Source organism: Vibrio tetraodonis, from assembly GCF_003350295.1.
Classification (GTDB): Bacteria; Pseudomonadota; Gammaproteobacteria; order Enterobacterales; family Vibrionaceae; genus Vibrio; species Vibrio tetraodonis.
This window is the reverse complement of sequence record NZ_QLYY01000012.1, coordinates 115343-173013: the sequence shown is the minus strand read 5'-3', so window position 1 is coordinate 173013 and position 57671 is coordinate 115343. Positions and strand designations below refer to the sequence as shown.

49 protein-coding genes and 1 pseudogene (1 of these 50 cut by a window edge) are annotated in these 57671 nt (G+C 40.7%); 27 read left to right on the top strand and 23 right to left on the bottom strand.

Translation table 11 applies throughout. The features are described from left to right. The first annotated feature begins 19 nt into the window (after window positions 1-19). Window positions 20-1060 (top strand): COX15/CtaA family protein, encoded by a 1041-nt coding sequence (locus tag DPF90_RS09760; RefSeq protein ID WP_114786149.1) that lies wholly within the window; start codon window positions 20-22, stop codon window positions 1058-1060. Continuing rightward, window positions 1057-1953, top strand: coding sequence for a heme o synthase (cyoE, locus tag DPF90_RS09755; protein WP_114786148.1), 897 nt, complete (start codon window positions 1057-1059; stop codon window positions 1951-1953). The genes DPF90_RS09760 and cyoE overlap by 4 nt, the downstream gene beginning before the upstream one ends. 19 nt (window positions 1954-1972) lie before the next feature. Here the strand turns inward: cyoE and DPF90_RS09750 are convergent, their stop codons facing one another. The 4 genes and pseudogenes from DPF90_RS09750 to DPF90_RS09735 form a co-directional block, all read right to left on the bottom strand. Then, on the bottom strand, window positions 1973-2884 hold the full coding sequence (locus DPF90_RS09750; RefSeq protein WP_420855742.1) for an amino acid ABC transporter permease: 912 nt from the start codon (window positions 2882-2884) through the stop codon (window positions 1973-1975). A 74-nt stretch (window positions 2885-2958) separates the two neighbouring features. Further along, window positions 2959-3693: pseudogene (locus DPF90_RS09745) on the bottom strand (transporter substrate-binding domain-containing protein); the annotation flags it as partial. 95 nt (window positions 3694-3788) lie between these two features. Next, window positions 3789-4589: an amino acid ABC transporter permease gene (locus tag DPF90_RS09740; protein WP_114786145.1), complete on the bottom strand. Its 801-nt coding sequence runs from the start codon at window positions 4587-4589 to the stop codon at window positions 3789-3791. Then, entirely contained in the window at window positions 4586-5305 is a 720-nt protein-coding gene (locus tag DPF90_RS09735; protein WP_114786144.1) for an amino acid ABC transporter ATP-binding protein, read from the bottom strand. Before DPF90_RS09735 ends, DPF90_RS09740 begins: the two co-directional genes overlap by 4 nt. A 307-nt stretch (window positions 5306-5612) precedes the next feature. On the opposite strand from DPF90_RS09735, the gene aroG reads away from it, so the two are divergent. The 4 genes from aroG to DPF90_RS09715 all read left to right on the top strand — a co-directional run bounded on the left by aroG (window position 5613) and on the right by DPF90_RS09715 (window position 10653). Next, window positions 5613-6665, top strand: a complete 1053-nt coding sequence (aroG, locus tag DPF90_RS09730) for a 3-deoxy-7-phosphoheptulonate synthase AroG (RefSeq protein WP_114786143.1) — start codon at window positions 5613-5615, stop codon at window positions 6663-6665. Window positions 6666-7041: 376 nt separating this feature from the next. Further along, window positions 7042-7950 (top strand): hypothetical protein, encoded by a 909-nt coding sequence (locus DPF90_RS09725; protein WP_162814012.1) that lies wholly within the window; start codon window positions 7042-7044, stop codon window positions 7948-7950. Between the two features lie 885 nt (window positions 7951-8835). Further along, window positions 8836-9861: a porin gene (locus tag DPF90_RS09720; RefSeq protein ID WP_114786141.1), complete on the top strand. Its 1026-nt coding sequence runs from the start codon at window positions 8836-8838 to the stop codon at window positions 9859-9861. Between the two features lie 177 nt (window positions 9862-10038). Then, window positions 10039-10653, top strand: coding sequence for a fumarylacetoacetate hydrolase family protein (locus tag DPF90_RS09715; RefSeq protein ID WP_114786140.1), 615 nt, complete (start codon window positions 10039-10041; stop codon window positions 10651-10653). Window positions 10654-10719: 66 nt separating this feature from the next. Here the strand turns inward: DPF90_RS09715 and DPF90_RS09710 are convergent, their stop codons facing one another. After that, window positions 10720-11811, bottom strand: coding sequence for a mechanosensitive ion channel family protein (locus DPF90_RS09710; protein WP_114786139.1), 1092 nt, complete (start codon window positions 11809-11811; stop codon window positions 10720-10722). Window positions 11812-11983: 172 nt separating this feature from the next. Continuing rightward, a complete protein-coding gene (locus DPF90_RS09705) occupies window positions 11984-12472 on the bottom strand; it encodes a DUF2850 domain-containing protein (protein ID WP_420855740.1) in 489 nt (162 codons plus the stop codon). A gap of 342 nt (window positions 12473-12814) precedes the next feature. Here DPF90_RS09705 and DPF90_RS09700 point away from each other — a divergent pair, with 342 nt between their 5' ends. Beyond that, on the top strand, window positions 12815-13102 hold the full coding sequence (locus DPF90_RS09700) for a hypothetical protein (protein ID WP_114786138.1): 288 nt from the start codon (window positions 12815-12817) through the stop codon (window positions 13100-13102). Here the strand turns inward: DPF90_RS09700 and DPF90_RS09695 are convergent. Together DPF90_RS09695 and DPF90_RS09690 are read right to left on the bottom strand one after the other, a co-directional pair. After that, window positions 13089-14261: a GGDEF domain-containing protein gene (locus DPF90_RS09695; RefSeq protein WP_114786137.1), complete on the bottom strand. Its 1173-nt coding sequence runs from the start codon at window positions 14259-14261 to the stop codon at window positions 13089-13091. The genes DPF90_RS09700 and DPF90_RS09695 overlap by 14 nt on opposite strands. Before the next feature lie 311 nt (window positions 14262-14572). After that, a complete protein-coding gene (locus DPF90_RS09690; protein ID WP_114786136.1) occupies window positions 14573-15460 on the bottom strand; it encodes a LysR substrate-binding domain-containing protein in 888 nt (295 codons plus the stop codon). 91 nt (window positions 15461-15551) lie between these two features. Between DPF90_RS09690 and DPF90_RS09685 the strand changes: the two genes are divergently transcribed. From DPF90_RS09685 to DPF90_RS09675, 3 genes are all read left to right on the top strand, one after another. Then, window positions 15552-16466 carry a DMT family transporter gene (locus DPF90_RS09685; RefSeq protein ID WP_114786135.1) on the top strand — a complete coding sequence of 305 codons (915 nt, stop codon included), beginning with the start codon at window positions 15552-15554 and terminating at the stop codon, window positions 16464-16466. Window positions 16467-16773: 307 nt separating this feature from the next. Then, window positions 16774-18132 carry a diguanylate cyclase gene (locus DPF90_RS09680; RefSeq protein WP_114786134.1) on the top strand — a complete coding sequence of 453 codons (1359 nt, stop codon included), beginning with the start codon at window positions 16774-16776 and terminating at the stop codon, window positions 18130-18132. Window positions 18133-18211: 79 nt separating this feature from the next. Then, window positions 18212-18646 (top strand): Mpo1 family 2-hydroxy fatty acid dioxygenase, encoded by a 435-nt coding sequence (locus DPF90_RS09675; protein ID WP_114786133.1) that lies wholly within the window; start codon window positions 18212-18214, stop codon window positions 18644-18646. Between the two features lie 343 nt (window positions 18647-18989). On the opposite strand, the gene DPF90_RS09670 is transcribed toward DPF90_RS09675, so the two are convergent. Further along, on the bottom strand, window positions 18990-20501 hold the full coding sequence (locus DPF90_RS09670) for a DUF3612 domain-containing protein (RefSeq protein WP_114786132.1): 1512 nt from the start codon (window positions 20499-20501) through the stop codon (window positions 18990-18992). A 160-nt stretch (window positions 20502-20661) separates the two neighbouring features. Between DPF90_RS09670 and DPF90_RS09665 the strand changes: the two genes are divergently transcribed. Further along, window positions 20662-21237 (top strand): aldolase/citrate lyase/malate synthase family protein, encoded by a 576-nt coding sequence (locus tag DPF90_RS09665; protein ID WP_114786131.1) that lies wholly within the window; start codon window positions 20662-20664, stop codon window positions 21235-21237. Between the two features lie 392 nt (window positions 21238-21629). After that, entirely contained in the window at window positions 21630-23453 is a 1824-nt protein-coding gene (locus DPF90_RS09660) for a M4 family metallopeptidase (RefSeq protein ID WP_114786130.1), read from the top strand. Between the two features lie 45 nt (window positions 23454-23498). On the opposite strand, the gene DPF90_RS09655 is transcribed toward DPF90_RS09660, so the two are convergent. The 3 genes from DPF90_RS09655 to DPF90_RS09645 form a co-directional block, all read right to left on the bottom strand. Continuing rightward, a complete protein-coding gene (locus tag DPF90_RS09655; protein ID WP_114786129.1) occupies window positions 23499-23750 on the bottom strand; it encodes a DUF2999 family protein in 252 nt (83 codons plus the stop codon). 160 nt (window positions 23751-23910) lie between these two features. After that, window positions 23911-25221 (bottom strand): methyl-accepting chemotaxis protein, encoded by a 1311-nt coding sequence (locus DPF90_RS20650; RefSeq protein WP_114786128.1) that lies wholly within the window; start codon window positions 25219-25221, stop codon window positions 23911-23913. A gap of 84 nt (window positions 25222-25305) precedes the next feature. Then, window positions 25306-26736 carry an aminotransferase-like domain-containing protein gene (locus DPF90_RS09645; RefSeq protein ID WP_114786127.1) on the bottom strand — a complete coding sequence of 477 codons (1431 nt, stop codon included), beginning with the start codon at window positions 26734-26736 and terminating at the stop codon, window positions 25306-25308. Between the two features lie 100 nt (window positions 26737-26836). Between DPF90_RS09645 and DPF90_RS09640 the strand changes: the two genes are divergently transcribed. Next, window positions 26837-27718, top strand: coding sequence for a DMT family transporter (locus DPF90_RS09640; protein ID WP_114786126.1), 882 nt, complete (start codon window positions 26837-26839; stop codon window positions 27716-27718). Window positions 27719-27913: 195 nt separating this feature from the next. Further along, entirely contained in the window at window positions 27914-28630 is a 717-nt protein-coding gene (locus DPF90_RS09635; protein WP_114786125.1) for a substrate-binding periplasmic protein, read from the top strand. A 36-nt stretch (window positions 28631-28666) separates the two neighbouring features. On the opposite strand, the gene DPF90_RS09630 is transcribed toward DPF90_RS09635, so the two are convergent. Then, the gene (locus DPF90_RS09630; protein ID WP_114786124.1) at window positions 28667-29215 is read right to left on the bottom strand and encodes an MSHA operon transcriptional regulator; all 549 of its coding nucleotides are present in this window, start codon (window positions 29213-29215) and stop codon (window positions 28667-28669) included. A 283-nt stretch (window positions 29216-29498) separates the two neighbouring features. After that, window positions 29499-29957 carry an RDD family protein gene (locus tag DPF90_RS09625; RefSeq protein WP_114786123.1) on the bottom strand — a complete coding sequence of 153 codons (459 nt, stop codon included), beginning with the start codon at window positions 29955-29957 and terminating at the stop codon, window positions 29499-29501. A 453-nt stretch (window positions 29958-30410) separates the two neighbouring features. Here DPF90_RS09625 and DPF90_RS09620 point away from each other — a divergent pair, with 453 nt between their 5' ends. After that, a complete protein-coding gene (locus DPF90_RS09620) occupies window positions 30411-31961 on the top strand; it encodes a DUF3369 domain-containing protein (RefSeq protein ID WP_114786122.1) in 1551 nt (516 codons plus the stop codon). A gap of 15 nt (window positions 31962-31976) precedes the next feature. On the opposite strand, the gene DPF90_RS09615 is transcribed toward DPF90_RS09620, so the two are convergent. After that, window positions 31977-33911 carry a sensor histidine kinase gene (locus DPF90_RS09615; protein WP_114786121.1) on the bottom strand — a complete coding sequence of 645 codons (1935 nt, stop codon included), beginning with the start codon at window positions 33909-33911 and terminating at the stop codon, window positions 31977-31979. Window positions 33912-34038: 127 nt separating this feature from the next. Here DPF90_RS09615 and DPF90_RS09610 point away from each other — a divergent pair, with 127 nt between their 5' ends. The 3 genes from DPF90_RS09610 (at window position 34039) to DPF90_RS09600 (ending at window position 37460) form a co-directional block, all read left to right on the top strand. Then, window positions 34039-35007, top strand: a complete 969-nt coding sequence (locus DPF90_RS09610; RefSeq protein WP_114786120.1) for an ABC transporter substrate-binding protein — start codon at window positions 34039-34041, stop codon at window positions 35005-35007. A gap of 515 nt (window positions 35008-35522) precedes the next feature. Next, entirely contained in the window at window positions 35523-36698 is a 1176-nt protein-coding gene (locus DPF90_RS09605; RefSeq protein ID WP_114786119.1) for a hypothetical protein, read from the top strand. 492 nt (window positions 36699-37190) lie between these two features. Beyond that, on the top strand, window positions 37191-37460 hold the full coding sequence (locus tag DPF90_RS09600) for a hypothetical protein (RefSeq protein ID WP_240314493.1): 270 nt from the start codon (window positions 37191-37193) through the stop codon (window positions 37458-37460). A 99-nt stretch (window positions 37461-37559) separates the two neighbouring features. Here DPF90_RS09600 and DPF90_RS20255 read toward each other — a convergent pair whose 3' ends face one another. The 3 genes from DPF90_RS20255 to DPF90_RS09590 form a co-directional block, all read right to left on the bottom strand. Then, complete coding sequence (locus DPF90_RS20255; protein ID WP_162814011.1) at window positions 37560-37715, bottom strand: hypothetical protein; 156 nt, start codon at window positions 37713-37715, stop codon at window positions 37560-37562. Continuing rightward, window positions 37708-39411, bottom strand: coding sequence for a hypothetical protein (locus DPF90_RS09595; RefSeq protein ID WP_114786118.1), 1704 nt, complete (start codon window positions 39409-39411; stop codon window positions 37708-37710). Before DPF90_RS09595 ends, DPF90_RS20255 begins: the two co-directional genes overlap by 8 nt. A 337-nt stretch (window positions 39412-39748) precedes the next feature. Further along, complete coding sequence (locus DPF90_RS09590) at window positions 39749-41323, bottom strand: hypothetical protein (RefSeq protein ID WP_114786117.1); 1575 nt, start codon at window positions 41321-41323, stop codon at window positions 39749-39751. A 132-nt stretch (window positions 41324-41455) separates the two neighbouring features. Between DPF90_RS09590 and DPF90_RS09585 the strand changes: the two genes are divergently transcribed. The 4 genes from DPF90_RS09585 to DPF90_RS09570 all read left to right on the top strand — a co-directional run bounded on the left by DPF90_RS09585 (window position 41456) and on the right by DPF90_RS09570 (window position 45687). Then, complete coding sequence (locus DPF90_RS09585; RefSeq protein ID WP_240314492.1) at window positions 41456-41884, top strand: hypothetical protein; 429 nt, start codon at window positions 41456-41458, stop codon at window positions 41882-41884. Between the two features lie 211 nt (window positions 41885-42095). Further along, window positions 42096-43223, top strand: a complete 1128-nt coding sequence (locus DPF90_RS09580) for a hypothetical protein (protein ID WP_114786116.1) — start codon at window positions 42096-42098, stop codon at window positions 43221-43223. After that, the gene (locus tag DPF90_RS09575) at window positions 43220-43672 is read left to right on the top strand and encodes a three component ABC system middle component (protein ID WP_114786115.1); all 453 of its coding nucleotides are present in this window, start codon (window positions 43220-43222) and stop codon (window positions 43670-43672) included. Before DPF90_RS09580 ends, DPF90_RS09575 begins: the two co-directional genes overlap by 4 nt. After that, on the top strand, window positions 43669-45687 hold the full coding sequence (locus DPF90_RS09570; RefSeq protein ID WP_114786114.1) for a DUF3732 domain-containing protein: 2019 nt from the start codon (window positions 43669-43671) through the stop codon (window positions 45685-45687). The genes DPF90_RS09575 and DPF90_RS09570 overlap by 4 nt, the downstream gene beginning before the upstream one ends. 163 nt (window positions 45688-45850) lie before the next feature. Here the strand turns inward: DPF90_RS09570 and gcvP are convergent, their stop codons facing one another. From gcvP to DPF90_RS09555, 3 genes are all read right to left on the bottom strand, one after another. Then, on the bottom strand, window positions 45851-48715 hold the full coding sequence (gene gcvP / locus DPF90_RS09565) for an aminomethyl-transferring glycine dehydrogenase (protein WP_114786113.1): 2865 nt from the start codon (window positions 48713-48715) through the stop codon (window positions 45851-45853). A gap of 119 nt (window positions 48716-48834) precedes the next feature. Further along, the gene (gene gcvH, locus DPF90_RS09560) at window positions 48835-49215 is read right to left on the bottom strand and encodes a glycine cleavage system protein GcvH (protein ID WP_114786112.1); all 381 of its coding nucleotides are present in this window, start codon (window positions 49213-49215) and stop codon (window positions 48835-48837) included. A 37-nt stretch (window positions 49216-49252) separates the two neighbouring features. After that, window positions 49253-50548: a serine hydroxymethyltransferase gene (locus DPF90_RS09555; RefSeq protein ID WP_114786111.1), complete on the bottom strand. Its 1296-nt coding sequence runs from the start codon at window positions 50546-50548 to the stop codon at window positions 49253-49255. A 378-nt stretch (window positions 50549-50926) separates the two neighbouring features. Between DPF90_RS09555 and DPF90_RS09550 the strand changes: the two genes are divergently transcribed. The 4 genes from DPF90_RS09550 to DPF90_RS09535 all read left to right on the top strand — a co-directional run bounded on the left by DPF90_RS09550 (window position 50927) and on the right by DPF90_RS09535 (window position 54966). Then, entirely contained in the window at window positions 50927-51547 is a 621-nt protein-coding gene (locus DPF90_RS09550) for a helix-turn-helix domain-containing protein (protein ID WP_114786110.1), read from the top strand. A 247-nt stretch (window positions 51548-51794) separates the two neighbouring features. Beyond that, a complete protein-coding gene (gene gcvT, locus DPF90_RS09545; protein WP_114786109.1) occupies window positions 51795-52913 on the top strand; it encodes a glycine cleavage system aminomethyltransferase GcvT in 1119 nt (372 codons plus the stop codon). Between the two features lie 176 nt (window positions 52914-53089). Continuing rightward, a complete protein-coding gene (locus tag DPF90_RS09540; protein ID WP_114786108.1) occupies window positions 53090-54088 on the top strand; it encodes a S1 family peptidase in 999 nt (332 codons plus the stop codon). A gap of 209 nt (window positions 54089-54297) precedes the next feature. Further along, entirely contained in the window at window positions 54298-54966 is a 669-nt protein-coding gene (locus DPF90_RS09535) for a LuxR C-terminal-related transcriptional regulator (RefSeq protein ID WP_114786107.1), read from the top strand. 282 nt (window positions 54967-55248) lie between these two features. On the opposite strand, the gene nadE is transcribed toward DPF90_RS09535, so the two are convergent. After that, a complete protein-coding gene (nadE, locus tag DPF90_RS09530; RefSeq protein ID WP_114786106.1) occupies window positions 55249-56076 on the bottom strand; it encodes an ammonia-dependent NAD(+) synthetase in 828 nt (275 codons plus the stop codon). A gap of 107 nt (window positions 56077-56183) precedes the next feature. Here nadE and DPF90_RS09525 point away from each other — a divergent pair, with 107 nt between their 5' ends. After that, a complete protein-coding gene (locus DPF90_RS09525; protein ID WP_114786105.1) occupies window positions 56184-56696 on the top strand; it encodes a nicotinate-nicotinamide nucleotide adenylyltransferase in 513 nt (170 codons plus the stop codon). Window positions 56697-56729: 33 nt separating this feature from the next. On the opposite strand, the gene DPF90_RS09520 is transcribed toward DPF90_RS09525, so the two are convergent. Then, window positions 56730-57671, bottom strand: partial view of a putative bifunctional diguanylate cyclase/phosphodiesterase gene (locus DPF90_RS09520; RefSeq protein WP_114786104.1) — the 3' portion only. 909 nt of this gene lie beyond the right edge of the window; the window shows 942 of its 1851 coding nt (coding positions 910-1851); the start codon falls outside the window, past its right edge — the gene reads right to left on this strand; the stop codon is at window positions 56730-56732.

The window sequence follows — 57671 nt, the reverse complement described above, 5'->3', positions numbered from 1 at the left end:
TCATGGAAGGAGTTTGGTTATGGGATTGACCAATTTAGTTCGTGTCACCTTAGTCATGACGTTTATTGTTATTTTATTGGGAGCTTATACTCGATTGGCGGATGCAGGGCTTGGGTGCCCAGATTGGCCTGGGTGCTATGGCCATTTGACAGTACCTGATGAACAACATGAAATTGCACTAGCTAAGTCTCTCTATCCTGATTTAACTATTGAAGCTAACAAAGCTTGGCTTGAGATGATCCATCGATATTTTGCTGGAACTTTAGGTTTGCTGATTTTTGCTATTTCTGCAAAAGCTTTTAAGCATGATGACGTATCGAACGTATTGCCTATTATCCTATCTATTGTTGTAATTTTTCAGGCTTTGCTGGGTATGTGGACAGTTACGATGAAATTGATGCCGATTGTCGTTATGGGGCACCTTCTTGGCGGATTTACGCTATTTTGTTTACTTTCACTTCTATATTGGCAGTTGTCGGATAAAGTTAGTCCGAAAAAAGAAATGTTACCGCCTTATCTTAAGGGTATTAAGTGGCTTGCTTCAATAACATTATGCTTGGCCATTATTCAGATTGCGCTTGGTGGATGGACGTCTTCTAACTATGCGGCTTTGATGTGCAAAGATTTACCAATTTGTGAGGGTAACTGGCAAGAGTATCTTGATTTCGATGGTGCATTTACTCTTATTCAGCCAGAACAGCCAAGCTATGAATTTGGTACGCTTGATTATGGTGCTCGCATGACGATCCATGTCACGCATAGATTTGGAGCTATGCTGCTCACCCTTGTGTCTTTATGTTTGATTGTCTCTTTATTACTGACAAAAATTTCCAGTTTAAAATGGACGGCTTTGAGATTGTGTTGCTTATTGGCGTTTCAGATAGGACTTGGCATCACCAATGTTGTGTATAGCCTTCCTATGGTTATTGCAGTTGCGCATAATTTAGTTGCGGCCTTATTACTTGTCTCTATTTTACACGCCAATGTTCAGCTATGGCGCAAAGAAGTAGTTGATGATCTGACGATTTCCAACCTTATCGGCAAGGAGAGAGAGCTATGAATAACACTATCAGCCGCTTATCTGGACAACAACGCTCTTTATGGCAAGTTTATTTGACCTTGACCAAACCTAAAGTGGTTGCGTTAATGCTACTGACTGCCTTAGTGGGTATGTGCTTAGCGGTTCCCGGCGCATTGCCTATACAGGAAGCAATATTGGGCATGATTGGGATTGCTTTCATGGCGGGTTCAGCTGCAGCCTTTAATCATTTAATTGATAGACGAATTGACGCCGTAATGGCAAGAACATATAAACGCCCACTGCCCTCAGGAGAGCTTGATACGCTCAATGTGCTCTTATTTTCCAGTGGTTTGGGTTTGACTGGTTTTTTGATTTTATATGTGGGTGTGAACTCTTTAACTGCATGGCTGACTTTTGCAAGCTTGCTTGGGTATGCGGCGATTTATACCATGTACTTAAAACGAGAAACGCCACAAAATATTGTAATAGCAGGTATGGCAGGTGCTATGCCACCTTTGCTTGGATGGACATCAGTGACAGGTGAAATGCATGCTAATGCATGGCTGCTTGTCATGATTATTTTTATTTGGACACCACCTCATTTTTGGGCATTGGCAATCCATCGTAAAGAAGATTATGCCAAAGCTGAGATCCCTATGTTGCCTGTTACTCATGGGGAAGAATATACAAAAACCTCGATTTTACTGTATACGATCTTGCTGTTTGTTGTCTGTTTGTTACCCGTGTTAGTTGGTATGGCTGGCGTGTTTTATCTAGTGAGCGCAACTATTCTGTCTGTTTTATTTCTGTATCATGCGTGGAAGCTAAAATTTGAACCATCCAAGAATCAGGCAATCACTACGTTTAAGTTTTCAATATGGCATCTGATGCTGTTATTCTCAGCGTTACTGGTTGATCATTATTTTGTATGAGCTTAGCTGTTTAAAATTCTTAGTGATATTTTTGGAAGTTTAAACTCTTCTTTTCTAGTTTTTTAAATAAAGCGGAAAGTGTTGTGCAAAATATCAAGTACACAGCACCAACGATAAGCCATATTTCAAAGATTAGGCCAGATGAGTTTGCTACTTCGGTGCCGACAAACGTCATTTCTTGAATAGAAATAAGAGACACAATAGACGTATCTTTTACCAAAGATATGGCTTGACCAGCTAATGCAGGCGTAATGGTTATGAATACTTGTGGTGCGATAACAAAGCGATATTTGGCCCACATTGACAGTCCGAGAGCATCTGCCGCCTCCCATTGGCCTCTTGGTATGTTTGCCAGACCTGAACGAACGATTTCAGCAATATAAGCCGAGGATAAAATACTGATACACAGAACACCCGAAAGTAAGTTTTCCCATAGAGGCTTGGGTCCAAACAACCAAATTTGCCAAATTTGAGTCGTTTCAGCACCATCTCGCAATACACTGTCTAGGCCTAATCCAGGGATGAGCTGATTAGAGATAAAAAAGTAAAATATAAATACGAAGACAAGCGGTGGGATATTGCGGATAAGCAATATGTACATATTGGCTACAGAGCGCAGTAAATAAATAGAGGAATGTCGTGATAAGCCAACCAGAACACCGACGGGGAGTGCTAAAAACATCCCCCATAGACTTAACCTCAATGTCGCGATTACACCCTGAAAGAAATAGGGAATGCTGCCGTCAGCACGTGGAGTAAAAATGAGTATCACTGCTTCCTTCCAGCGCCAAATATACTCAATGCCAACCTCAGATCTGTGATATAACCAAATTCCAGCGATGACAACGGCAAACAATATCGCTAAGTCTAGCCTATTCAATTTTAGGCTGTGCTTCTTTTCAGGCTCTTGTGGGCTTAAGGTTTTGGCTATATTCACATCATTGTCTCATTTTAACTACTATCTGCTAAGGTTTTGGGATAAATCGATAGGCGTCAATTGTTTATTCATTTTTGCCAATCTAATGTAGAAAACCAGTACTCGTAGCGCTGTTCTAGCCATCCATCTTCAATTCGATCATTGATCCAATGATCAAAGAAAGCTTGCTTGTCCGTTTCGCCCAAACGAACCGCAAAAGCTTCATTGCCTTTTGATAGACGTTCGTTGAAGGGGATGAACAAGGTATTGGCATGTTTTACGGCTTCATGTTCGGGTTTGGGGCTAGAGGCAATGACCGCATGTGCGTTTCCATTTAGAACTTCCTGAAAGGCTTGAGCTTCGTCATCAAACTGAAGAATTTTTGCTTTCGGGAAAGCTTCACGGGCGACTTGAACGGTAAATGCCCCTCGTCGTGCCGCAATTTTTATACGTCTTGAGTTAAAGTCACTGATTTTCGAGAAGCCTTCAGCTAGTTGTTTGTTGGCAGCAACTTGAACACCAGAATGTGAATATGGTTGGGTAAAAAGCACACTTTTAGAACGCTCATCCGTTATGCTCATTCCGCCAATAATGACATCAAATTTCTTAGCCAAAAGAGCTGGAATAATGCCATCCCAAGCGGTAGGAACAAACTTAATTTTCCAACCTGAGTCTGCTGCTAAACGTTTCGCCACATCAATTTCAAATCCGATTAGTTCTCCCTGTTTGTCACGCATTGCCCAAGGAACAAATGTGGACATACCGACACGTAAAGTACCTCTTTGATTGATTTCATCTAAGTTTGGGGTGTTACTAGCTTGAGCATACATTGGAGTCACTATAGAAATTATTGTTATAAATGATGCCCAGATTTTATGAACTGAGAGCTTTTGATATATAAATATGTTCATTTTTTATCCTACTTTGATGCGCACCAGCTAGTTCCCAGTTTGTATTCTAACCAGACTGAAAGACCAGAGAGCGATAGAGTGAGTGCTAAATATATTGCTGCAACAGTGAACCATATTTCAAATGGCATAGCCGTTTCTGACACTATGTTGCGCCCTTCTGTCGTCAAATCAAAAATAGCCATGACGCTGACAATAGAAGAGTTTTTAACCAAAGACACAACTTCATTGGTTAAAGGCGGTAACGTACGTTTTAACAACTGCGGGAATATGATTTTGTAGTAGGTCACACATGGATCAAGGGCAAGGGAAGAGGCTGCCTCAAACTGACCTCGCGGTATACCATTCAAACCGCCTCTAAGGATCTCAGCCGTGTATGCACCTTGAAAAAGAGACAGAGCAAGAATAGCGCTCGTTATTCTATCAATGCCTAGAATAGGACCAAAGATAAAATATAGCAGGTAGATTTGCACTAAGAGTGGGGTGTTACGAATCACTTCTATGTAAAGTGTTGCCAATAGTCGCCCGATGATAGAGTCGGAAAGTTTGAGTAGAGCAGTGGCAACACCTATCAACAAGGTAAATATCAAGCTGAGAAATGAAATTTTTATGGTGACCATCAAACCTTCAATCAATTCGGCAGGCCACCACTGCCCCTGTTCATAAAAAGCAATAAAATCGGGTACTCTTTTCCACTGCCATTGGTAGTCCATCGCTTTTGCGCCAGAGTCAAGAACCCACCCTAAAATGATGACTAAGACAAGGTTCTGCACTACCGCAGAAGCAATAGGCTTAAACATTTTTAAAATCATTGGTGACTCATGAACTGATCTAAAAAGTGTTGAGCTCTTGGATGTTGCGGTTGATTGAAAAACTGCTCTGGTGGTGCAACTTCAATTATTTTTCCTTGCTCCATAAATACCACTTTGTCTGCTATTTTTTGCGCAAAATTTACGTCGTGGGTGATGCATATCATGGTCATGCCCGATTTGGCGATATCTGTAATGATATTCAAGACGTCATGTTTTGTCTGCGGGTCTAGCGCTGAGGTTGGTTCATCAAACAGTAGCACCTCGGGTTGCATACAAAGCGATCGAGCAATAGCCACACGTTGTTTTTGGCCACTTGATAGTTGAACTGGAAATTGATCAGCCTGATCGGCCATACCAACTTGGTTGAGAAAGTGCATGGCATTTTTGAGTGCCTCTCGCCTTGAAAGATTCAATGTTCGGGTTGGTGCGAGTATCAGGTTGTCAAGAATACTAAGGTGCGGAAATAGATGAAAATGCTGGAAAACCATATCAACTTTATCGGACGGCATAGTTGAAATTGGCTGCCCTAAGACTTTAATTACGCCTTTCGAAATACTTTCTAGTCCGTTGACAGCTCTTATTAGCGTTGATTTTCCAGACCCTGAAGGGCCGCAGATCACTAGTTTCTCACCTTTCTTTACTGACAATTGAATGTCTGTGAGGGCTTTTAACTCTCCATATTGCTTATTAACATCTATCAATTCGACGGCATTCATGCAAAAACCAAGTGCGCATATTATTGTATTTTTACCATACATAGATCATAACGATATTGCATCTAACTTTGAACAAAGTGAGTGATAAAAGCTTGTGTTGACTCATAATTTTTATGATGTAATCTTGAGTTTACGCATGGTGTACAAATCAAAGATAGAAACTATATTGCATTTTATTTGAAAAAATGATTGCAAGGTTCGTTTTTGATAGATAAGTTACACCCTAGCCCAAGACGATATTTGAGTATTTAAGTGTGCCATGTATGAAGTGCACTACTCACGCTAAGAAAAATAGGAAGACGTAGCAATGTTCCAGACCGATGATGTACGAATTAGTAAAGTTAAAGAGTTATTACCACCAGTAGCGGTATTGGAAAAGTTTCCTGCTACTGAGACAGCGTCTTCTACAACCTTTCAATCTCGTCAAGATATCTCAAAAATTCTTCGTGGTGAAGATGATAGATTACTTGTGATTGTCGGCCCATGCTCGATCCATGATCCACAAGCGGCAATCGAATACGGAAAGCGATTGAAAGTTTTGCGAGACGAGTTGGGTGATAGACTCGAAGTTGTGATGCGAGTGTATTTTGAAAAGCCGCGTACAACGGTAGGTTGGAAGGGTCTTATTAATGACCCTTACATGAATGACACGTTTAAAATCAATGATGGTTTGCGCATTGGTCGTAAGCTTTTGCTTGATTTGACGGATCTTGGCCTACCAACCGCAAGTGAATTTCTTGATATGATAACGCCTCAATATGTGGCTGATCTTATCAGCTGGGGTGCGATTGGTGCGCGCACAACCGAATCTCAGGTCCACCGTGAATTGGCATCGGGTCTTTCTTGCCCAGTCGGATTTAAGAATGGAACCGATGGTAATATTAAAATTGCTTCAGACGCGATTCGAAGTGCGAGTGCGTCACACCACTTCTTATCAGTGACTAAGTATGGCCATTCTGCCATTGTAGAAACGGCAGGTAACTCGGATTGCCATATTATTCTGCGTGGCGGTAAAGAGCCTAACTATAGTGCAGCGCATGTGAGTGAGATTAAATCTCAGCTAGAAGCTTCGGGCTTGCCGCAAAAAGTGATGATTGACTTTAGCCATGCCAACAGCTCTAAACAATATCAGCGCCAGATGGTAGTTGCAGAGGATGTTGCTGGTCAAATCGCTTCTGGAGAAGATGCTGTCTTTGGTGTGATGATTGAGTCACACTTGGTTGAAGGCCGTCAAGACTTGGTTGATGGTAAGGCTGAAACTTACGGACGATCAATTACCGATGCGTGCATTGGCTGGCAAGATACCGAAAAAGTTCTTCGTCAACTAGCCGATGCAGTAGAAGCGCGTCGTCAACGATAAGCTCATATAATACAAAGAAACAGATAAAGGCAGAGTGATCTGCCTTTTTATTAACAATAATTTTCTCTTTATAACTCAAAATGAAGTCATTTTTGGTTGACTTCAACTTTGTCTACTTATTGATTTATTTATATCGTCAAAAAATAAAGTAAGACTTCTCTTTAAAATTATCCCCTTATTTATATGAGCTTGGTTGCATTTGCGTTCTATAATACTAACTCATCTTGTTTGACTCGTTATCTATCTCTTCTTAAGCTTACGATATGTTAGCTTTAGTTCTTTTTCGTATGTGCAACATTACAGTTTAGAATGTATTGACATCGTATGAATGTAAGATTTTATGATATTTGTTTTTATTCAAAAGGATGTAACCATTATGCTTACCAAGATAAGGAATGAAGATGACTTTTTAGTTAATGTAGAAATTCTAGAGGCAATTGCAGCGTGTGAAAGTGCCATGTCGACGAGTTACTTCATGTCTAGAAAGAGAACCACCTTAAAAAAAGACAACTTCAAACACCTTCATTCTTTGGTTAAAGAGAGGCTCTTTCACCCTCCGGAATTGTTCCTTTCTGAGCTTATTAATATAGTGAAGACTCAGCGAGGTATATATAAGTCAGAAACTAAAAGTGGAAAAGCCTTGTTACTTTATATTCAAAATAGTAGTGAGCTAAAACAACACTTTCAATCAGAGTTAAATGTAAATGGGCCTATCTACTACAGGCATTTAGACATGTATTTTAATAAAAATAAAATTGAGTACCATTCAAATTTTAATAGTATTAAAAATACTAAACATAATTATAAAGCTTATTTTGATATAAGAAATGTAGAAGGGCTATTCGAGTTTTGGTATGAGTCTGCTCTCACAGTAAACAAACAATGGTCTAGGAGTGAACCTGTTCCTCACAATAGTAACTTTGGTTGGGGACAAGACCTTTATCTAAACCAAGTTTGGGATGCGCGATACCTGTTTAAAGAAGAGTTTGAAGGTATTAAAGATGCTCAAGTACAAGGCTATTTTCATGATCTCAGATCCATTGTATGGTCCTCCTCGTCTAGGTTGTCACACATGGCGGTTGCTTTAATGTTTAGAGTAATAAGTTATTTAGATGAAGCTAATAGGGATCAGTACATGTACATTTATAATGATCTTAAATCTCTTGCCTCTGATATCAGGTCACAGCCTGCCATGAAAAAATATATTGTTGATAGAGCAACGCAGTCAAACTTGATAAAGTCGTCTGAAGCGGACAATCTTTTTATCAAGAACTCTAGTATTTGATCGTGTAAGATACAGTAGGGACTGCCCATAATCATAGAAGGAATATGATGTTTTTCTTTTTAAGCGAATGGCATGTAAAACATAATCTGGTTCTTCTCCGAGCTGGTTAACCATAATTAAAGATTAAAATCTTGTTAACTATTTGCAATATGCAGTGCTAGAAACATTGCCTGCGACATCGATGTACTTAACAATCATCTTTATAAATCGCGACATAACACTCTTTACATTAATTAAGCATCAGGCTTTCAATAATTTGGATCGGAACTTAACAGTAACAAAGTCTTTAGCTTTGGGTTCAGTCTTGCAATAAACATAAACAGTCGATTTAGGCTGAGTTATGACGACAAACATCCGTCTCTTTAGTACATCGAAAATTTTCGATGACATTTTTTACAAGCCAAATCGATTTTACCAACATACATTCCAACACTTCACAGTTTTTGTTCTCCATGATGTTCTTACTATGGACCATATGAAAATGTCATTTTTTTAACTATTGAAACAATAAATACTGCACCTTTTTAAGCTGTTATTTTGACTAATGATATTTAAATTAGAAGGGACTTGAAGCGGCATGATTACCTATATTGATAGAGATATTTTCTACTTTCTTTAAAAAGTTCCAATCTAATTTCCAAAAATGTGAACTTGGTCTTGTTTTATGTCATAAGTGTCAATAATGAGAAAAACCCTTAGCATTCAATTGGTTAAAATTTAATCATATTTCTGTTAGTTCAGTAATTGCTAATTTAGCCCTTAAATATGAAACAAGGCGCACTTCACTTTTGATTTTTTCGTACTACTTTATAAATGTTCATGAAAAAGCTTGGTTTTCTGAGTCTTATGTGAACAAAGGTTATAACCCTATATGGACGTTAAATTATGAAAATTAAATTATTAGCCGCTTTGGTTGCGGCAACAGCATGTGGTTCAAACGCTTTTGCAGCAGAAGTTTATAACAGTGAAGGCACAACTCTTTCTATTGGCGGTTATGTCGATGTGGGGGTTGGTGAGTATGATAAAAGTAAAGATGTAAGTCAAACTAGAAAACAAAGTCAAGATGTGGACGTCAACGCAGTCTCTCCTCGTATAAACATTGCTGGAAGCCAGGATGTTGGCAACGGTGTTATTGTTGATATGAAAGGAGAGTGGGCATTGAAATATCTAGATGGTGGTGATACTTCCTTTACCACTCGTTTAGGCTATATTGGTGTTACCCATGAAGAAATGGGCCGCATGGTAGTGGGTACTCAGTGGTCACCTTACTATGATGTTGGTAGTGTAGCAGACTATCCCATTGCTTTTGCAAACGATTTTTTGTACGAAAACCAGAATATTATGGGTGGCGCACGTGCTGAGAGAATGGTGAGTTATAGAAACTCCTACGCTTTCTCTGATGACGGTATGGTCAACCTCGGCCTTGGTTGGCAGGGTGATGAAAGTGAAGAAGGTGCTGATTCCAGAGTGCAGGCTGCGTTAAGCCTGAAGATGATGGGTTTTGGTTTGGGCTATGCGTATTCAGGTGGTGAATATGAAGTAAGTAGTGTCAAACAAGATGCGATATCACATATTTTTTCACTTCATTACGGTTCTTACGGCTCGGGTCTATTTGTAGCGGGTGTTTACGCTATGAATGAGTATTTCTTTGATGATCTGGAGGAAAGTGTCCAGCTTGAAGGTTTGCTTGCTTACGGTATGGATAATGGCCTAAATGTCAGTGTTAACTACGAAGCTGTTGATGATGATAAGAATAACAAGACACAATTTAGTACGTCTGCGATTCAGTTAGAATATACAGTAACACCAAATCTTATTACTTTTGCTGGTTATGAGATAGATCTAGGTGATGATGACGCTACTACTGAAGATGACGACAAGTGGTTAATCGGTGCTCGTTACTTCCTGTAATTCAATAATCCAACTGCCTTAACACGCATTTGTGTCAACGCCTATTCAACTTTGAATAGGCGTTTTTGTATTGACCGATAAACTTTGTGCATTATCTCAATCTTTATGATGCTGTGTATCGACGACTTACAGATTTCTATTACCATCTAGCTGAGTGAATGATAACAGGGAGCGCACATGAACTCGGTTAAACTTGGCAGTAACCCAATTCAGCCTACCAAGATTTTATGTATTGGTCGAAACTATCACGACCATATTAAAGAGCTAAATAACCCAGTCCCTGACGAAATGGTAGTGTTTAATAAACCACCTTCATCGATAGGTTCCCAGTTATGTTCTTATCATGGAGAAACGGTCCATTATGAGGGTGAGATTTGTTTTTTGGTTAAGGATGGGCAGTATTGCGCGGTAGGGTTTGGTCTGGATTTAACCAAACGTGAATTGCAGTCAAAGCTTAAAAGTAAGGGGCTACCTTGGGAGCGTGCGAAGGCGTTTGATGGATCGGCAGTGTTTAGTCGTTTTCTTCCAATTGAAGGCGTTGACATTGAGTCTTTGCAAATTGAGTTATTTATTAACTGTGTGCGAGTACAAAAAGGTTTGGTTGCGGACATGATTTATTCGCCACAATCGATATTGGAAGAGCTGCGGACTTATACAAAATTAGAGGATGGCGACATCATCATGACCGGGACCCCACAAGGCGTTGGTGAAGTGCATCAAGGCGATGCATTTTTGGGAAGGATAAGCTGTCAAAATAACATTTTATTGGAAGTCGAATGGGTTGCACAATAAAGCACTATAATCTCGGTAACCAATTGCCCTACAAGTGCTTTTTATTTGATTGCAGGGCATAAAACATTATATAAGCTCTTGACTACTTTCGTTGGTCACAGAATTTTCCAGTTTGAGTGTTTGAGTTGGGAAGGCAATATCGGCGTCATGTTGATGAATGATGTGCATGATTTGCAGCAGGACATCTTCTTTCACTTGGTGGTAGCGCACCCAATTCACCGTTTTGGTAAAGGTGTATACAAGCATTTGGAGTGATGATGGGCCAAAGGCATTAAAATTCACAATCAATGTTTGTTTGGTATCGATATCTGGATGATTTTGGAGCATAGACTTGATATCGTTAACGATACCCTCTACTTTGTGGCCATCACTATAGCGTACCCCGATGGTTTCTTTAATCCTTCGGTTAAGCATTCTCGAAGGGTTTTCTACCACGATATTGCTGAAAACAGAGTTCGGAATATACAGAGGTCGTTTTTCGAATGTTCGAATAATCGTCATTCGCCAACCGATACGCTCAACTGTACCTTCTATTTGGCGATCGGGAGAGCGAACCCAATCACCCACTTTAAACGGACGATCAAAGTAAATCATCATACCGCCAAAGAAATTCGAGAGTAAGTCTTTTGCGGCAAGACCGACAATCAAACCACCCACACCACCAAAGGTTAACAAACCAGATAGGCTAAGCCCAAAAGCTTGCATTATGGTGAGTGCACCTATAATGACGAAGAAAAGTCGTGAGACTTTAGCGATCGCATGAACTGTGGTTTCATCATGCGTTTTTTTCTGAAGAACAAAGCTCTCGACATTATTAATAAAGCGTATTGTTATCCATGCCAGTATAGCGATAACAATTGGCAGTTTTAACGTACTGAGCCAACCAAGCTTGATGCCAAAGTGCTCTTGAATAAAAAAGTCGAGTGACACTGTTGCTGGCCAACACCATATGAGTGCACTAATGGGTGTTTTTAGCGCATTTAATGTCAAGTCATCCCAATCAAAGTTGGTTTTTTTTGATAGGTATTCTAGTCGATTGTATATAATTCTCCATGCTATCCAAGCAAGGAAGCTTGCTAGGGTAATAAACAAAAAGTTAGTGTTCCAACTTTGCAAAAATGTAATCATGGATTGTGTTAGAGGAGATGAAGGCTCCATAAGCTATTGGTTCTCATAGTTACAAACTCACACATTAGTATAAAGATATGTTGTCCATCAAACTAGTTATGTTCTACGCAAAACCCTTTATAAATGTACAATAACGAAGAAAGCTTACGTTTAGTGAGAGACAGCAATACTGTATGTTGGTAAGGAGTAAGAAAATATACGATTACTTTTTACTATTGAAGTGTTCAGACAAGGCGGCGCGACGTCTTTTGGCGGCCCCCCCACCACTTTTCACTGTGTCTTCATAGCCAGATTTTATAAAGCGTTGAGTCGGACTGCTTGGAGTTATACGCTTAAGCTGTGGTGATTTCGGCGTTCCTGCGACCTGATAAACAGTCTGACCACTTCCCGTTGTCACCGTAATTAGTGTCCCATCATAACCAAAGTCTGTAGTGATAAGCCTTTCGTTACGAAAGACACCACGTTCACTGAATGTCAGTATCTCAGTGTCATACTCTGGGGTACCAATTTCAATCCATCTTCCATAGACGTGTTTAGGGTGAATATAGTCTTTGTAGCTAAAGTATAAGATAGCAGAAAAGGCAACACCGAGAGCGATAAGTAAGGTTATCCCAGAAAACTTGAGAAAAGCGTTTTTTGTCAAATTGGAGTCATCTGATTCCGACTCTTTGCTTTTCTTATTTAATGCCACATTAAACTGCTCTTTTTTGATGGTATCAAATGATAAGTATACCTTTAAACCAGAATCATTAGTGAAAAATTTATTTTAGCAACATCGGTGTATCTAGATAGAAAGAGTGCTCTCGCTTAAAATATAACGATTTTCACACAATTACACCCTGGTGAACGTCTCAGAATACAAGCCGAAAAAGATTAATATTTCTCCCCAAATTACCACTAAAGCTGTAATACCACATATCTTGCTGTTGCTATCAAAAGTACAAGATGGTCAGTGAAGTAAATGTCAGCTTTTACAATTGATATAAATATCTACTACAATTAAGGGGCGAAGTTGTATTTGGGGAGGTGATATATGTCTGTTGTACCAAAGCACAAAGACCCGCACGCTCGTTATGATCCCAATCAGGAATTGACTACGGATCAATTGCATCGATTTGGCAAGGTTGCTAATGAAGCGCAAAAAAGACGAGAGTTAAGAGCACAAAGAGGGACGTTGGCGTCAGCTGCTCGTACTGTCAAAGATAAAGCGATGAAGCCGGTGGTCGAGCCCAAAAAAGATAAACGGAATTCAGTTAGGTATGCCGCTTGGATGCTGGTGGCTATGTCTGTGAGTTTATGGTTAATGTTTATGAGTCGTTAGGTCTTGCTGTCTTCAGAGGTGTCACCTTACCCAACCCAAGTTCTTCTTCACTATTTAGAGAATCACATTGATGTGGATTGTAGAAACTGTATTGGTTCTTACCACTGTGTTTAGCTGAATACATAGCTTTATCTGCACAACGTGTCAGCTCTAACATTGAATCTGCATCGTCAGGAAACAAAGCCACACCAGCGCTTACAGTGAGTTTATTAATCCTTTCCGTACTTTGATAGCTATCTTCAAACAGATGGCATATACGTTCCAAAATTCGGTTAAGGTCCTCAACGCTGTTTACACCATAAAGAAGGAGCACAAACTCATCACCGGCAAATCGAGCGATGGAGTAATCATTTCTTTGAGTTTTTCTGTCCTTGGTGCGGATATTGTTTTTTAAACGATTTGCAAAGTGCTGGAGAACACGATCGCCTATTTCATGACCATAGGTATCATTGATCATTTTGAAGTTGTCTATGTCTAAAAAGACCATTGCGGTTAAAGTATCATTATCTCTTACTTGCTCAAGTTTGCCCAATGCCCAGCTCTCAAAGCTCCATCGATTGGCTAGCCCTGTGAGTTGATCACGGTAAGCGAGATCTTCAATGCCTTCTTTGTAAAGGGACTGTATATAGCTCGTCACTTTTGCATAGAAATAAGCAGAGGTATTACACACAACACCAAGCGCCAGTAAGCTAATCAAGAACCGATCGATTGCAAACTGGCCGGATACCACGACCAAATCGGTAAACACACAGACCACAAATATCAACAGGTAGGACGATACACTGATGATCAGGCCTGTCTTAAATTCGCACGCTAATATGACAGCAGCCAAGATCGGGAAAAGCCAGAGTAATCTGTCGGCGATGTGTTCGCCGTAAAAAAGGAGCATTGCGGCTTGAAAAAGCAAGACACCGGACAATACGATGTCTGAAACGTTAACTGAGGGGTTTAACCTCTGGTACAAAAGGTTACCAGCTAAAATTACGACGCAAAGACCATTAGTGATGCCGAATAAATAACTTTGGTTTGAAAGATGTAGGAGCCCGTAATAGGCCATGATTGTTAAAGCTATCACAGAGCACAGGAATACGATTTTACATTTTCTCGCAGAGCGCATATCTGCCATTTCTTCGAGATGTTGTCCTACAAAGTTTGTCATATGGTCCTTGCCTACGCAATTTACAATCCGGCTATTTAAGTCTAGAAGAAAAAATTCAGTTTGGAGCAAGGTTTGAGAAATAAATTAATAGTTTTCAATGTGGTATATTAATAATATTGCATATAATGGGGTGTTTATTTGACTATAATACAAGCCGAAAGTATAGCTAAGACTATGTATTTTCATGTAAAGAGCTAAGCATTCACTTTAATTCATGATGTACTATTTTTCGTATGTATTGCTAGAGTGACATCCAAGTGTGTTTTGATATAATCAAACGTTCTACAAAACTTAACATTGATAGTTTGAATTCATTGACTGAATTCCTGGCGTAGCCAGTTACGTAGCAAAAGAACGTTCTCATTCTTAAGTTTTTCTGGTGGGCATGTGAAGTAGAAATCCTGATTTGGGTTATGAATGGGCGATCCCACTTCAACTAGGGAACCTTGACTCACTTCGTCTCGGATAAAATGCCGATGTGATACAAAGATGCCGAGTTTACGGATAGTGGCTTGAACCGCCTGAATTGAAGCGCTGAACTTAAGGTTTTGTGTGTAGGCGGGCTCTGGGAGTTGGTGACTCTTGCACCATATTTTCCAGTCATCTTTTCGTCTATCATTGGTAACTATGATTGCTGGATACTGCTTTAGGATATATTCTGGCGTAGTATGAATATCAATTAGTTCGGGGCTGGCTGTCAGAACGAGCTCATCTGTCGCTAACAACTCACAATAATAATCAGACCAATCATGGGTATTGCCATGGATAATAGCCACATCTATTCCTTCGGATTCCATTTTGAAGTGTCCTGTGAGATTTGAAATTCGAATATCAATGTTTGGGGCAAATTGGTTAAATCGGTCAACATGAGGTATCCACCAATGCATGACCAGAGAATTGACCATGTTGAGGGTTATTCGTTGACTGTGTTGTTGTTCAATAAGTTTTTCAGTTGCCGATACTATTTGTTCCAGTGCAGGTGCGACTTGCTTGTAATAGTGCCGTCCAGTTGAATTTAGTGAAACACTCCTTCCCTGACGGATAAACAGTTTCTGCCCGAGTTGTGATTCAAGATTTTTTATTGATTGACTGATCGCTGAATGACTAACGCTAAGGAGTTGGGCTGCATCAGTCATGCTACCAGTTTCTGCCACTGCAACAAAAGCATACACTGACTTTAACGGTATAGGTCTTTTCATATGTAAGTTTCTCTTACTAATACTGTAAATATAACTCGCTTTTTATCTGACTTACAAGGGCATAAACTTGGGCCATGATAGAGGAGGATTTATGGTAAATCGCTGGTATCCCATATTATTTATGATGGCGTCTACGTTCAGTTTGTCGTTAACAGGACTGGTTTCCAAGTTTTTAACCGATCACTTTGAGGTGAGCTTGTTAAGCTTCCTGCGATTTATTGTCCCAGCAATGATGCTGGTTCTTGTGTTCGTTGGGCGAGAAATTAGGTGGCCCAGCCCTAATGAGCAATTATCTCTTTGGATAAGGGCTTTGTGTTTGGGTTTAAGTCAAGTGTGTTTTATATTTTCACTTCAACACTTAACCTTGATGGAAAGCGTTGTACTTTTCGCTACAGGGCCTTTGTTTATCCCAGTATTAGAAAATCTTATATTTTCAACCCCAATTAAAGTCGTAAATACAATAGGTCTAGTGGTGACATTTGTTGGGGTAACCATGCTATCGAGCGACGAAAGCCAGATCAGTATAAGGCTTGAGCTGATTGTTGGTTTGTGTGCAGGGCTATTTAATGCAGGGTCTCAATTAAGTTTGTATAAGATCAGTCAAAGCCGTTTAAATGCGTTTGAGATAAACTTTTGGAGTTTTCTTTATGCAGCGGTTGTGGTTGTCCCTATACTCACGTTCAGTTTTATCGATAACCGCACTATGTATCAGTCCCTAGACGATGGACCATGGCTTGTTGTTATTGCGCTTAGTTTATTAGGTTTGATGGTCATTAATACGAAAGTGTTTCGTTCGAAGGCATACCAGCTTGCCAGCTCTGGTTCAGAGTTAGCACCAGTCATTTATACCAATTTGGTCTTTACTGCGGTCTGGCAGTGTGTGTTTTTTCAAAAGACATATAATCTTTTTCAATTGTATGGTCTTATATTAATCATGTTGACCAATGTAGTTTGCGCTGCTTGCTCCTACCTAGGTGACAAAAATCATTCTTGCCACAAAAGCTAGCCTGATACGAATTTAGAGCTTATCTCTAGCTTCAACCCTTATTTTGAAGCCTTTACGCGTCTTATGATAGGCCTAAACATTGGGATGACGCTATTAGATCGTGGGGGGTAGGCATATAAGTATAAATAATATTTCTGTCATTATTAATGGAAACTTACTCAAGTTCATATAGGTTTTAAGTAGGGGCATAGATATTGAACTCTATTGTCGTACATAGAAATCAAGGAAAAATAGAGTGACGTGATAATTTGAGAGGATGTACAGTTTTCCAGTGCTGGGTCTCGCGCTGGTTTGATGTGAGGGGCGAATGAGAGAACGCTTGGGCAGTCGATGGGCGGCTATACTAGTGGCACTACTTCTATGTGTAATTGGAGTAGGACTGGTAGAGATTATCGATCGTAGCCAGAAGACCTTTATGCATAACAGCATGTTGGTTCGAGCGAAAGAAGAACTATCTATTATCCGTTCAGAGTTAGAAATCGCTATTTTTAACGACATTTTTGTTGCAAACGGTTTGTCGGCTCTGATTGCGGCTAATCCAAACTTTGAGTTTTCAGGATGGGGCTTATTTGCATCCAGCGTGATGCGTAAAGCACATCATGTTGAACTCATTACATTAGCGCCAGATGACGTAGTCAAGTATGTCTATCCATACGAAGGTAATGAAGCCTTGCTTGCTCTTGATTATCGAACTCTCCCTGAACAATGGAGGACGGTTAACAAGGCGAGAGACATTCATGAAATATTAATTGCAGGCCCGCTCAATTCGATCCAAGGTGGGCGGGTGCTGATTGCTCAAGTCCCGATTTTTTCAGACCCTATATACCATCGCGATTATTGGGGAGTATGTAGTTTAGTCATTTCTCTCGAGTCACTGTTTGAAGATGTAGGGGTAAAGTCTTACACCGAGAAGTATTATCTTGCGATGCGAGGTGTTGATAGCTCGGGAGAAGAAGGCGATATCTTTTATGGTACGCAGAGTACCTTTGATCGCGCTTTCGCTGTGGAGTCGGTCAAGTTTCCATATGGGACTTGGACTATCGCGGCCGCAACAAAAAGTGATTTGCTTGAATACAGTAATTGGTATCGAATTCATGCAGTGAGACTCCTTGGCTACCCGCTTATTGTTTTACTCCTTTTGGCCTATGGCACAATCTACTACCTTTACCATGCCGCGAATAAACGAGCTCTACATGACTCATTGACCTCTCTGCCTAATCGTCGCTACTTCATGTACACCTTAGATCGGCACTTTGCCCTTGTAGCGGGTTCTGGAAAAAGAGAGTCTTTTGCTATTCTCAACGTTGATTTAGATAAATTTAAGTGGATCAATGATACGTTCGGTCATGCTGCTGGGGATAAGGTGCTTGTCGAGGTAGCGAGAAGGATAAAGAGTGCACTGAGGTCGTCGGATCTTGTCGCACGGGTTGGAGGTGATGAGTTCCTAATACTTTTAACTCGAATTAAACGAAAAGAAGATGTTGAAATTATTAACAACGAGTTACAAAAATCCATTTGCGATAAGCCAGTCATTTATGAAAAAAATGACATCAGCGTTTATGTTAGTGTTGGTCTAGCAATCTATGACGAGCGGTATAAAGAAGTAGATGAGATGCTCAAAGCCGCTGATGACAGTATGTATGATGAAAAGCGGCGGGAAGATTAAATTGAGTGTATTTGACTATCCCTGAAAGCTAGTTAGTGAATATGATCAAGGCACAGGGAACAAGATTTAGCGGGGGAGAATGCAAGAATTAACACAATGGCTAAGTGAATATGGGGAAAATCATCGACACCCAATAAATCAGAAGATTAATAAAGTGGCGGTACCTGGCACTTTCTTGTCTTTAGTAGGCTTAATATGGAGCATACCATCATTGTCGCTTTTGGGCCTTACACTAAACTGGGTATGGGTAGCCGCAATACCTCTAGCTATTTTTTACTTCAAGCTTTCCCTTAGTGTTTCTTTGATGATGTTAGGCTTTTTCTTAGCTTGTGTATCGCTCGTCTGGTCTCTCGACATCCTTGAATTACCAGTACTTCTTGTATCCATCCTTGTATTGACTCTATTCGGAATTATACAGTTCGTTGGTTATGAGATTGAAGGTAAACGGCCTTCGTTCAGAGAATACATTGGGTTTATTTTAATTGGCCCAATATGGGTATTTCGTCACAAATAACTCACCTTGAATCATTGTGGTCGCTGCATTTGATAGTAGACAAGTGAATCTCAGTACCAATTGCAAATTAAAATCTCTCATTTTGCATTTTGCAATCAGTATTCATAATGCAAGGTCTATTATGCGTATTGTTGGTATACAATTGGCCATAATGCATACAAAAATAGGCTTTAAATTAATTTTCAATGTTGGCACGCCTTGTGCATATATGTAAGTGACCCTTATTAAGCCGAGGGTCACCTAGCCAACTGACGTTGTTAGTGAATACACATTGTTCACACTTTATATAGCCAATCACAATTATTGTGGTTGGCTTTTTTTATGTATGCTTTATAAGCATGAGCTAACTATCCAAGTCATAACAACTAGGCTTTCTAGGACAAACAGCACCACGAGAGCAAATGACTCTCGCGTCTGCCTGTATTCCACGTTCAACCCAGTTGATATTTAAGATCTTTGCTACCGTTGTGAACTCCTTGCGAATGTTATTTGGGATGGATGAGGTGCCACCACCATCGACACATAATGATTTCAGAGATTCTGCGATTGCTCGAGAGTCTCCTCCTTGGGCATCGATTGCTGGATTCAGATCGATACCAGCGCAGAGCACTCTGTTGTTTCCCGCCGGATCCGCTATGTTAACTGATTCACAGCAATAAATTCTGGGTTCTCCATTGACATCCAATATAGATATCTGAGCAGAACTCGAATGCTGGGGTTGCGATAATCGACGAAAGACAGCCCAATGTTGACAGGGGTCGTTGACCTGACGCATATTTCCCCATGGTAGTGGAATTCCGTTTCCCCGATACACGGCTTTGAGTTTGTGTTGGCCGTATGCATCAAAATAGTGCCAGTGAGGATATGGAGAAACCACCGTCATGCGCCTCATAGCCACTGAAGGTGATACTCCGGCCTTAATATGAGTATTTATTTCATAACCATTACGATCGAGCAATTGACGAAAAGGTACTTTTGGGCAAAGTAGGGCGCCTGCGAAGAAGCTTGATTCAAAATCGCGCCACGCTTGTAAAATGTCTTTTGATTTGAGGTATGAGGACGAATTTGACTGGTCATTTTCTTCCCAGCTAGTTGATTGACCAACAGACAGTACACTTTTTAGACTGGATTTATTATGTAAAACACTATGACCAATATAAACAGCTAAGTCATACTTTAGGCGAGTTGGGTACTGCTTTAAAATATCATTTAAGTAGATAGTGCTGGGAGGCTCGAAGAAAGACGTTACAATTTGGGTTGTACTTACCCCTAACTCATCAATGATGTTCTTTGGTGGACGAGATACCCATTGTACGCTGAGGCCCATTCGACGAGCAATATCCATCAAATCCTGCTTTGATAAGTTTAGTCGCTTTAAGCCTACTTCTTCAGCTGCTCGTTCAAGATCTGGAAAATGATTTTGGTTACTTTCTTGGTGCGCTCGGATGAGAAGGTGTGCAAATTGTCGTCCTGAGATCCCTGTTTGAGATAACATTTCTGGAATTGCAATCTGTAATATTTCGTTAGAAAAAAGAAAACTAGGCTCTAGCGCCATACCATGAATACCACCTCTATTCCCTTTCTCTGGTGTGATATCAACTTTTTCTGGCTCGTCGTCTAAAAACCATGAAAGCTCTTTTTGAAATACATCAGCAATCACTCCTAACATGTCGCTACTTGGTACTCGTTTGCCTCGTTCAATCATTGACAGGTAAGAGACAGATGGAGCAGATTCTGGGTTGATTCTAATACAGCGAGCAGAGAGATCCTCCATTGTTAAGTGGTTTCTTTTTCTGAGATTTCTTATTTTAGTACCCAAAAAATGAGATTGACGAATTAGGCTTTTTGGCAACATTTTGTAAAATTCACACTGTAAAATTTTTGTTGTGAAATTGTAGTAAAAAACAAACTAGTATACCAAGTAAGCAAAGTCACAAATCGACATGTTGCGATGTACAAGTCCTAAATACTTGTTCTAGCGACGTAAATAGGAAAAATTTTTGAGGGAAAACAATATGAACATGCTTACATTCGACAAAATGAAAAATCACACAAAGCATGAAAACTTCATAGCGGAAGCGGTTTTTGAAGTGGAAAGTGCGAATACAGACAAGGGAGTAGAAAAGCAAGTCAAAGCCAAGCAGTTGCTTGATCGTCTTTTCCCTCTAGAGCATGGTTCTCATAACAATGTGACTGCTTATCTAATCGATTACCGTCATGTGATGGCTTATTTCAGGGACGGAAGCCACAGCGGTCTAAAATACCCCAAACACTTCGTTGCTTACTGTGGTCATAAAGAAAACCCAGAATCGATTCTCTTTCGAGATGGTAAAGGTAGCCATGTCGAGCTAACACTGGGAACTCAAAAAGGAACAGGCTGTGTTGAACTGGTAACTATTGATGATATCCAGCTAGAAACATGTACTTTGTTCCCTCATGAGATACATGAAATGTCCGCTATACGCCATTGGATTAGCCTAATTAAGGCCGATGGACAAGGCAAGCCTCGTGCGTATTCTGAGGCCAAAGAATATACATCGAAATCTGGTGAAGATTATGACTTACTATGTTGCTATAAGTTAAATAAATAAAGATATTTAAAGTTTAATCTATTAATAAGGGCTTATTGTAAAGGAGCCTTTATTGTATATGAGGTACTGTAAAATGATGAAAAAAATATATGAATTGTTATGTTATATCAATTGATTATGGGGATGCCCTGCTGTTAAAAAAATATTACACATAAATATAATTAGTCTATATATAATTGTTTTTTCGATGTCTTAACGTATCAAAATCAAATATCAATCATTTTACTGATATTTTGGTGTATTTTTTTGTTTCCATGAAATGATTTGTAATTTCATTTTTCAGTTGCTTGATTAGTTTGTCGTCAACCATGTTATTGGAGCAAACACACGCAAAGATACTTCCTATTTAGTCGTTGGGGAGAAGAACTCTATACCAATAACAGGAAAGTAAAATGAAACAACATCAGACACTTTGGCTAATCGCCGCTGGATTAGGAGTTAGCCTACCAGCAACGGCCGCACAGATGATTACCATTAAAAACGATGTATTACTGCAAGAGACACTCAAAGCTCAGTCAACCAGTGTTGTACCTATGGAGACTGGCTTTGCTGAAGTTAAGCGAGTGATTTTACCCAACGGAAAAGTAAAAGTCCGCTATCAGCAGACTTACATGGGCCTTCCAGTATTCAACACGTCTGTCGTCGCCACCCAGACCAAAACGAGTCAAAGCGAAGTACATGGCATAATGATGCAAGGGATCAGTGGTGATGTCGCGACACCATCTCCTATAATAGATGAAAAACAGGCGATTTCAGCTGCCAAGAATGCTTTTAAAAGAAAGTCTTTAGTCGAGTCAGATGCACCAATAGAAAATACCAAATCTGAGTTGATGGTTTGGCTGGATGAGTCAAACACGGCAAAAGTGGTCTACATGGTAGATTTTTTTGTTGCCGCTCAAGTTCCACAGCGTCCGTTTTACTTTATTGATGCTAATACAGGCGAAGTACTCAAGCATTGGCGTGGGTTGAATCATGCACAGGCTACAGGGACAGGGCCAGGTGGGAACGAAAAAACGGGTCAATACAACTTTGGTTCTGACTATCCGGGCTTTGTAATAAGCAAATCTGGCAACACTTGTATCATGAATAACGATGCAGTTAAAACCGTGGATCTCAATGGTCGTACATCAGGTAGTACAGCCTATAGCTATTCATGTAATGATGACTCGAACTTTAACGATCATAAGTTTGTAAATGGCGCTTATTCACCGCTCAATGATGCTCACTACTTTGGTAAAGTTGTCTTTGATATGTATAAAGACTGGATGAATACGGCCCCGTTAACTTTCCAACTAACCATGCGAGTTCACTACGGTAATGGTTATGAGAATGCTTTTTGGAATGGTACATCAATGACATTCGGAGACGGAAAAAATAGATTTTATCCTTTAGTAGACATAAATGTCAGTGCACATGAAGTAAGTCATGGATTTACGGAGCAAAACTCTGGTTTGGTTTATACGAATATGTCTGGCGGTATGAATGAAGCCTTCTCTGATATTGCTGGTGAGGCAGCAGAATATTATATGAAAGGCTCTGTTGACTGGATTGTGGGAGCTGATATCTTTAAGTCTCAAGGAGGACTACGTTATTTTGAGCAGCCTTCTCGGGACGGACGTTCAATAGATCATGCATCAGATTATTACAATGGTTTAAATGTTCATTACTCTAGCGGTGTCTTTAATCGTGCTTTCTACCTATTAGCAAATAAAGCTGGCTGGGATGTTCGTAAGGGTTTTGAAATCTTTACACTTGCAAACCAAATGTATTGGACGGCAAATAGTACCTTTGACGAAGGTGGCTGTGGCGTAGCCAAGGCTGCATCAGATATGGGATATCCTGTGGCCGATGTAGAAGATGCATTTAATACAGTAGGTGTAAATGCATCTTGTGGGGCTACCCCTCCTCCAACTGACAACGTTTTAGCCAAGGGCACTCCTGTAACTAACTTGTCGGGTGCACGACTGTCTGAGACCTTCTATACCTTTAGTGTTGATTCGGCTTCAAATGCTGTTGTCTCTATGTCTGGTGGAAGTGGTGACGCCGACCTATATGTAAAAGCAGGGAGCAAACCTACAACTACTAGTTTTGATTGCCGACCATACAAATACGGCAATAACGAGCAGTGCAGTGTTTCAGCAACACTAGGTATGACTTATCATGTTATGGTTCGTGCTTATAGCAGTTACTCTGGTGTGACGCTTAGATTAGACTAGTGAGAGGGATGTATAGGAAGGGCTCCTGTTCGGAGCCCTTCTTCATTATTGTTGCAACTTACTTTTTGCTTGCTCGACTTTTGAAAAGTCTAACCCTAGTTCTTCCACTGCATCTTTTATTAACTGTGGGTTTTGCATGACTTGACCCATTAAAACTTGCAGTTGATCTTGAGGCAGCCCAAGTTCCGCTATGCTGGACATAGCAGCGAGAGGGTTTTGTGTTAGTGTTTCGAACAGGTCGTTGATTTGCTCGCTACTAATGCCGTGTTTTTTTAGCAATTCAATTATTGGGTTCATGTTTCACCTATAGATTCGATATAAAGATTGTAAAAGTGTACCATTCCCCTTGGTTCTGTTGAATGTCTAACTCTAGCTAAAAAAGCAAAGCCGAATACAACCAATACAGCAACAGTTACTGACTAAGCTGCTGTATGAACGAACAGTATTGTCTTTCCCGTTAAGCATTATTTGCTTTAAAGCTATTTACTGCAGACGCAACACTCTCAGCTCCGCTGTAGATCTCGTCCATGGTACGAGAGACCTCTTCTATACGTGTACTTGTTTGCTCTGCAACACTGTTCACGTCATTCATTGCTTTGGTCATTTCTTGAGTTAGTGACATATTCTTGTTGACCACTTGAGTAATTTCTTCCGTTGATTCAGAAGTTCTAGAAGCCAGCTGCCTAACTTCGTCTGCTACCACAGCAAAGCCTCGACCTTGTTCACCAGCCCTAGCAGCCTCTATTGCAGCGTTTAAGGCGAGTAGGTTAGTTTGATCTGCTATGCCACCTATGGTTTTGACAATTTCTGAAACATCATTGGATAGAGAGGCAAGCTCCTGAACTTGATTAATTGATTGATTCAGGTTGTGCATCATTGTCTGTGAAATATTTACAGTATCTTCTAAAACTTTTTTACCTTCTCGAGTGACTTGTGATGTTTCTACAGCAGTACTATACGCAATATTTGCAGCATCTGATACCGCTAACTCTCGAGTCACATCATGCGTAATGTCAGAGGCAAATTTGACGACTTTATATACTTTACCCTTATCATCACACACTGGGCTATAAGATGCTTGGATCCAAATTTCTTCACCGTAATGTGTTTTGCGCAGGAATCGTCCTGAAAACGCTCGACCGTTCGATAAATCTTTCCAAAAGTTAGGATTCTGTTCATAAAAGTCGTCAAAGCAAAACATTTTGTGATGTTTTCCTTGGATTTGATCCAATGTATAGCCAAGAGCGCCAAGAAAGTTATCGTTAGCCTCTATGATTGTCCCGTCTGGGTGGAATTCTATAACAGCGAAATTCTGATGAAGAGCTTGAATGAGATCTTGTTGGGATCTGGCTTTAACCATCTTTTCAGTGACGTCGTTGGCAATTTTTATTACGCTCTCGATGCGCCCACTAGCATCTTTTATTGGAAAGTAGGTTGCCTCAATTATTACTAAATCGCCATTTTTGTTGTAACGCTCAAACGTGCCTGACTTGACCTTGCCTTTTGCTAGGTCATGCCAAAAATTGCGATATTCTTGTGTCTCAGTATATTTGGAATCGCAAAATATTCTGTGGTGCTTTCCTTGGACTTGGTCGAGTTGGTAGCCCATGGCTTCAAGGAAAAGTTTGCTAGCAGACTTTATATTCCCATTAGGGTCAAAACGAATTGTGACTAGAGAGTCATTCATTGAATCAACGATTTGTTGGTAGTCATCGCATTCTTCGCTGTTTTGTTTTCCGCTTTCAGCAAGCTTTTTGAAGGGCCACATAGCACATTCTCCTTAATGATTTTTTTGTCACTAGTAAGTATGATCTGTGTTCAGAGTAAATCAAACTAGACGCATAAGATTTTTTTAATGCTGTCTTGCTTTGTAGACCTGCTGGTGGATCTGCTGAGCTAGACGATTAATGCCCATCTTCCACAGTTCCGTATCTTCAAAGTTGGCACAGCTTAAGCGAACACTTTGACGAAATTGTTTGCCAGTAGTAAAAACTTTTCCCGGTAAAATACTGATTCTGTTTTTCCTGCATTCTTGGTAGAGTTCAAAAGTGTCAACCGCTTTGGGCAGAGTCAACCAAATGAGAAATGACCCTTGAGGTTGGGATAGATGAAACCCTCCTCTTAAGTCATCGTATCTGTTTAATGCCAAGCTAAGCAGATTACTAAACTGGCGAACATTGTATTGGTATACGCGACGCATCTTATTGACATGTTGACGGTATTTCCCTGTAGATAGAAAGTCTCCCACAGCGGACTGGATGAGATTTAAGCTCCCCATGTTATCGCTTATTAAATACTTTTCTATTTTTGAGTGATATTGACCCGCTATAATCCACCCAATACGAAGCCGAGAATCAAGCACCTTGGAGAGTGAATTGACGTAGATAACTCTATTTTGTTTATCTAAGGTTTTGAGAGGCATTATGTTGTTGTCATAACCGAGCGCAGCAAAGACATCGTCTTCAATAATTGGTATCGTCTTTGATACTGTTAAGATCTCAAGACGCCGAGTCAGTGGCATTCTAGAGCCAGTTGGGTTCGAAAAATTTGGGGTTACAAGGATAGCTTTGATAGGCCAATCAGTGATGGCTCTCTCCAGAGCCTTTGGCTCCATTCCATGTTGAATACAGCTAGTGATCTCCACGACTTTTAATCCCAGAGATTCCAACAAAAGTAAATTTCCAAAATAACAGGGTGATTCGACGGCTACTATGTCACCTGGTTTGGTTATCGCTCGAAGAGCCAAACTTATTGCTTGTTGCGCTCCGTGAGTGACAGCAAGCTGTTTTGGACTCGCTTCCACATTAAGTTCAAGGCTGATTTTTGTTAGTTGTTTAACTAGGGTCCTGTTTCCGGGTGGAAGTTGGTAATGACTGGGCATTTGGCTTTGCTTGCGGCTGTGGCGTCCTATTTCAGCATACAAACTCTTGATGGTAGAACTGTTTACGTTTGGATGTGCTGATCCGGTCGCAAGACACTCTTTTGGCTCAGGGTATTGGAGGATTTCTTTCGAGGTAGACAAAAGATCAATGGGTCTGGGGCCCTGTTGCTCTAATTCGATTTTCATGGGCACCTTAACCCGATAACCAGATTTAGGAGTTGAGTATATTAATCCAGCGGCATCCATATCTTGATAAGCACGTATTACGGTATTTTTGCTTACGTTGAGAGCCAAACAAAGTTTGCGAATGGAAGGAAGTTTTTCTTCATGCTGGTACACACCACTACTTATTTTATCTTCAATGTATTGCTTAACGAGGAGAAATTTACAAATTTTACCCATGCCATCTGTACCCTAATAAACTTAAAAATCTGTATCTTTTTATTACAACTGAACCCCAATAAAGTAACTTCTTACTCAATGAAAAGCGATAGGAAATCAAATGTTAGTCAGATTTATTCCCACGGTATTTGTGGTTCTTTGGGCGTCAGGGTTCGTGGGGGCTAAGATAGGTTTGCAATATGCTGAACCTGCAACATTACTAACGTTACGTATGTTGGCCAATCTAGGGGTATTTACTTTACTTGTTGTGATTATGCGTAGCACTATCCCCAAAGGTAAGATGTTCTGCCACAGCTTTATAGTAGGTCTCTTAATTCATGGTTTTTATTTGGGTGGGACGTATATTGCAATTGATCTAGGTATGCCCTCAGGTCTCAGTGCTCTGTTAGTGGGTATACAGCCAATTTTAACAGCTATCATCTTTGTCACTTATACTCGTGAACATTTGAAACTATCGCAGTGGTTTGGATTAACATTGGGGTTTGTTGGTATTAGTTTAGTCTTGATGGGGAAAACTCAATGGCAGGATGATTCACACAAATTTATTGCTGTTGGCTTGTGTTTAGTCTCTTTGCTTGGAATCACTTTAGGTACTCTGTACCAGAAACGCTTTTGCAGCGGGGTGGATAAGATAGGAAGCGCGTTGATACACTATTTTGCTGCGTTATGCCTATTTTTTCCTTATGCAATGAACTTTGAAACAATGTCTGTGAACTGGACGTTGGAATTTACTTTAACATTGTTTTGGTTGGTTATTGTACTTTCGGTTGTCGCCATTATGCTGCTTCTTTTTATGGTTGAAAGAGGCGCATCAGAAAAAGTAGCATCGATATTTTATCTTGTTCCTCCAGTGACTGGTATTCAAGCTTGGCTAATATTCGGTGAATCTTTTGATCGTACTGCAATAGTGGGCTTTATTTTATCAGCAACAGCTGTATTCCTGATTACTCGAACTAAAAACACAGACTGTCAAAAAATTTAAAATATTTGATGTTAATATTATTAAAAAAGTTAGACAGTTACAGGTTATTGATACTTTGCTGGTTATTTTTCTTTAGAACTCTGGCCGAGTGGACTAGATTTAAATAGTGGATAGTAACTAGGAGTAGGATAATGAAGCGAATCAGATGCCTTTTATCCTTAGTGATTTTATTAACCGCCCATTATAGCTTAGCAAATAGCGCTCAAGGGGGGGGATTTACGAGAACTATCTTATTTTACAGAATCATACCCTCCCGGTAATTACCTAAAAGATGGCAAGATATCTGGTTATGCGGTTGATATTCTAAAAGCGGCCAGCAAAATGGTGGGTGAAGAGGTTTCTGTATCGCAAGTTACCTTGCAGCCATGGGCAAGGTCATACCGTACTGCTTTAACAGAAGACAATGCTGTTCTGTTTTCGACTACTCGGTCTGAACATCGTGAGAAATTGTTTACTTGGGTTGGGCCTATTACAGACATAAAAATTGTTGTTATGGCGCGTAAAGACGCCAACATAAAGATCAATAAAGCGATGGATATGGCAAAGTATCGTATCGGTGTGATTAGAGACGATATCGGTGAGCAAACTCTATTGGATATGGGGATTCCGAGAAATGCAATGCAGGAATCTAATTATGTCACCACATTAGCGGAACAACTCATGAAACGGCGAATCGATTTGTTAGTTTACGCTCACCGAGCGGCGATATGGTGGTCCAGAGAAGCTCAAGTTGATCCAAGTCTGTTTGAGCCCGTGTACACGGTCAAAGAAGGCTATGTCTACTATGCCTTTAATAATCAGGCTAATCCGGAAGCAACCGCCAAGCTACAAAAGGGGATTGATATGTTAAAAAGTACGAAAGGGGAGTCGGGTGATTCGCTTTATCAAGAAATAATGTCGAAATATGAGTAGTGGAGGAATTAACGCCGTCACCGCCCGCTCCAGACATCATACTTTGGACTTTTTAACAAAATACGGATTATCAAACTTCTTCTGTGGTCCCAATTCCGATACGACGAGCCTATTCCATAGACTTTTGTCAAACTCTCCTTTCGGGATAGATGGATATAGTGTTTCTTCCTCTTCACGGGCGTAACGCAAAAATTCTTTTTTCTTGATCTGGTTGTACTTGCGTGCAACGTGATTGTGTTTTGCAATCCATTCCGATTTGAAACGTGCGAGTGCTGGCTCCGCCTCTTCCATAGGTAACCTAGATAGATAGATACGCTTGTAGGATACTTTTCGATCGAGCATAGTCCTCATGGCAGTTTGAATGTACTTACCATGATGAGTAATGGAAATATCATTCTTGTCAAAAAGGTTAACGCTCCATCCAGTCAGAAAGAAGTTGGGCTTACGGTACTGCTTATTACGTACTTCTATCGCTTTATGGATTATTAAATCTGATGTGCCATTAAACGTCTGTTGCCATTTAGCAATACGTATCTGTGTTGCTGTAGGTAAACGATAGATGTGGGTAAACTTATCTTGGTCCATAAATGAATACACAGAGTGTTTAGTTTAAGAAAAGCCTATTTCAAAGGTAGTAGTTGGCGATTATAACTCTGAAACATGTTAGGGTCAGCATCTTGCTGGCTCAGCGCCACATTGTAGAGAATTCTTTCGCTTACTGCTAGTACTTACCGGTCAAATCATAGTAAATACTAACGAGTAGAATTGGTAAGATTTTAATTGACCAGCAACTTACATTTAGACCTCTAATTTATTTATATTGGTAGCCTACTTATTGGTACCTCTCGAGTGTATTTGCTATTTACTCTTATGAAATGGTTTTATATGCCTCTTTTATCTGTGATTTTTTTACGACGATTGTACCTGCAATTAAGTCATGCCATCCCTGTCTCTTGCTATTGAAGCATATCCAAATAAATCCCAAGCACAGTGGAATAGCACTTAAATAGTATGAAAAATATCTGATTATAGATGTTGAGACTGTTAGCTTACTGCCGGTCTTCATATCTAGTACCTCTAGACCGAAGACTATTTTTCCTGGTGTGGCTGATCGGTATATCCAAAATGTAACCGTGGCTAGCAATGGACATATCCAGTTGAGAATGACATCCCAACCGCCCAATATGAAATCATCAGAGTCCCAGTATAGTTCACCGTATACCAAGTACATGACTGGCATAGTGAGGAGAAAGAGTAAAACAGTATCGACTAAAGTTGCTCCTAGCCGTGGCCAGAATCCGGCATATTCAAATGGTATATCATTCACTTTCTTGACCTCGTTGTGAGAATATAATGGGTATTCTATAAAAATTATGATTCTTTTGTATGATATAAATAATGAACATATCAGAAATTATATTTCGATGAAGCCTGTAGCGTATGGTTTTAACCCAATCATGACATGATGTAGCCTAGACTATATATGAGTCTTATTTTTGGATTGGGTAACATGGTCGTTAGACAATTAATAGCCGTTAATTTATGTACAGGACGAAAAACACATGTTATTCGAGAGCGGCAAAATTATTCTTTATATGCTACTAATATTAACTTTCTCTTATATAACTGTAACCTTTTGTATCTAATCCTGAAATGTTAATATTTATCTAGATAAAACACCTGTTTTAAATGGTGACTAAGATAAGTGTATTTTTCGGTTTTTTTGCCAGTTTGTGCTAAACCTAAAAGTAGAGAAGTGTGATTGGGGGTAACTGGATAGATGGAATTGTTTGCGGACCACCGACAGTCAGAGCAACCAGAAGCGGATGATGCTAATAAACGAGCAGAACAGGCCCTGCTTCCATGGAAAGTTCTTCTTATTGATGATGATGAACAAATGCATCAAGTAACTATGCTTGCATTATCCGATTTTGAATTTGAGGGGCGCAAGCTTGAGGTGATTTCTGCCTATTCAGGTGATGAAGCGAGAAAGCTATTTACTCAGCACGACAATATTGCATTGGCTTTAGTCGATGTAGTGATGGAAACAGAACATGCTGGACTAGATTTGGTTAAGTATGTTCGTGAAACCTTAGAAAATAGTTTAGTGAGGCTTGTGTTAAGAACAGGTCAGGCAGGGCAAGCACCAGAAGATAAAGTCATCCGAGAATACGACATCGACGACTACAAAGAAAAGACAGAACTTACAACTCAAAAGCTCAAGACCTTGCTCTACTCAATGTTACGCTCTTATAGGGATCTATGTTTAATTGAGCAGCAAAAGAAAGGTTTGAGTAAAGTCATCGAAGCGTCAGCATGTGTGCAAAATACCACGACCCTGCAAACTTATGCCACCTCAGTTCTAGAACAATTGACTTCACTACTAAAGCTGGATAACTCTGCGCTTTACTGTATTGTCCAGCCAAGGCCGGATGGGGAAGAGTCTCGTGCTATGACTCTGGCTGCGACAGGTTCTTTTGTAGATACGTACAGTGAATGCACCTTTGAGAAGCTCCCCACCGAAGTAGCAACGCGATGTAAACAAGTGTTTGAGTCACGAGAATCGGAGAACTTTGGTGATGCTTATGTTTTGTTTTCACACGATGAGCAAGGGGTCGACTGTATACTCTATGTGAATGTCAATCGCGAGCTGACAGAACTTGATATGCAGCTTCTTGAAATCTATATGCAGAATATAGGTTTAACATTCGAAAACTTGAGCCTGATGTTGGATATACGCGAAACCTCTAAGGAGCTTGTTTACAACCTTGCTAATGCGGTGGAAGCAAGAAGTAAAGAGACTGGCGCTCACGTCCAAAGAGTGTCTTTATTTAGCGAAAAGCTTGCGTTGTTATATGGCCTTAGTGAATATGACGCTTCTATGATAAAGCACGCCTCTCCGCTTCATGACGTTGGTAAGGTTGCTGTACCCGATTCCATCCTTCACAAACCTGGAAAGCTAGATGCAGAGGAATGGGAGATTATGAAAAAGCATGTTGATTATGGGGTAGATATTCTAAGTAAATCAAAACGTAGATTGATGACTGTTGCGAAAGAGATAGCAGGTTACCACCATGAAAAATGGGATGGAACTGGTTATCCTAATGGCCTATCTGGACTAGATATTCCCGTTGCAGGACGCATTACAGCTTTAGCTGATGTGTTTGACGCTCTAGGGTCTAAACGCAGTTACAAAGAACCATGGACAGATGAACAAATCATGTTGGAGCTCGTTGCCCAGAAAGGTAAACAGTTTGAACCCAAGTTGGTTGAACTCCTTATTAAGCACTGGGATGAGTTCTTAGAGATCAGGAAGTCTCTTCCTGATTAAGAGTTGTTTTTCGAATCAGCTCGCTACCTCTAGGGGCAAATTTAGGGGTATTCTTAGTTTAAAAAACACTCCATGTCCTACTTCAGAGCTGAACTCCAGCTCTCCCTTGAGTTTTTGGTGAACGAGGTTAAACACTAGGTTCAAACCAAGCCCGGAGCCGCCCAACCCTCTTTTACTGGTATAGAAAGGTTCAAATATTTTCTGGTGTAGTGCTTCTTCTACACCGCCACCATTATCGCGATATTCGAAGATAATCATATCTTCCTCTTGGTAAAACTTGATAGAGATTTCTGCCGTAGGTTGGCTTTCGAAAGCATGATTAATACTGTTCATTACTAGGTTTGAAATGATTTGTGTTAATACGCCAGGCAGGCTATTCATTACGATAGCCTTGTCTCCCTCCAAAGTTGGGCTGACAGGTACTTTCCGAGTCTCTGGATGAAGGCTTGCTAGTAAAGCTTCAATAACTTGTGAAACATTAAATTGAGAACGAGCTTCGGAAACCTGATCGACTGCTGTTTGCTTGAAATCTCTGACTAATTGGGCTGCTCGGTTTAAGTTGTGTTCAAGCATTTGGCTACTGTCTGACATACGTTTCATTAAAGATTCAAATTGGGTGCTTGTTAAGGTTTGTGACGCAAATGCAGCATTCAGCTCACTAGTTACATCTCGAATAACAGAAGTCGCTGTTACCGCAATACCCAATGGGGTATTGACCTCATGTGCTACCCCAGCCACCAATCCACCTAAAGCGGCGAGCTTTTCTGACTCTACGAGTTTATCTTGAGCATCCTGCAATTGCTCCATACTTTGTTTGAGATCGAGTGTCCTTGAAGCAACCATGCGCTCTAAGTTTTGATTGAGCTCTTCTAGCTCAATTTGAGTAAGCTTTAGCTCTGTTATATTGATAGCAGTGCCTCGAAAGCCCAGAAACTTACTCTTTTCATATCGAGCAGTGGCTTGGAAGAGTAGGTGCAGAGTAATACTATTTAGGGTAATACTTTCTTCGATTTGGTTAAAGTCGTTGCGTCTCGCTACTGCTTGATGTAGTTGGTCAGCCCCTTCAAGGGCTTCTACGTCAGCTAAGCAGACTCCATGCACGGCAACAAGAGACAAGGCTCCTTTCATCGCATCTGAGCAGTAGGTGAGTTGCCCAAGCTCGTTTGTTTCCCATAACCAGTCCGAAGATACATTGGTAAAGTCGGCGAGCCTATCCTGCTCTTCTTTAATATTGTTATAAAGCAGTGTAATGTTACTGCTGATCTTGTTTGCTCCTTCTCCTAGCCAGTCTAGCTCATCATCTTTTTCTGATATCCAACGCTTTTTAATTAAAACCAATGGCTTGCTTGGATGTCTGGGATTGAAAGCGCGAAGATATTGCGCGATTTGAAATATTCGTCTGTTCACACTTGCGTGAAAGATTAACAGCATAATTGAACAGACAAGAGTGGTTTTAAGGGCATTAAGTACTAATGTCGATATAAATTGGTGAAGAAGGTAGTCGTATATTTCTTGAGCATTTGACTCGACATAGATGGTACCGATTTCTTCAGAATGCCCATCTTCTGGGTCTCGATAGGTCAAAGAAAATGTTTCATGTACAACATTATCCGTTGCTTGTTTTCCTGAATCGAAAGTGTAGTTTCCCGATTGAACCTCTAGGTAATCAATTTTCGGCAAATTAACAAGACCATCGAGTCTTTCCTGCAATACAGCTAAGTCGAACGACCACAATGACGATGCTAGCAGCCCAGCATGGACATCACGTATCTCGATATGTCGTTGCTCGACATCATTAAATTCTTTTTTGTAGTCCCAAGAAAGTTGCAATATTGTGGTGAATAAAGTGACAAAACTACTTAGTGTCACCATCAACAAGATGATGCGCCGTCCTATGCGGCTTTGAAACGGGTTGTTAATACTCTCATCAACATTTTTGCTTCGGCTCATAATACTCAAAGGTGGTGTTTTCAATTGAGTATAGCTTGCAGTTATTGGTTTTTATCAAGAATATAATTTCGCAAATGCAGGCATCAATCTAAACTAAATAAGTGTTTAACCTTTGCCGGAGGCGCTTATGAGAGCATTAGTATTCTGCTTGCTCTTGTTAACAGGAAGTGCACAAGCAGAGAAAGTTTTATTAATACAGAGCTATCATGCTGAATTTCCATGGGATGTCAGCTACATAAAAGGTATCAAGGACACTATATCATCTTCTGCGCAGTTACATAGCTTTCAAATGGATACAAAACGAATCCCTGTCGAACAATTTGAGACTAAGGCTAATGAAGCGTTTGAATATTATAACGAACTAAAACCAAGTGTTGTCATTCTAGGTGACGATAATGCGTTGAAATACATGCTGCCTAAGCTCTATCAGGAGCCGATTTCGATAGTCTTTTTAGGTATTAACTCGAACCCTCGCGCACTTTTAAGAAAGTACAAAGGCCAAGCAAAAGTCACAGGCGTACTTGAGCTGCCGTTATTTGTAAAAAATATTCGAGATCTCAGCCAAATGCTGCCTAAGCAAAAACACAAATTTAGGATTATGTTTGACTCAGGAATTACCTCCAAAGAAGCGGCTAAGCATATTAAGAAGCAATATGAGCTAATTGAGAGAAACTTAAAAGTCGAAGCAGATATCCTTCTGATAGGTACTAAAGAAGAGTGGCAGAGGAAGATAAGTAGCGCTCAGGACGACGGTATTTCTTTGATTATCATCGGTTTATACCAAACCTTAGTCGATAAGAGTGGTAACAGCGTTCCTGCTTCTGAAATATTAGCATGGACGAATAAGAACTCGAAAACGCCATTGTTTGCGTTCTGGGACTTTGCGGTGGGAGAGGGTAAAACCAGTGGAGGAGTGGTTTTGTTCGGAGAAAGCCAGGGCAAACAGGCCGCGGGTCTTGTGAACGAAATCTTAGCAGGGGCAGATGCCAATAGCCTTCCTATTGGGATTGGTGAACAAGGTCGGGCGATATACTCTGAGAAAGAGATGCAGCGCTGGGGTCTAACGCCGCCATCGCATTGGAGTGTGATGAATTAACAAAAACCTTGTACTGCCCCGAAGAGCACAAAGGTCTAGCCGAAAGCTAGACCTTTTTTCGTAGTATGAGTCGAACCAATCGGTTCGATTTGAACTCTAGCTGATCACAGATGACTAAGATGGAAACTCGCCAGCTTTCTAAATCAGCCATCTGGAACACTTCTCAAAAATAACCAAGTTGCAAACTCCTACCGCTTAATGGCAAATGAAGCCAGCAGGTTTGGTTAACTAAGTTGAAAACTCTCTCTTCAATAGAACTCTCTCACTTAGAGTGATTTTTCAGTTCGTAAAACGCGAACGGCACTTTATGAACTGTGAATTTCCACCACACAAGCAGTATATAAACACCTCAGAATACGACACTTCTCTATCTTTTGGGTTGTTATGGATAGTTATACCACTATGGATTATGAAATTTGAGATTTGATTCATGTATTTGCTTCATCAATGAAACCTAGTATTGAAATTGAAACATATATGGGTACTGTTTATGTATACAGTTCCTTGGGGGTGTCATGTCATTAAAAAGTGTTAGACCAAAGAATGCGTATGTAAAGCTGTATTCTGAAGATGGTAGCGTAGGCTATTACCAAGAAGATGATATTTCAGGAGAGCATAGCCTCGTTAGTATTGAGAAGGCTATACGAATATCTAAAGACAATCGTAAACTGCATAAGAGAAGGCAATATATGAGCTTGCATCCTAACCCAGATGATAGGTATCGGCTTAAAGTTCATACAGTAAATAAACAGTTCGAGCGTTACAGTAAAGGTGAATCTGAGTTGGGTATTGATAGAGGTTATGACGAGTCTATGACTCATAAGTGTGCAGTCGAAGCTCTTTCAAGAATGCAGCACATGAAATTCATATTTGTTGGTGACTGTAAACATAAGCCTTTGGAATTTGACTTCACCTCTATACGGAAAGAGCCTTACTTGAACTTACCCAATAGCGCGACGTACTACCCTGATGTTCTTTGCACTTTCGAAGAAGATCATGAAATGTATGATCAATGGGGGGGCAAGCTGGCTATCGAAGTTAAGTACAAGCACGGTTGTGAATCTTACAAGATAGAAGACTTCATGTTTCACAATATACCAGTACTCGAATTAGTCATAAAGAATGATACGTTTCGTCAGTTCCCTGCTGAAAGGCCAGATTGGCAAGAAGAGCGCCTATGGGGCCCTGAATTAATAGAAAAGCATATCAGTGATCTCATTTCATACTTTGAAGAAGGTATATACGTAACTCTTATTGTTAATCCAATATCTACAAGGGTACACCATAAAGTAGTGCGTAAATTGGTTAGTGATTTTCATGAAAACAAAAGACTCTGGGAGCAACAAATTGAAGGGTCTGATTCAAAAGTAAAGTTATTTTTGAATGAGTTGAACTCCGAGAGAGCCCACATTCGAAGATTAAAGAGTGAAGTAGAGGTATCAGAACAAAAACTTCAGCGTATACAGAGTAAGAAACAAGAAGAGATAGATAAGCATTCGATAGCCCTCGAACACTTCCGAAATAGTATCTCACTTGAAAAAAAGAAGAACCAGGTTAAGAATTGGATTTGCTATATCTTTGTAGCAACTATGGTTTTGTTACCTAATCTTGTTATTGCATCATTAAATGAAGTTTTTTTCATTATCTTCTCTTTGCATAGTCAAATTGCCTCAATATTCGATTTTCTCTAAAAGTTCGGAACAATAAGTTTTGCCCATCTTCGGTCGATTAGCCACTAAAGCAAAATACACTAGACATTTCTTTATACGCCAAATATCTGGCGTTTAATGCGGGACATACACCTTTTAAGACGGTGTTAAATCACGGGTGTAGTTGTCCAATAAATTTGGGTGATAAGTGTAAGGAGAATACTTTAAGAAAATAAGCTTGTGCTTAATAAAGGTGCATGTCCTAGATAATTTGTTGAAGCACTATTTCAATCTGATGAATTAGCGGGAAATATCAGAGATCTTTAAAAGCTAGCTGTTCTAGTTATGGCCCACTGGGACGAGTCTGATGTACAGCGTTGTATAAACATCGACATCAAACACCGGAAGAAAGACAGAGCCCATTTTGTTGAGTACACTATCACTGGCAAGGCTTCTTTATTAAGAGATGAGCATTTAGGTTGTACAGAAAAAACTTTACGTAATGACGTAAAGATATGACAAAGTTTTCTAGGTATGCTCGTAGATCTGAGTCGTTCTTTATTGGGTTTAGTCAAAAATATCGTTGAAGTGGATAAGAAAGATGAGCCGTTTAAGCATCGACATATGCATATCCGCGAATCGTCTCTTCTAAGCGTGTTACAACGTATTTACGATGAAGCAACAGAAGATGAAGATGATGAGGCCATCACTACTTGTTTGGATATCTGGGATGAGTTGTTGAATTCAGAAATTTACACAGCTATAAGCGCAGTAAAAGTCCTTGATGAGGGTTTACTGTCTTAGTTGAAAAATCTTCGTTTTTTGTGTAATCCACAAGTAAGAAGGCGGACACTAATGTGTTCGCCTTCTTGTAGACTTGTACTGGTGTGCAACTAAAGAGAATTAAAGCTGTACAACCTCTGCCTCATGAGCAATGAGTTCTATTTGTTCTGAGGTTATGTTACCTGATTCAAGAATTTGAGATAGTTCATTTTCAATGCTTTCTTGAGCTCTAATATCTTCATACACTTCATCTGCATACTGTAGAAACTCACCCATGACCAACTCCTTTTTTCTCTTCACCATCAAGTATGGCACAATCAAGGTCGGATATCGTAACAGAATCTAAGATTTCCTGCAAAAAAATCGCGTTATATCTAACAATTATATCTTGCGAGACTATGCGAGCTAACGCAAAGTTTAGTGGAGTTGTAATGTGTTCAAACTGCTTTTGTTTAGATTGATCCCCCATCATCAAGTTTGTTTTGTCTCTGTAGATATTTACAACACCCATAACATTTTTTTTGTGTTCTTCAGAGTATCTACTGGTCATCAAAGGCAGTGAAATAATAGATTTTGCACGATTATGTCTCCTGAAATGTACTTTTGCTTCTTCAACTAGTTCGTCTGGTGGACTACTTTCCTTTTTCCAATGCTCAATCGCTTTCATAGTGTCATTAATGAACTGGCACTCTGCTTCCGCTATGGCTCTTGGTGCTCCGAAGCAGTTGTATTTTTTTTGAGAGGTCATCTCAAAATATGGTATTGAAAAATCGTCAATTTCAGAATCTGGCTCAAACTTAATCGGTTCGTACTCATTAGTATTACTCTGAGAGTTTTCTACCTTTTTCGTTATGCTTTTCTTGTCTGTGTAGATTTCTACAGATAGCTTCTGATGCAGAGTCAGATAGTTACCTAAAGAATTAGCCTTTAAGTTTTCATTTCCTGAAGAATCTTGATGCTTTAGCACTGCTGGTATATAGCGAAACTCTGTCAGATCAGGTAATGTTTTATCTATGCTTGAGTATTTCAACATCAAGTTCGCTCGATAAACATTGTTGTTTGTTCTTGAAGGCTCAACACCGTCGAACAATGCAGCTAGCCTAGCGTAAGCAGCCAGTAATGCTCTAATGTATTTCGCATTTTCTGCGCTTCTATCATTTAAAGACTGGATGTGCTTCTCTATGTTAGCTCTTTCTTCGTTCACTTTTTGAGGATTTAGATTAGCTTTTAGATCTACGATGCCTTTGGTTGGATTCCAATGAAAGTCTAACTTATCCGGCGCTTCTGCTTTTAGATAATTTAGAGAGCTAGTGATCTCCTTTCGACCACTACCGACCATCTGAACGAAATCGTCAGCCACATCAACATATTCCGCAAGTGTTTTGGCAAAGCCATTTGGTGGAGCTAAGCGAATTAGTTCTTGAAGTTGGGTAATTCGATCATTATATGCTTCAACTTGAGTATCTTGAGTGTCGCTGTTTTTCTTATTTATCGCCAACTGATTCAGAATGAAGACGGTAATCGTTATAAACAATAAAGCTAAGGAGTAAGAAAAACTTTCCCGATAAGTTAAAATACTTTCGGTTGTTATCCAAGTATGTACGGCAGACGAGATAATAGAAAAATATATACCAATCAGAAAGATGGCAAAGTGAAGTGTCGAAGTGCAGATTGGGCTACTGAGTATATGGGCAGCTTGATTTAGAATTGATGATCCAGGCCGCTTTTTAGTAACTGAGTAGATAGCCACTGCTACTAAAATGAGCCATAATCGAAAATCTTTTAGCACCTCAATCCAGGTATCTAATGATTTGAATGCTATTACGAAATGAGGAAATATTTCTCCACTAATACTTGTAATATTGAAAGCTGCACTTTTGACCAAAAAACTCAATATAAGAAAGAAACCTAGGTCTAAAATAACAGTAAAATATGGTTTGATTGCTGAGTCTTTTGACTGATTTGTATTCATTCTTATAGTTAACCAAGTTATGCAATAGCTTGAATATATAAGGATGATATCAAAGTTATGTAATTTGCACTATCCCTGAAAGATTTAACCACTTAACTATCGTGTCGATGTTGTATGGTAAACGACGTCGCCCTCAACAAATACTCGACGAGCACCTCAAAAACGTGTTATCACCAAGTCAAAGGGTTTGGCGATGACTTTTATCGCGTCGTGCCTCTGCTGAGATCGAGCTCTTATATGCTTCTAAGTCACCGATTTATCGAAAACCATCCAAAGCAGGATGTTAGTGCTGTTTCGGTTTTTTCCTATGAACTTTATTAGCTTTCTGACAAGCGACTCACATATATGAAGAGTCCAAATGAATAGCTTGCATTAGTGAGCCTATGCGCTTAAATCCGCCGTCTAATCCATAGATAACACCGACATTGGTATAGGGTCTAAGAGCTTCTTCGATTATTCCAGAGCGAATTACAAGTGACTTAGAGTCAGCATCAACAGCATGTGGAGCAATGCGCTGCTCAATGTCATAAAACTCCTCGTGTAGTCCTGTAAGTACCACTAACTCCTTGAACAGATGGTCATAGAAAATTTTAGTGTCTTTTGGCTTCCTATCGACTATTTCAGCTAGTAGGCTCAAGGTTAGAATGTGCCAAGTGTCAAACGCCCAGAGGCAGGGATAGCTTCGTATATAATTAAGAGCATAAGGTAACTTTGGATGTTTCCTACTAGGGCTAGGTTGAAATAATTGATTCAGTGTCATCCATTTCGACCATCTGGAGTAGTCTCTTTTGAACAAGCTATCTTTTGAAAGTAGATAAAGTTCAGAGTTGGTTTTAGCTTGTCTTACAGCGTCTTTTGTTGTTCTAGCCTTCTTTGCCTTATTGTTCGATTCCTTTAAAAAATTTTGTTGAGACCTTTCAATTTTCGGCATTAATTTTGGGTACTTCAACCATTTCCAGGTAGCCCGATTATTTTCAGATGTTGCTGGGGTGCGGATAACAATGCTTCCATTAAGGTCAGCGACATCGGCAGGTAAACAATCCTTTAATAGAAACGCAATCCAGATTTGGTTGTCACCTCGTATTGCCTGAAGCAAAAGGTATTCCTCAGTCTGGTTTACCTGGTAAACGCTGTCTACATGCTGTTCAGAGCGAGAATAAATAGTGACCTCTTCGCTATATGTGTGCCTGTCAATCTGGCATTTAAACTCTTGAGTTAAGCTAGGTAACAAAATGTAGTTACCTTTAATAAACTTTCTAGCTGAGTCTTTTGCACTGCGAAGACGTTTTTTCTTGATACGCTCTGCTTCATGCTCCAGAAACTGCTCGTGCTTATCAATTAGTTGTTCTCGGCACCATTCGTAAAGCCATTTGTAAGGCACTTTTTTCGCTTTTAGATCTGAGAGTGCTTCATCAATGTTGCGATTAAGGTAGGCACTCAAATCAAACTCTATTGAAGGGATTTTATTCTGTTGATAGTAGGTTGTTTTTTCAGCTTCATTTTCATGTGTGACGAATACTTCGATCACTATGTCTCCAAGTTCTGTTTCGAGAAGTACATCTGCGATATAGCGGTCTATGCGTGCTTCTAGGCTTCCACCAAGAACCTTTGCTAATATTTCGCATTGGTTCAGTGTTTGTCCTTTGTATTCAAAAGATGCTGGCGGAAGATAAAGGGGCTGCGACTCAAGAAAAAAGTGTTGTGCGATTAAGTGGAGTTGGGTCATTAAGCAGTTACTGTTTTCGTCTTTCGAATCATGTGCAAAATGATGTCTTGTACCACTAGTTCCATTGTTTTTAGCTACTAAGCGATCTCCACAACCAGAGCATACGCAATTGCACTTTAAGCCATTCTCGACCGAATCAACATGCCTTAAGGTATTTGAATCGCTATGTAACGCATATTCTAGCATCGTCACTCCTGTCAACTTGAAGGCAATGAGCCAACCAAAGCTCATTAAATCAATATGATAAGCTAAGTGAAAATAGAGCAAGTTACTAGTGTTGGCCTCAAGTTTTAGAGGTATTGAGCTTGGAAATTAGTTATGGTTAGCGTAGAAAGATTTATCAGTATGGCATGGGAACTAGATCTCACCATCTGCTCATTGATAACTGAGCATACACCAGAGGGCTACTTGGATGTGTGTAGAGACCAAGCTAAGAGTCGAGGCATAGATGTCTTTAATCTGAACTTTAATGATTATGAATCTCCCCTAGCTGCTTTCGCAGCAGAAGAGAACCGAGAATTGGTTGCTACTTTGGAAGGTTGTAGACGCAAGACACTTGTCATCTTTGAATGGGCTGATGCGCTGACACCTTTGGAGTGTAATGAGACGTTTTGGTTAAGATCTTTAGTGAACAATAGCAATGTTATTGGGCTTGTTGTTGTCTTCTTGGTTACGAATGAGGGGAAGGTAAAGTTGTTTCAGGATAGTGAGGGAGCGTTCTATCGAGATTGTGTTGATTTAAATTAGAAGCCAGATAAATACTGTTCTCATCTGTTCGATACAAGTAAAGGTCGTTATAACACATTCATTAGTCTTTGATTTAGTTATCAAAAGCATCACAATAACCACATTGCTAGAATGACAATTAGTTTCTGGGTTGCTAGGATATGCAATCTGGATAGTAATCCAACCAATGCTTAATTATTACGATGTTGTTTATTCTAGCTACGGAGATAGTATGAGTGACAGTAGCACGAAGAATGCTGCGTTGACCACAGCATTAGCATTTCACTATCAAGTGCTTATAGGTCTCGATAAGTGTTTTGACCTCAATGAAGGGCAATCGATTTGGTTCGAGAAGGATGGTGATGTGAGCTTAACTGCTTCCGATAACGCATGCTCAGAACAGTTGGAAGTTAAGAACTACAAATCGCCTCTTACTGATCATCATGAAAACTTTTGGAAGACTCTAAAGAACTGGCTAGCTCCAGAGTTTGGTGATACAGATTACGACTCTCTAGTGCTACACACCACTCAGGCTTTTGGTTCCAATAGTAGATTTAAGTCTTGGAACAAACAGTCGAGCGATGAACGCCTGAAAACTCTGAACTCTATCTTTGCAGAGAGAGATGATGACGAGTTGAAATCTGAAAATCTATCTGGTGTCGCGAAAATTCAGAAAGCCGTGATGGAAGAGTCTCCCGAGCGATTAAAAGAGGTATTGTCAAAAATTACCCTTTTCACCGAAGCCGATGACTTGCTTCTTTTAGAGGAAAAGATTTATTCCAAGCCCGTTGGAATTCCTGCGAGTAACTTGAAAAGTTTTTTGGAGGGCTTAATTGGCTTTGTTTACGGTAAAGCAGATAACACTTCATGGTATATCCCTGAGAATGAGTTTCGAGCTAAATGTGAGGAGTTAACATCTCAGTATTGTAAGAAAGAGTTTACTTTTCCAAAGTTTGAAGGAAGTGAAGCTACAGATGAACAGGTTGAATTGCATAAAAGCAAACTATTTGTAGAGAAAATAGCTGCTATAGAGCATTACGCGATGATACCAGATGCATTAGGCAATTGGCTTGAATTGCAAAACTCATTAATGGAGCAACTCGATGAATTCCCTCTTTACCTTGAGAAGACTACTAATTATCAAAATCAATTAGTTAAGAGATATAAGATTCAATATTCCAGTGCTCAATTAGAAGCTACAGATAGTCTCAAGGGTTCTAAGGTACTGTATAACAAGACTATGTTAGAAACGCCGTTACACATTGGGAATGATATTCCCCCAATAGAGTACAAGAATGGCCTCATTCATGATGCGATGGATGATGAGGAGCGCGATCTACACTGGAGAATTCAGGTATGACGAGCATCGTTAATGCACTTTATGAAGTGAGGTTTAATCCTTTTAAATATGGTGAGTATTTAGCGTCTTTTTATTCAATTCTGAATGAGACGGAAGAAAACCTGTTACTAGCTCCATTGGTCATACCTATCTGTAGTCATCCACTGTTCGCTACTAAGTTAGCTAAAGCTAATGTAAGAAGTTCTATATGGTCTATTTTCCAAGAACGAAGTCAACTATATGATTTACAAGAGAGAGTTGATGAGTTTCAAATCTTGACCGAGCAATCTCTCCAATTTTGCATAGTTAATGATTGGATATTCTTTGAGGAAGATAGGCTCATGCTACATTGTAAAACAGTCAATGATAGCAAGTTATCTATTCAGAAAAGCGCATATAACTTAGGTCGTTTGTTTCAAGGGCATACTGTCTCAGAAATTTACGCCTTTTTAGGAGTAAAGCCACGATGAAAACATTGATTCGTGAAATAGGTGTTATTGATAAAAGTGGTTTGAAGCATCCTGTAAACTTCAAGTCGGGTTTAAATATTGTTACGGGTAAGTCCTCTACGGGTAAGAGTGCTCTTATAGAGATCTTCGATTACTGTTTTGGTAGCTCAGAAAATACAGTTCCTAAAGGTGTAATAACAGCTAGTGCTGTAGTTTATTATGTTGTTCTGGATGTCGAAGAACAGGTTCTGGTTGTAGCGCGTGATCCTGCCTTGCCCAACAAGGCATTTTTTAAAAGCTTAGAACGTTTTGCGTCTGAGGATATTCAGCAAGATTTCTTTGAAAATAGATACTTTAGACCGTTGGCAGAGTATAAAAAGTATCTTCGCGATTTGTTTATAGATATAGATGATGTTGATGAGTCATTGGTAGCAAGGATGTACAGACGCCGTAAAGCATCCACACCTTCGATTAGAAGTTTTAGCTCGTTCATTTTGCAGCATCAAAACCTTGTAGCCAATAAGCATGCGCTGTTTTATCGCTTTGATGAAAAAGAGAAAAGAGAGCATGTTATTGATCATACTAAAATATTTTTAGGGTTAGTAGATCAAGATTATTTTCATTTAACTCAAGAAAAAGAACGCTTAACGGGTGAAGTGAATGGTTTGAAGAAACAGCAAGATGCAGACAATAGAGCCGCAAAGATATACTTAGACAAGGTTGAGCCTGTACTAAGTCATTTATATTCGATGATGGGCTTTGAAGAGGCTCCTATTGGGTTAGCTCAAGCTCTTCGTAACCCTCAATTAGCTAAAGAACAGCTCGACGATATTATTGTTCCAGAGGAGATTGAACATAATTCAGATGCAGCGACGAAGCGATACAATAAGTTGAAGTTTGAGTTAACAGCGCAAACGTCTGAGTTGAGAAAGTTACAAAGAAAAGCTAGTTCGATTCGTAAACATATCAATGAAGAGTCTAAATTTTTAAATAGTATTACTGAGCTTAAATCACCAGATAAGGTTCATGTTTCGACGACAGTGTGTCCTTTCTGTCGAACGGAAAAAGACGCCCTGTCGGAAAGTGCAGTAAGGCTACAAAATGCGATACATAAGGTATCGGGCAACATTGCTTCAGCTAAGCCAATGAAAGCGAAATTTAAATCTACTCTTTTGGAAGTTGAACGTGACATACAAAGTGTAAATAACTCAATAACAAGAATAAACCAACATATTCTTGTTATCGAAAAATCGGAAGAAAAACTAGCCAAAAGAAAGACGCTGTATGAAGCAGTACTGATCGAAAAAGCAAAGCTGTTTATGTTATTGGATACTCTCAATTTATCTGACGATATTGCATTGAATAAAATGTTAACAGAGCTTGAGGGTAAGTTAAAAGATACGAATAGAAAGCTCCTTAAGTATAATGTTAAACAGGGCCTAGAGAAAGCTGCTGCCAAGGTAAATGCCTATATGGCTGATATAGGGAGCAAGTTCGAATTTGAAAATAGCTACATGCCAATCAATCTAAAGTTTTCATTCGAAACTTTTGACCTTTACCACCAAACTGAAGAAGATGAAAAAATATACTTGAGATCAATGGGAAGCGGAGCGAACTGGTTATACAGTCACGTGACTCTTTTTTTAGCGTTACACAAATATTTTGCAGAGCTTGGAAGTAAGTGTTCAATTCCTTCAGTACTATTTTTGGATCAACCTACCCAAGTTTACTTTCCTAATTTTAAACGTGACAATTCAGAAACGTTTAAGGAGCAAAAAGAAGAAGAAGCCAAGCTGAGAAGTAGTCACGCAAGTGAGAGAGTAGTTGATGAAGATATAAAAGCAGTCGAAAACCTCTTTACACAATTAGCTGAGTACTGCGTCAACATTGAGGAAGAGTGTGGGTTTTCTCCACAGATTATTGTCACTGATCATGCAGATGATTTACATTTATCAAATGAGTATGACTTTGAATCCTTCGTCAATGGCAATAGATGGCGAACAAGGGGACTGATAAACCCTGTTCCAGCTCAATAGACCGACACTGTGTTTAACGTTAGCGTGTGATAAAACTGCCCATGTAGAAAAGGCGAACCAAATGGTTCGCCTTTTGTTTTCAAGTTAGTTTCCAACTTAGTTATCGGTTTTCAACTCGGTTATCACAGTTTCCAACTTGGTTATCTGTGATAACTAGTGAAGTTTACTCTTCGTAGTTATCAATACTTGGGCAAGAGCAGATTAGGTTACGGTCGCCGTAGACGTTGTCGACGCGGTTAACCGTTGGCCAGTATTTCCACTGTTTAGTTGCCTGTGACGGGAAACAGCCGAGTTCACGCGAGTATGGACGATCCCACTCGTCAGCAGACAAATCTGCTTGTGTGTGAGGTGCGTTGACTAGCGGGTTGTTCTCTAGTGGCCATTCACCGTTTTTCACCTTGGTCATTTCTTCACGGATGGCGATCATCGCCTCGCAGAAGCGATCGATCTCTTCTAAGTCTTCCGACTCAGTTGGCTCAACCATGAGTGTACCAGCTACAGGGAACGACATAGTTGGTGCATGGAAACCATAGTCCATAAGACGTTTAGCGATGTCTTCCTCGCTAATGCCTGTCTCTTCTTTTAATGGACGAATGTCGATAATACATTCGTGAGCCACACGACCATTAGTACCACGGTAAAGCACCGGATAATGAGGACGTAGGCGCTCCATCATGTAGTTAGCATTTAAGATAGCGACTTTGGTAGCTTCTGTTAAGCCAGCTTCGCCCATCATGGCGATGTAAGCCCAAGAAATAGGCAAGATAGAAGCGCTGCCGAGATCGGCTGCAGCAACCGCAAGATCGTCACCTTCAACACCGTTTTCAATATGACCCGGTAGGAAAGGTGCCAGGTGCGATTTAACACCAATTGGCCCCATACCTGGACCACCACCACCGTGCGGAATACAGAAAGTTTTGTGCAGGTTTAAGTGAGAAACGTCAGAGCCGATAAAACCTGGTGATGTCAAACCAACCTGAGCATTCATGTTCGCGCCATCAAGGTAAACTTGACCGCCAGCGGCATGAACCATCTCACACACTTCTTTCACTTGCTCTTCGTACACGCCGTGCGTAGAAGGGTAGGTGATCATAATGCTAGACAGGTTATCTTTGTGCTTTTCGATCTTAGCCGCAAGATCGGTCACATCGATGTTACCGTCTTCATCACATTTTACGACCTCAACCTTCATCGACACCATAGAAGCGGTCGCAGGGTTTGTGCCGTGTGCTGAGCTTGGGATCAAACAAACGTTACGGTGTCCTTCTCCGCGACTTTCGTGGTAGCGCTGAATAGCGATGAGGCCAGCGTATTCGCCCGAAGCACCTGAGTTTGGCTGCAAAGAGAATGCATCATAGCCTGTGATTTCACACAGCTTCTGCTTAAGATCTTCGGCAAGGGCTGTGTAACCCGCAGCTTGCTCTAGTGGTGCATAGGGGTGAATTGAACCAAACTCAGGCCAAGTCACAGGGATCATTTCAGCTACGGCGTTGAGCTTCATGGTACAGCTACCCAGCGGGATCATGCCGTGAGTCAAAGAAAAATCTTTGTTCTCTAGCTGCTTAAGGTAGCGCATCATTTGTGTTTCGCTGTGATGCGTGTTGAACACAGGATGAGTCAAGTATTTAGATGTTCGGCGCAGTGCTTCTGGGATGGCAGCAAATTCGTTTGATGCTATCTCAGTTGATAGCGCATTCACATCTTCTTTAACGCCAAATACCGAGAACAAGGCTTGGATATCTTCCGTTGTAGTAGTTTCATCCAAGCTCACACCTAACTGGCCTTTAAGTAGGCGAAGGTTGATACCTGCGGCTTGCGCTTTAGCATACACTTCATCTGTATTAGCGGCAGTATTGATGGTGATAGTATCGAAGAAGCTATTATGAGCCAGTTCGAAGCCAGATTTAGTCAGACCCGCGGCTAAAATAGCCGTCATGTGGTGAGTGCGACGGGCGATAGTACGTAGACCTTCTGCACCGTGGAATACGGCGTAGAAAGAAGCCATGTTGGCCAGCAGTGCTTGCGCGGTACAGATATTAGATGTCGCTTTTTCGCGGCGAATATGCTGCTCACGAGTTTGCATTGCCATGCGCAGTGCTTGTTTACCCGTGCTGTCGATAGACACACCAATAACACGGCCAGGAATGGTACGCTTGTGCTTCTCACGTGTTGCCATAAAGGCAGCGTGTGGACCGCCGTAACCCATAGGTACGCCGAAACGTTGAGTTGAACCAATTACCACGTCAGCGCCCATTTCACCTGCTGGTTTTAAAAGCGCAGAAGCAAGAAGGTCAGTTGCCACGGCAACCAAAATTTTGTTAGCTTGAGCTTTGGCGATGATGTCTGTGATGTCACGAATTTCACCTGTCGTATTCGGGTACTGGACTAGCGCGCCAAATACATCTTGTTCTGCCAGCGAGTCTAGTGAACCGACCAATACGTCAAAACCAATGTATTTTGCACGGGTTTTAATCACTTCCAGCGTTTGTGGGTGAACATCGTCTGCAACAAAGAAAACGTTGCTTTTGCTCTTTCCTGCACGCTTACACAGTGTCATGGCTTCAGCTGCTGCGGTTGCTTCATCAAGCAGCGATGCGTTCGCAATGTCCATACCTGTGAGATCCATGACCATTTGTTGGAAATTGAGCAGTGATTCTAGGCGGCCTTGTGAGATCTCTGGTTGGTATGGCGTGTATGCCGTGTACCAGCCTGGGTTTTCCAGTACGTTACGCAAGATGACATTAGGCGTGAACGTGTTGTAGTAACCTTGGCCAATAAAGGTGCGCTTGACTTGGTTTTTGTCAGCAAATTCACGCATGGCGCTCAGCATGTCTGCTTCGCTCATAGCCTCGGCTAGAGCCATTGGCTTCTCAACGCGGATTTGCGCAGGTACAGTTTCGTCGATTAAGGCATCAAGGCTAGCTGCTTTGATGACATCCAACATTTTTTGTTGGTCTTGTTTGTTAGGGCCGTTGTGGCGAGCAACGAACTCATTTTGGGTGCTAAGGCTTTGAAGTAATTCAGTCATTGTCCTTTACCTACTCCATCATTCGGGTATTGGATATCACTACTGATATAAATAATTATACGTCCGAACTTTGAAAAAAAGCTGCCCCCTTAACTGGGACAGCTTTACACATTTGCCTATTACTCGTCTTCGATTGAGTTTAGGTACTCTTCTGCATCTTTAAGATTGTCGAGCTCAGAAGCATCTGACATTTTCACTTTGACAATCCAGCCGCCTTCATAGGGCTCTTCGTTGATAAGCTCAGGGCTATCTTCGAGCTCTTCGTTAATTGCAACGACTTCGCCTGTAATTGGGGCGTAGATGTCTGAAGCTGCTTTCACAGATTCAACCAAAGAGAAACTATCACCGGCGTCGATTTCAGCTTCTACTTCAGGAAGGTCAACGAAAACGACGTCACCTAGCATTTCTTGTGCATGTTCAGAAATACCGATAGTTGCTGTGCCGTCACCGTTGTCACGCACCCACTCGTGGCTGTCTGCAAACTTCAGTGTTTTGTCCATTGCTTAGTCTCCAAAAAATAACTTTGTTTAAATTTGCTTACTGGTAAAGAGGGAAGCGGTTACACAATGCTTTCACTTCTTTGCGAACGCGTTGTTCCACTACTGAGTCACCTTCAGGGTTTTCTACTAGCCCATCCAGTACGTCGCCAATCCAATTACCAATGAGTTTGAATTCTTCAGCGCCAAAGCCGCGGCTTGTCCCCGCAGGCGTACCTAAACGTATACCCGATGTAATCATAGGCTTCTCAGAATCGAATGGAATACCATTTTTATTACATGTGATCCCTGCACGCTCTAACGCTTCTTCTGCTTTGTTGCCTTTCAACCCTTTAGGACGAAGATCAACCAGCATTAAATGTGTATCTGTACCACCTGTGACAATGTCACAGCCGCGAGTTTGCAGCACTTCTGCCAATACCTTAGCGTTATTGATTACAGAATCAATGTAACTTGAAAACTCAGGGCCAAGCGCTTCACCAAATGCTACGGCTTTAGCGGCGATAACGTGCATTAATGGGCCACCTTGAAGACCAGGAAAGACAGCAGAATTGATCTTTTTGATGATGTCTTCATGGTTAGTCAAGATCATGCCGCCGCGTGGGCCACGCAGAGTTTTGTGTGTTGTGGTTGTTACTACGTGTGCATGCGGTAGCGGACTAGGGTGTGCGCCTGTGGCAATTAGGCCTGCGATGTGCGCCATATCCACCATGAGAATGGCGTTGACTTCATCGGCAATTTCGCGAAATTTTGCAAAGTCGATAGTACGTGGAATAGCACTACCACCAGCGATGATCATTTTTGGTTTGTGCTCAAGTGCAAGCTCGCGCACGTCGTCATAGTTGATTTCGAGTGTCTCACGGTCAACACCATATTGAACAGCGTTAAACCATTTACCAGAAAGAGCAGGACGAGCACCGTGAGTTAAGTGGCCGCCCGCATCTAACGACATACCTAATATTGTATCGCCAGGTTGCAGTAGAGCCAGCTTAACTGCGCCATTTGCTTGAGCGCCAGAGTGAGGTTGAACGTTTGCGTGTTCGCACTTAAAAAGCTGCTTCGCACGCTCAATTGCGATGGCTTCTACGGTATCAACATGTTCACAACCGCCATAGTAACGACGACCGGGGTAACCTTCTGCGTATTTGTTGGTTAAACATGTGCCCTGAGCTTGCATCACGGCTTTGGATACAATGTTTTCAGAGGCAATCAGCTCAATTTGTTCGTTCTGACGAGTACTTTCCGCTTGGATTCCAGCAAAAACCGCATCATCGGTAGCAGCAAGGTTGGTAGAGAAAAAATTCTCTAGGCTGTGATTTTGGTAACTGTTGTTCATGGTAGATGACCTTCCATTCGTGCTAACGAGATTATTAATAGGATTATTGCTCTCGTTAGTCCTCTTTCTGTTTACTGCCTTCATTACAAAGACAGGGTGAATTCCATACCCCAAATGATGTTTTCATCGCGGGGAAAAACCGAATCTCACTGCTAAATCACATTATCAGTCAGTTCGGAAATCGCATCTCTACAACTAACAAGTTGGTAACATAGCTCTTGTTGGGGCTATAATCAACTAAAAATTTCCTATTGGAAACATGGTTTCTGAAAATGTTACAGAGAGCACGGTTTATTTGTCTCAGTTATCTTTTTTATCCGATAGGCTTAGTGCACAATAAAAACCAAGGTGAAATGGACATTCAATAAAGAGGGATACATGCCTGAAGATATCTATGACGAGTACCCATCTTTGACTCTGGCAAAAGAGGGTGATCAAAATATTGAGCCTCTAAAATTAGGTCAGAGAATTAAGGACATTCGAAGTAAGTTAGGGATCACTCTAGAAGAGGCAAGTCAGCGTACAGGGCTGGCTCGTTCAACCCTGAGCAAAATAGAAAATGAACAGATTTCCCCAACATTCCAAGCGATGCAAAAGCTGGCGCTTGGTTTGCAAATAGATATGCCTCAACTCTTTGAACCACCAAGAAAAAAGGTGGCAACGGCACGCAGAGATATTACTAAGACAGGGCTGGGTAAACCTCACCCAACGCCCACCTATGAGCATGAGCTATTGGCAACCCAGTTGTCGAACAAGAAAATGATGCCATTTAAGAGTCGAATTCATGCGAGAAACTTTGAAGAATATGGTGATTGGGTTCGTCATGATGGTGAGGAATTTTTGCTGATTTTGTCTGGGTCTGTGCTCTTTTATTCAGAGTTTTATGAACCGGTAGAATTGGGTGAAGGTGACAGTGTGTATTACGATGCCACTATGGGCCATATGCTGATTTCAACTAGTGAAGAAGACGCCAATATCTTGTGGGTGACCGCAAAATAATGATGCATTTGTTATATTTCCTATAGTGAAGGCAAACGTTTGCTTTTTGTTTTTTTGTCGGTAGAATAGCGCCATCTCGTCTGAGGTGGCGTTTTCTTTTGCCCTTAGGAAATGTGAAGATGATGTTAAATGTCACATTTTGAATGCTTGCTATCTCGTTAAGAGTGCAAAAAAGTCCAACTCGTGTTTATTATTGGAAACAAGGTTTCCTTGAATGGAAAACGGACCTGATTAAATGGAGACAACAATGACTCAAGATCTACTTAAAACACCCCTTCATTCCCTTCATGTTGAAGCGGGTGCGAAAATGGTTCCTTTCGCCGGCTATGATATGCCAGTTCAATACGCACTCGGTGTGAAAAAAGAACACCTGCATACTCGCGATGCGGCTGGGCTTTTTGATGTTTCTCATATGGGCCAGCTTAGACTGCACGGAGAGGGTGCTGCGGCTTTTCTTGAGTCTTTAGTTCCGGTTGATATTATCGACTTGCCGCAAGGTAATCAACGTTACGCTTTCTTTACTAATGAGCAAGGCGGCATTATGGACGATCTTATGGTAGCAAACCTAGGCGATCACCTATTTGTTGTTGTCAATGCCGCTTGTAAAGAACAAGATATCGCGCATCTAAACGCTCATTTACCGACTGGTGTTGAGCTTGAAGAGATTGATGATCGTGCTCTATTGGCACTGCAAGGTCCAAAAGCGGTTGAGGTGCTAAAGCGTTTCAACTTTGAGGTTGCTGATATGCTATTCATGGATGTCAAAAAGCTCGAAATTCTTGGTGTTGAGTGCATCGTGAGTCGCAGTGGCTATACAGGTGAAGATGGCTATGAGATTTCTGTGCCGAATACTCATGCCCAAGAGCTGGCAACCAAGCTCACTACAGAAGAAGAAGTAGAGTGGATTGGTCTTGGTGCGCGAGATTCATTGCGTCTTGAATGTGGTCTATGTCTGTATGGACATGATTTAGATACGACCACAACGCCTGTTGAAGCAAGCCTCTTGTGGGGTATTCAGAAAGTTCGCCGAGCAGATGGTGAGCGCGTTGGTGGGTTCCCTGGAGCGGACATTATCCTCAAGCAGATTGAAACCAAAGATGTCTCACGCAAACGTGTTGGTTTGGTTGGTCAAACTAAAGCCCCCGTTCGTGAGGGTACGGAGTTATTTGACGCTGACGGCAACAAAGTAGGTGTTGTAACCAGTGGTACAGCAGGTCCGAATGCTGGCAAGCCAGTGTCCATGGCTTATGTTCGCGCTGATCTGTCGGCTATTGGCACAGAATTGTTTGCCGATGTTCGTGGTAAGAAACTACCGATGACAATCGAGAAAATGCCATTTGTACCTCAGCGTTATTATCGCGGCTAAAAGAAAAACCTCGATACTATTTTCAAATCAAGCCTCTCTTTTTTCGAGAGGTTTTTGTTTTTGATATCGGGATATTGATTATATTATTTTTAATAAAATTAACGATTTATATCCTAACCCCTCTCTCTTTTGTCAACTAAACTTAGGTTTAGCAGGCATACAAGGGAGACGGAAAGATGAAGGCTTTACTTGGGTTTCTTGGTTTAATGCTGGTGTTATCTCGTGCTATGGCAAACGATGTATCAGCCTACATTGTTAATGGCACTAACGTTAGCAGTGCTACTACATATCCTTCTTTTGCTAGCATGTTTTTTATTAGTGGAGCCTCTTATAGTAACTATTGTGGGGCAACTATGCTCAATAGCCAATACGCGCTCACCGCTGCCCACTGCATCTATGAAAATCCCAGTACTATGCTCAACACTTACGTTATTCCTCAGCTTTTGGATGAATCAACTTATGCCAGTGCTGAAAAAGCCAGAGCGTCAGAGTTTTACTTTCCTAGTGACTACATAGACTCAGGAGCAGTGCTCTGGCCCAACGATATCGCAGTAATCAAGCTTGAATCGCCTCTATCTTCTGTTCCTGATTATACCTATTTACTCAATACGACGATTAATAACAGCTTTTCTGCTTCAGATACCTATATTGCTATAGGACATGGTCAAATTGCGGGTAACGTATCGGGTGGAACCATATTACAACAAACTAACCTTGACTATGTGTCCCTGAACGACTGCCGGTCTCAATATGGCTTAGTGACTGACAAACAGATATGTTTTGGTGGCGCTCAGTCTGGCGGATATCGAAATTCGACATGTAATGGCGATTCTGGAGGCCCTGTTTATATAGAAAGTGGCAGCCAATACATTCAGATTGGTATCACTAGCTTTGGTCCTAGGTCATGTGGTGATGCATCTTTGACCGTTACCTCTGTCTTCACAGATGTTTATGACTACATTGGTTGGATTAACCAGGTAATAAATGGTCAGGAAGTACCCAAGTACTATGTTACAACGGTTAACGGACAGCGCACCCTTGTCAGTAATATTATTACTGCGAATTCGGATGCTGGTGGAAGCATTAACCTGATTTGTTTAGTTGTGTTACTTGTAATGAGATTGTTTAAAGAGCCAAAAAATAACCTCCAAAACCAACTTTTACCAGTCATCTAATGATAAAATAGCTAAATTGGACTTCGACTAAATTTACCTATTATTTTTAAGATGTAAAAATGTCTCAGAATTGATAAGTGGTGGCTATAATATGGCCATCCTCATTAACTTATTGGGTAAATTGTTTTTTTTATTCAGGTTAGCTTGACAATTTTCACCGAATCAATATTGTTTCATCGATCAATAAGAATGAGCCGGAGCATGTTAAGATGGCCAACCAACCAACCTACGAAGTAACTTTCCTCTCCGATGTATCTTTGCAGTCTAGAGTGTTTAATGATTCGTTAAAAAAAGGCATTGAGCATAATGTTTGTATGGTCACTATCGAGCAATTACTTGAATCTGTATCCCTAGGTGTAAAACTCGGGGACTATGTTTTATTCGATTATCACTATTTGGATGAAAGTAAGCTCGAGCAATATAACCAAGCAAGACTCGCCAGTGAAAATAATGCTCGAGAAATAATCATAAACTGCCCGAGAGAAACGTCATCAGAAGAGCTATTTAAATGGCGAAATTTAGTTGGAGTTTTTTATCTCGATGATGATATGTCGACACTTTTTAATGGCTTAGAAAAAATTTTTGAAGGAGAAATGTGGTTAACTCGACAGGTAGCTCAGGATCATATCGAGTATTTTCGGAGTATGATTACGGCAAAAACCTCACAAGCGTATGCGAATCTGACAAAGCGCGAAAAACAAATAATGTATTTACTCGGTCATGGGGCGTCTAATGTACAAATTGCTGATGAACTTGTTGTGACAGAAAATACGGTTAAAACACATTTGCATAATATCTTTAAGAAAATCAATGCTAAAAATCGACTTCAAGCACTCCTTTGGGCAAACAATAATATTGCATTAGAAGAAAGATATTAAGCTTAGAAACAACAATTCGGCTTCATAAGTCAGTCAACATCTTCCTATATTAAATTACAACTGCATGACACTAAAAAATGGCTGCCTTGGCTTAATAACGACAATTTCACGGTTTCTATTTTTTCACTACTCAGTAAAGAGTGTAAACAAGCAGATTGCGATTTAGTAGAGTCGCTGGTCACCAGTTTTATGCGTTACTTAATTCGTTATGGCAAACGATCGTAGGTCAGAGCTTATTTGAGTACAAATAAGCTCTGTTTCTAGTTTGGGAGAAAACCCTAGTTAGTCATAAATGGTCGGAATTGGCTGCCGTTTATGTTGTGTTGCTTTGTAAATGGAGATTAAGCGGTCGACCGTGTCTTGCGAAACGGGTTTACCTTCAAGGAAATCATCAATTTGATCATAACTGAGGCTGAGCGCATCTTCGTCTGCTTTCTGAGGAGCGAGTTCTTCCAAATCTGCGGTGGGCGTTTTGTTTACTAGAACCTTAGGTGCTCCTAGTGTGTCTGCAAGTTCTCGAACTTGACGTTTACTTAGACCGAAAAGAGGTGCTAAGTCACATGCACCATCGCCAAATTTTGTGTAGAAGCCAGTAATGTTTTCTGCAGAATGATCTGTGCCTAAAACTAATCCATCAATGAAACCTGCTATTTCATATTGGGCGACCATTCTGGCTCTAGCTTTAACGTTCCCTTTGACAAAGTCTACTTTAGTAGCTTCGGCTGGCATTAGGCCTATATTGGTCAAAGCTTGCTGAGAAGAAGCGTGTAAGCCATCTACGCCAGGTTTGATATTCACCGAGACTGAATGAGTAGGTTGAATAAATTCCAAGGCAATTTGAGCCTCATCTTCATCTTTTTGCTCGCCGTAAGGCAGGCGAACAGCAATGAACTGATAACCTGCGTCGGTTTCGCTATTGAGTTCATCAATCGCTATTTGTGCCAAGCGGCCACAGGTGGTTGAGTCCACACCACCACTGATGCCTAGCACTAATGCCTTGCATCGCGCATCTTTTAGCTTATTTTTGATAAATTCAACACGGCGTGAGATTTCAAATTGAGGATCAATTGACGGCAGTACACGCATTTCATCGCGGATTTGCTGTTCCATAGGTTTTCTTCCTGCAAGCATGATTTTACGAAATAATAGTAATATCATACCTCAATGAACAGTTTAGAAAACTATGAACACTAAATTCACGGTTATCAGGAAAGAAAATGAGCAAAATTGCGGTATTTGGCAGTGCGTTTAATCCACCTAGTATTGGCCACCAGAGTGTTATTGAATCATTAATGCACTTTGATCGAGTCCTTTTAGTACCTAGTATTAGTCATGCTTGGGGTAAGGAAATGCTTGATTATACCAAGCGGTGTGAGTTAGTTGAGGCATTCATAAAGGACCTGTCTGTCAAAAATATTGAGTTAAGCCGTATCGAAGAGCGTCTCTACAAACCGGAGCAGAGCGTCACCACTTATGCGGTATTAAAGGAGATTCAAAGCGAATACCCAGACGACTATCTTACTTTTGTGATAGGCCCCGACAATCTGTTTAATTTTGGCAAGTTTTATCAAGCGGACAAAATTCTCGAAGCTTGGTCTGTAATGGCTTGTCCTGAGACGGTCAAGGTAAGGAGTACAGATATTCGGGCAAGGATAGCGCGAAACCAAGATATTAGTTCGCTCACTACGCCGCGAGTTTGTACGTTGCTAGCAGATAGCGGCCATTACTAACATATAAATTGGGTTTGGAGCTTGGAGTGACATTTAACAGGTTATAGCCTGCGTAGGTGGCTCACTTGGTCCAAGACTATTTTGCGCTTTAATAATGATATCTGGTTTCTCTGGGCGAGAGTAATAATAGCCTTGGATTTGTGTGCAGCCCATTTGGTGCAACTTATCAACCACTTGGTGTGTTTCGACCCCTTCTGCGACTATGTCAACTTTGAGTTGTTGGGAAAGTTGGATAATTAGCCAAACTAAGCGCTCTGAGGTTGAGTTACTCATTAAGTCGCGGATGAAACTTGCGTCAATCTTTATACAATCTATTGGATAACGATGGATATAGTTAAGGCTTGAATACCCAGTGCCAAAATCATCAAGAGCAATACAAAACCCAAGGCCTCGCATCTGATTTAATATAGCGCCAATCTCCCCTTCTTGCGACAGTAACACGGTTTCGGTAAGTTCGATGGTGAACTCTGAAGGCTTAAAACCGTACATGCTAATAGTTGATGTCAAATGTGCTAGATAACGCTGAGTGTCACTGAGCTCGTGCGCGCTACAATTTATACCTAACCTGACTCCATAGCCTAACCCATCTTCTAATTGTTTTTTTGCTTGGCATGCGAGCTGAATGATTCTTTCTCCAAGATCAACAATTAAGCCCGATTGTTCAGCGGCCTCTATAAACTCTGTCGGGGAAACAAATCCTAATGACTGGCTCTCCCAGCGAGCGAGGATCTCAAAGTAACGCCATTCTCCCTGATCTTGTTTGACGATAGGCTGGGCGACAACGTAGATTTCGCTCGTTGCGCACCGGTTGGCTGCAAGCTCTTGACGCAGCGCATCTATCACTCTTGTTCGGCGATAGTATAGAGTGCTGAGTTCAGTATCGTAACATCGAATCTGAGTATTTCTTTTTTGCTTACAATCTTTGAGTGCTAGGCTAGCATTGAGAATTAGCTGGTCAACAGTGATCCTGGGATC

Excerpts from the sequence above, each read along its gene's own strand:
- DPF90_RS09570 (WP_114786114.1), top strand. The coding sequence starts at position 43,669 with ATGAAAACATTGATTCGTGAAATAGGTGTTATTGATAAAAGTGGTTTG.
- DPF90_RS09540 (WP_114786108.1), top strand. The coding sequence starts at position 53,090 with ATGAAGGCTTTACTTGGGTTTCTTGGTTTAATGCTGGTGTTATCTCGT.
- DPF90_RS09600 (WP_240314493.1), top strand. The coding sequence starts at position 37,191 with ATGCTCGTAGATCTGAGTCGTTCTTTATTGGGTTTAGTCAAAAATATC.
- DPF90_RS09740 (WP_114786145.1), bottom strand. The coding sequence starts at position 4,589 with ATGATTTTAAAAATGTTTAAGCCTATTGCTTCTGCGGTAGTGCAGAAC.
- DPF90_RS09610 (WP_114786120.1), top strand. The coding sequence starts at position 34,039 with ATGAGAGCATTAGTATTCTGCTTGCTCTTGTTAACAGGAAGTGCACAA.
- DPF90_RS09630 (WP_114786124.1), bottom strand. The coding sequence starts at position 29,215 with ATGGACCAAGATAAGTTTACCCACATCTATCGTTTACCTACAGCAACA.
- DPF90_RS09535 (WP_114786107.1), top strand. The coding sequence starts at position 54,298 with ATGGCCAACCAACCAACCTACGAAGTAACTTTCCTCTCCGATGTATCT.
- DPF90_RS09640 (WP_114786126.1), top strand. The coding sequence starts at position 26,837 with ATGTTAGTCAGATTTATTCCCACGGTATTTGTGGTTCTTTGGGCGTCA.
- DPF90_RS09595 (WP_114786118.1), bottom strand. The coding sequence starts at position 39,411 with ATGAATACAAATCAGTCAAAAGACTCAGCAATCAAACCATATTTTACT.
- DPF90_RS09735 (WP_114786144.1), bottom strand. The coding sequence starts at position 5,305 with ATGAATGCCGTCGAATTGATAGATGTTAATAAGCAATATGGAGAGTTA.
- gcvT (WP_114786109.1), top strand. The coding sequence starts at position 51,795 with ATGACTCAAGATCTACTTAAAACACCCCTTCATTCCCTTCATGTTGAA.
- DPF90_RS09550 (WP_114786110.1), top strand. The coding sequence starts at position 50,927 with ATGCCTGAAGATATCTATGACGAGTACCCATCTTTGACTCTGGCAAAA.
- cyoE (WP_114786148.1), top strand. The coding sequence starts at position 1,057 with ATGAATAACACTATCAGCCGCTTATCTGGACAACAACGCTCTTTATGG.
- DPF90_RS09700 (WP_114786138.1), top strand. The coding sequence starts at position 12,815 with ATGTCTGTTGTACCAAAGCACAAAGACCCGCACGCTCGTTATGATCCC.
- DPF90_RS09575 (WP_114786115.1), top strand. The coding sequence starts at position 43,220 with ATGACGAGCATCGTTAATGCACTTTATGAAGTGAGGTTTAATCCTTTT.
- DPF90_RS09710 (WP_114786139.1), bottom strand. The coding sequence starts at position 11,811 with ATGGAGCCTTCATCTCCTCTAACACAATCCATGATTACATTTTTGCAA.
- DPF90_RS09615 (WP_114786121.1), bottom strand. The coding sequence starts at position 33,911 with ATGAGCCGAAGCAAAAATGTTGATGAGAGTATTAACAACCCGTTTCAA.
- gcvH (WP_114786112.1), bottom strand. The coding sequence starts at position 49,215 with ATGGACAAAACACTGAAGTTTGCAGACAGCCACGAGTGGGTGCGTGAC.
- DPF90_RS09525 (WP_114786105.1), top strand. The coding sequence starts at position 56,184 with ATGAGCAAAATTGCGGTATTTGGCAGTGCGTTTAATCCACCTAGTATT.
- DPF90_RS09720 (WP_114786141.1), top strand. The coding sequence starts at position 8,836 with ATGAAAATTAAATTATTAGCCGCTTTGGTTGCGGCAACAGCATGTGGT.
- DPF90_RS09555 (WP_114786111.1), bottom strand. The coding sequence starts at position 50,548 with ATGAACAACAGTTACCAAAATCACAGCCTAGAGAATTTTTTCTCTACC.
- gcvP (WP_114786113.1), bottom strand. The coding sequence starts at position 48,715 with ATGACTGAATTACTTCAAAGCCTTAGCACCCAAAATGAGTTCGTTGCT.
- DPF90_RS09665 (WP_114786131.1), top strand. The coding sequence starts at position 20,662 with ATGAACATGCTTACATTCGACAAAATGAAAAATCACACAAAGCATGAA.
- DPF90_RS09590 (WP_114786117.1), bottom strand. The coding sequence starts at position 41,323 with ATGCTAGAATATGCGTTACATAGCGATTCAAATACCTTAAGGCATGTT.
- DPF90_RS09680 (WP_114786134.1), top strand. The coding sequence starts at position 16,774 with ATGAGAGAACGCTTGGGCAGTCGATGGGCGGCTATACTAGTGGCACTA.
- DPF90_RS09670 (WP_114786132.1), bottom strand. The coding sequence starts at position 20,501 with ATGTTGCCAAAAAGCCTAATTCGTCAATCTCATTTTTTGGGTACTAAA.
- DPF90_RS09690 (WP_114786136.1), bottom strand. The coding sequence starts at position 15,460 with ATGAAAAGACCTATACCGTTAAAGTCAGTGTATGCTTTTGTTGCAGTG.
- DPF90_RS09715 (WP_114786140.1), top strand. The coding sequence starts at position 10,039 with ATGAACTCGGTTAAACTTGGCAGTAACCCAATTCAGCCTACCAAGATT.
- DPF90_RS09675 (WP_114786133.1), top strand. The coding sequence starts at position 18,212 with ATGCAAGAATTAACACAATGGCTAAGTGAATATGGGGAAAATCATCGA.
- aroG (WP_114786143.1), top strand. The coding sequence starts at position 5,613 with ATGTTCCAGACCGATGATGTACGAATTAGTAAAGTTAAAGAGTTATTA.
- DPF90_RS09580 (WP_114786116.1), top strand. The coding sequence starts at position 42,096 with ATGAGTGACAGTAGCACGAAGAATGCTGCGTTGACCACAGCATTAGCA.
- DPF90_RS20650 (WP_114786128.1), bottom strand. The coding sequence starts at position 25,221 with ATGTGGCCCTTCAAAAAGCTTGCTGAAAGCGGAAAACAAAACAGCGAA.
- DPF90_RS09685 (WP_114786135.1), top strand. The coding sequence starts at position 15,552 with ATGGTAAATCGCTGGTATCCCATATTATTTATGATGGCGTCTACGTTC.
- DPF90_RS09620 (WP_114786122.1), top strand. The coding sequence starts at position 30,411 with ATGGAATTGTTTGCGGACCACCGACAGTCAGAGCAACCAGAAGCGGAT.
- DPF90_RS09725 (WP_162814012.1), top strand. The coding sequence starts at position 7,042 with ATGCTTACCAAGATAAGGAATGAAGATGACTTTTTAGTTAATGTAGAA.
- DPF90_RS09695 (WP_114786137.1), bottom strand. The coding sequence starts at position 14,261 with ATGACAAACTTTGTAGGACAACATCTCGAAGAAATGGCAGATATGCGC.
- DPF90_RS09660 (WP_114786130.1), top strand. The coding sequence starts at position 21,630 with ATGAAACAACATCAGACACTTTGGCTAATCGCCGCTGGATTAGGAGTT.
- nadE (WP_114786106.1), bottom strand. The coding sequence starts at position 56,076 with ATGGAACAGCAAATCCGCGATGAAATGCGTGTACTGCCGTCAATTGAT.
- DPF90_RS09760 (WP_114786149.1), top strand. The coding sequence starts at position 20 with ATGGGATTGACCAATTTAGTTCGTGTCACCTTAGTCATGACGTTTATT.
- DPF90_RS09645 (WP_114786127.1), bottom strand. The coding sequence starts at position 26,736 with ATGGGTAAAATTTGTAAATTTCTCCTCGTTAAGCAATACATTGAAGAT.
- DPF90_RS09655 (WP_114786129.1), bottom strand. The coding sequence starts at position 23,750 with ATGAACCCAATAATTGAATTGCTAAAAAAACACGGCATTAGTAGCGAG.
- DPF90_RS09605 (WP_114786119.1), top strand. The coding sequence starts at position 35,523 with ATGTCATTAAAAAGTGTTAGACCAAAGAATGCGTATGTAAAGCTGTAT.
- DPF90_RS20255 (WP_162814011.1), bottom strand. The coding sequence starts at position 37,715 with ATGGGTGAGTTTCTACAGTATGCAGATGAAGTGTATGAAGATATTAGA.
- DPF90_RS09585 (WP_240314492.1), top strand. The coding sequence starts at position 41,456 with ATGGTTAGCGTAGAAAGATTTATCAGTATGGCATGGGAACTAGATCTC.